Origin of the sequence: Novosphingobium sp. fls2-241-R2A-195, assembly GCF_030209485.1 — a bacterium.
GTDB classification, from domain to species: Bacteria; Pseudomonadota; Alphaproteobacteria; order Sphingomonadales; family Sphingomonadaceae; genus Novosphingobium; species Novosphingobium resinovorum.
Genome location: NZ_JARVRY010000007.1, coordinates 1 through 54,765, shown reverse-complemented (window position 1 = coordinate 54,765; position 54,765 = coordinate 1). Strand labels below are relative to the sequence as shown.

Genomic DNA, 54,765 nt, shown 5'->3' with positions numbered 1-54,765 from the left:
CGGTGCTGGTGGCGGCGGGTGCCTATGGCCGCGCCTTCCCGATGATGATGACCGCGGCAGGCACGGTTAGTGCGGCCAAGTGCTTCGTCATGGGTGTCGGTGTCGCGGGCCTACAGGCCATCGCCACCGCGCGCAGGCTGGGCGCACAGGTTTCCGCAACGGACGTGCGATCGGCCACCAAAGAACAGATCCAGTCACTTGGCGCCAAGCCGATCTTCGTCGAGAGCGTAGCCGGGATCGAGGGTGAGGGCTCGGGCGGCTACGCAGGCGAAATGAGCGAGGAATACCAGCGCGCGCAGGCGGAACTGGTCTCCGCGCACATCGCCAAACAGGACATCGTCATAACTACTGCACTGATTCCGGGCCGCGCGGCACCGCGCCTCGTGACCGACGCGCAGATCGCCTCGATGAAGCCGGGCAGCGTGATCTTCGACCTTGCCGCGCCGCAGGGCGGCAATGTCGAGGGGACTGTGCCGGACCAGGTGGTCGAGCGCCACGGAGTCAGGATCATCGGCTATTCAAACACGCCCGCGCATCTCCCGGCCGATGCTTCGGCACTCTATGCGCGCAACCTGTTCAACTTCGTCTCGGCCTTCTGGCACAAGGAACAGGGTGGTCCTGTGCTGGACGAGGAGATCGGCGAGGCCATTCGCCTGACACGCGGCGGGCAGGTGGTGCATCCGAGGTTGCAGGAACAGGGCGGCTAGCATGGATTTCGTCTCGATCCTCTCGATCTTCGTACTCGCCTGTTTCGTGGGCTACTATGTCGTGTGGTCGGTGACGCCAGCGCTGCATACGCCGCTGATGGCGGTGACCAACGCGATCTCTTCGGTGATCGTGGTCGGCGCGCTGGTGGCGAGCGCGGCTTCGGGATCGCCGGTCGGGAAATGGCTGGGGCTGGGTGCGGTCGTGCTGGCCAGCGTCAACATCTTCGGCGGCTTTGCGGTGACCGAACGCATGCTGGCCATGTACAAGAAGAAGGACCGCAAGTGATGGAGGCGCACTCCGTCAGTCCATGGGTCGCGGTCGCATACCTGATCGCCGGGGTCTGTTTCATCCTCGCGTTGCGGGGGCTGTCTTCGCCGGCTACGAGCCGCAGGGGCAACCGCTACGGGATGCTCGGCATGGGCATCGCCGTCGCGACAACGCTGGTCACGCACGAGATCGCCAGCTTGCCCGAAATCCTCGTCGCCATAGCGATCGGCGGCGGTGTCGGCTTCGTCATGGCGCGCCGAATCCAGATGACCGCGATGCCGCAACTGGTGGCCGCGTTTCACTCGCTAGTCGGGCTCGCCGCCGTGCTGGTGGCAGTGGCCGCGTTCCTCAATCCCGAGGCGTTCGGAATCCTTGGCGCCGATGGCAACATCATGCCCGTCAGCCGGCTGGAAATGGCGCTGGGCGTGGCCATCGGTGCGATCACGTTCTCCGGGTCGGTCATCGCCTTCGCCAAGCTCAACGGCAACATGAGCGGATCGCCGATCCTGTTGCCCGCGCGCCATGTCATCAATCTGGGTACCCTGGGCGCGATCCTCGTGTTGACGGCGCTTTTCGCGCACTCCGGTGCTGCAGGGCCGGGGGAGAACCCTCTGTTCTGGATCATCGTTGGGCTGGCCTTCGCGATCGGCTTCCTGCTCATCATCCCGATCGGCGGCGCCGACATGCCGGTCGTCGTCTCGATGCTCAACAGCTACTCGGGCTGGGCGGCGGCGGCGATGGGCTTCACCTTGCACAACACCGCGATGATCGTGACCGGCGCTCTGGTCGGTTCATCGGGCGCGATCCTGTCGTACATCATGTGCAAGGCGATGAACCGCAGTTTCCTGTCGGTCATCGCCGGAGGCTTCGGCGCGGAAGCAGGCGCGGGCGGCGGTGAGACGCAGGAGCAACGCCCATGGAAGCGCGGCTCGGCCGAGGATGCGGCGTTCCTCATGAAGGAGGCCGAGAATGTCATCATCATCCCCGGTTACGGCATGGCGGTGGCGCAGGCCCAGCACGTGCTGCGCGAGATGGCGGACCAGCTCAAGAAGCATGGTGTCGGCGTGAAGTACGCGATCCACCCGGTCGCCGGTCGCATGCCCGGGCACATGAACGTCCTGCTGGCCGAGGCGAACGTTCCCTACGACGAAGTCTTCGAGCTTGAGGACATAAACGGCGAGTTCGCGCAGTGCGACGTCGCCTTCATCATCGGCGCCAACGATGTGGTGAACCCGGCGGCAAAGACCGACAAGACCTCGCCAATCTACGGCATGCCGGTGTTCGACGTAGACAAGGCCAAGACGATCTTCTTCATCAAGCGCTCGATGGGCGGGCAGGGCTACGCTGGCGTCGACAACGACGTGTTCTACATGGACCAGACCATGATGCTCCTCGCGGACGCCAAGAAGATGGTCGAGGACATCAACAAGGCGCTGGCGGAGTAAGATCTGGATCGCTGGTGGGGTATTCGATGGAGCGGGGAAATGGCGGCAAGCGCTCCATGGCGTACGTTGCTCTTTGCCCACCCCGCTGCGACTAACTTTGCCTTCGGCTCAGTAAGTCTCGCTGCCCCTCCCGTAAGCGGGCGGGGAAAGCGGTGTTCGCCCTCCCGCTTGCGGGAGGACCGATAGGCTACGGGTGGGCACTGCGCAACGTCCGCTTCCGACCCATCTCTGACCTCATCTGCTGCATGTCAGGTGCAGGATATTTTCCCTGCAGGCACATCCTCGACAGTATACGGGGTGAGGGGTGGTAAAGCCCTGCCTTGCTTCTTCCTTGCATGGTGAGTGTTTCTCTACGGCCGTCCCCGGTGTAATGCCCGTCCCATGATCCGCCTCATCAAGACCGCCGCTTTCATCGCTGTCCTGTGCCTTGCCACGTGGTTCGGTGCCCATTGGTACGCCGAGTACCGCGTGCATACTGCCTTCGCCGAGGCGGGCCTGAGCGACCGGGCGGCCGCGTGCATGGGGCAGCGCCTCGTGCGCAAGCTCTCGCTTCGGCAAATCCAGAAGCTCACCGCGCTGCAGCATACGGCGCACACGCCGGAGGGGATGGTCGAGGCCGCGCGTCGGATCGACGATCCGCGTGTGGTCAAGGTGACGGCTACTTCGCTGCTCTTGTGCAGCACCGGCCTCTCCCGCTAGGGCACGCGGCGACAGTCCTGTCGTCGCCTTCCTCGCGGAGTTCCGTTTGACACTTGCTCCTTACGCCTCCGACCCGTCCCGTTCGCGCGGGCGCGAATTCTCGATCGAGAACGGCATCGCCCGGGGGGCACGCAGCCCTTACCAGCGCGACCGCGACCGGATCATCCATTCGATCGCGTTCCGTCGCCTGCGCTACAAGACGCAGGTGTTCGTCGCGCCCGACGGCGATCACTATCGCGTACGCCTGACCCACAGCCTCGAAGTGGCCCAGATCGCGCGCGTCATCGCGCGTATCCTCGGTCTCGACGAGGATTTAACGGAGGCACTGGCGCTGGCGCATGACATCGGCCATCCGCCGTTCGGCCATGCGGGCGAGGACGCGCTCGACGCTGCGCTTCACAAGGCCGGAGGGTTCGACCATAACGCCCATACCCTGCGCACGCTGATGCGGCTCGACAGTCCGTACTGCGAGCACGACGGCCTCAACCTGACTTGGGAGACGCTGGAGGGCTTGGCGAAGCACAATGGTCCGGTGGCTTCGCCGACATGGGCGCTGGCCGAACTCGACGCGGCGTATAATCTCGACCTTGGTACGCATGCGTCGCTGGAGGCGCAGGTTGCCGCGCTGTCCGACGACATCGCCTACGACAACCACGATATCGATGACGGCCTGCGGGCAGGGTTCCTCGATCTCGACGAACTGCTCGCGCATCCGTTCGTCGTCGATCACTGGAACGAGGTGGAGCGCCGCTATCCGGGCGTACCGCTCGACCGCCAGCTTGCCGAACTGATCCGCAGCCAGATCGGCGTCATGGTCAACGACCTCGTCGGGCAGACGCAGAAGAATCTCGTCGGCATCGGCAGCATCGATGAAGTCCGCGACGCGGGCAGGGCGCTGGTGGCCTTCTCGCCCGAGATGGCCGAGGGGGAGCGGGCCTTCAAGCGATTCATGTACGACAAGCTCTACTATCACCCCGAACAGCTCGATACGGCGAAGCGCGCGCGGGCGCTGCTGGCAGAACTCTATTCTGCCTATTCGCAGGAGACGGTGCTGATGGAGGAAAGCTGGATCGATACCATGCCGCGCTACGAGCCCGCACGCAGCCGCCACATCGCCGACTACATCGCGGGCATGACGGATCGCTTCGCCATCGCGCGCCACGCCGAGATCTACGGCCGCACGCCGGAAGGCCTGAGCAATGTGTAAGGCCTGAAAGTGACGCAGGGGGTGACACGGATCTGCCTGGTCGGGGCGACCGGGCTGGTCGGCTCCGCCTTGATGGCGGAGGCGGTGGGGCGCGAGGATGTTCGCATCATCGGGGTCGGGCGACGCGAGGCGGCGTTGCCACCCGGCGCGCGCATGGAGATGCTGGTCGGTGAGCCGATCGACTGGCCGGAACTGATCCGCGCGGCGCAGGCCGACGTGCTGGTCTGTGCGCTGGGAACGACCATCGCCGCGGCCGGCAGCCGGGAGCAGTTCCGCGCGATAGACCATGACCTCGTCCGCTTCACCGCGGAGGCCGCGCGATCGGCCGGAATCGAACACATGGTCGTGGTCTCCTCCGTCGAGGCGGATCGGGAGAGTCGCAATTTCTATCTCTCGGTAAAGGGGGAGACGGAGGAGGCGCTGGGCCGCGTCGGCTTCCGGCGGCTCGATGTGCTGCGCCCCAGCCTGCTGCGCGGCGAACGTGCCGAGCGCCGGCCGATGGAAGCGGGCTGGCAGATGGTCGCGCCGGTCGTCGATGTGCTGGTGCTGCACGGTTCGTGGCGCCGGTTTCGGTCCATCCGCGGACGCGATGTGGCGCGGGCGATCCTCGGCTTCGTGAGGGAACAGGCCGAGGGGCGCCATGTTCATGAGCACGATGCGCTGAAAGTGGCGGCGGGCCGAGCTTCCGGAAAAACATGGCCTCGCCGGGGAATAGTTCCCGAATTGACCAAACCTTGCGTTGACTTACACCGGCCTCTCACCCAAGGCTCAGCTCACTCGCTGACACGCGCGGGAGAGACCTCGGACCGATTCGTCGGGTAAGAGGCGCCGAAGGAGCAACCGCCCCGGAATCTCTCAGGCAAAAGGACCGCGCAGCGTCGACAGCGAGCCTCTGGAAAGTGCCCCGCCCATCCGGTCGTGGCCGCCGACGGTGTAACCCGGCCCATCCCATTGGGGATGACGCGGGGGAAGCTCTCAGGTTTCCGTGACAGAGGGGGCACCTTATTGGTGTACCATGTCTGCTCGCGGAGTCGTGTCTTGAGCGAATATCCTGTTTCCGATGACGATCTTGTCGAAGAGATCGTCACGCTGACCCTCCCGCTCGATGCATGGCATCGCGAGAAGGGCGGCCGTATGGTTGAGTTCGCCGGCTACTGGATGCCCGTCCAGTACGAGGGCATCATGGCCGAGCACCTCTGGACCCGCGAGAGTGCGGGCCTGTTCGACGTCAGCCATATGGGCCAGGTCTACATCTCCAGTGAACATGGTGTGACCGCTGAGGTGGAAGCCGCGGTGGAAGCCGCACTTCCCATCGATCTTGGCACGTTGAAGCTCGGCGCGCCGCGCTATTCGCTGCTTCTGGACGAGGACGGCGGCATTCTCGACGACCTGATGGTGACGCGCTGGGCGACCGGTTTCTATCTCGTAGTCAATGGCGCGACCAAGTGGGACGATATCGGTACTCTGCGCGAACTGCTGCCGGACGATGTGACGCTCAACCATCTCGACGAAAGTGCGCTGCTGGCGCTGCAGGGGCCTAAGGCTTTCGCTGCACTGGAGCGTCATGTCGAAGGCGACACGCCGCTTTCCGAACTAAAGTTCATGAAGGGGGCTGCGTTCAAGCTGGGCGGCGTCGATGCCTGGATCAGCCGTTCGGGCTACACCGGCGAGGACGGTTTCGAGATCGCCATTCCGGGCGAATCCGCGGCGATGGTCGCCGACCTGCTTTGCGGCGAGCCGGAAGTGAAGCCCATCGGTCTCGGCGCGCGCGACAGCCTGCGTCTGGAGGCGGGACTGCCGCTCTACGGCCATGACCTTTCGCCCGAAACCAGCGTCATCGACGCGGACCTCAAGTTCGCGGTCAACAAGCGCCGCCGCACCGAAGGCGGTTTCCCCGGTTCGGACCGCGTGCTGAAGGACTTCGCCGAGGGCACCGCGCGCAAGCGCATCGGTCTTATCGTCGAAGGCCGCATGGCCGCGCGTGAGGGCGCCAAGGTTTTCTCCGGCAATCAGGAAGTTGGTGTGGTGACTTCGGGTGGTTTCTCACCCTCGCTGCAGCAGCCGATCGCCATGGCTTACGTCGATATCGCCCTCACCGCAGAGGGCACCGCGCTTACCATCGAGATGCGGGGCAAGAAGCTCGACGGCAAGGTCGTGTCGATGCCCTTCGTCCCCCACCGCTATCACCGCTGAGGAGCTTTCCCATGACCCGCTATTTCTCCGAAGACCATGAGTGGATCGAAGTCGAAGGTGACCTCGGCACCGTCGGCATCACCGACTACGCGCAGGGCCAGCTTGGCGACATCACCTTCGTCGAAGTTCCCGCCGAAGGCGCCAGCGTCAGCAAGGGCGATTCCGTGTCGGTGGTCGATTCGGTGAAGGCCGCGTCTGACGTCTACACCCCGGTTTCCGGCACGATCGCCGCCGTCAACGAAGCGCTCGCCGACCAGCCGGAACTGGTGAACACCGAAGCCGAAACCGGCGGCTGGCTGTTCCGCGTGACCCTCTCCGACGCCGCCGAACTCGGCACGCTGATGGATGAGGCCGCGTACAAGAGCTACGTCGACAGCCTCTGATTTATTCCTCCCCGAGCTTGTCTCGGGGAGGGGGACCGCCCGCGAAGCGGGTGGTGGAGGGGGAATAGCCCCTCCGTCACCGACTGCGTCGGCGCCACCTCCCCGAGCAAGCTCTGGGAGGAATTAGAAAGACCCAGGAACCCGCCTCATGCGCTACCTTCCCCTGACCCCGGCCGACCGCGCCTCCATGCTGGAGACCATCGGCGCCGCCACGGTCGATGACCTGTTCGTCGATGTGCCCGCCGAGGCCCGCCTTTCCGGTCCCATCGAGGGCCTGCCCGCTCACGCCAGCGAAATGGCCGTCGAGCGCCACATGTCCGCGCTCGCGGCGAAGAACTTGAGCGCGGGGACCGCGCCGTTCTTCCTCGGCGCCGGTGCCTATCGCCACCACGTTCCCGCCTCGGTCGATCACCTGATCCAGCGCGGCGAGTTCCTGACCGCCTACACGCCCTACCAGCCGGAAATCGCGCAGGGCACGCTGCAGGTGCTGTTCGAGTTCCAGACGCAGGTGGCGCGCCTGTTCGGCACCGACATCGCCAATGCCTCGATGTACGACGGCTCGACCGCGTGCTGGGAAGCGATCCTGATGGCCGCGCGCATCACCCGTAAGGGCCGCAGCGTGCTGTCGGGCGGCCTGCACCCGCACTACGGCGAAGTCGTGCGCACCATGGCGAAGTTCACCAAGGACGACATCGTCAGCCTCGCCCCCGAACTGACCGCAGATCCCGATGACGCCGCCGTGATCGCGGCGATCGACGCGACGACCTCGTGCGTCGTCGTCCAGTACCCCGACGTCATGGGCCGCATCCCCGATCTCGCGGCGATTTCCGAGGCCGCGCATGCGGCGGGCGCGCTGGTCATCGCCGTCGTCACCGAGCCGGTGGCGCTGGGCCTGATCGAGGCGCCGGGCACGCTGGGCGCGGACATCGTCGTAGGCGAGGGCCAGTCGCTGGGCGTCGGCCTCCAGTTCGGCGGGCCTTACCTCGGCCTGTTCGGCTGCCGCGAGAAGTTCGTGCGCCAGATGCCGGGACGCCTTTGCGGCCAGACCGTCGACGCCGAGGGCAAGCGCGGCTTCGTGCTCACCCTCTCGACCCGCGAGCAGCACATCCGCCGCGAGAAGGCGACGAGCAATATCTGCACCAATTCAGGGCTTTGCGCACTGGCCTTCAGTATTCACCTGACCCTTCTGGGTGGTGAGGGCCTGGCTCGTCTCGCCGCCGTGAACCATGCCCGCGCGCAGCAGACCTTCGAGCGTCTGGCCAAGGTTCCGGGCGTCACGATCCTCAACACTGCTTACTTCAACGAGGCGACGGTGATCCTGCCGCGCGACGCGCGCGAAGTGGTGCGCGAACTTGCGGACAACCAGGTGCTGGGCGGTGTGTCGCTGGGTCGCCTGTTCCCGGTCGCCGACGGCTTGCACAACGGGCTCCTGGTCGCCGCGACCGAAACCACCACCGACGAAGACATCGAGGCTTTCGCCACCGCGCTGGAAGCCGTTCTTGCAGGAGCGAGCGCATGAACGCCCCCAACGCATCCGGCTGGCGCCCCTCCATGGGTGAGGCTGGAGAAGCAAAGTTCGCAACCTCTTCAGGCGATTACGGCCTGATGCTCGAAGAGGCGCTGAGCTTCGAGCTGGGCAGCGCCGACAAGTGTGGCGTTGATATCGACGAGCCGAGCCGTGCCCCCGCTGCGGGCCTGAGCAAGTTCCTGCGCAAGTCCACGCCCGCGCTCCCGGGGCTGACCGAGCCGGAGACGGTGCGCCACTACACTCGCCTGTCGCGCCAGAACTACGCGATCGACCTCGGGCCGTTCCCGCTCGGCTCCTGCACGATGAAGCACAACCCGCGCCTGAACGAGAAGATGGCGCGCTTGCCGGGCTTCGCTGACGTTCACCCGATGCAGCCGCAGACGACGGTGCAGGGCGCGCTGGAAGTCATCGAGCAGCTGGCCGACTGGCTCATCACGCTGACCGGCATGGCCTCGGTGGCGATGAGCCCCAAGGCGGGTGCGCATGGCGAGCTGTGCGGGCTGCTCTGCATCCGCGCCGCTCTGGACGCGCGCGGCGAGACGCGCGACGTCGTGCTGGTGCCCGAGAGCGCCCATGGCACCAACCCCGCCACCGCCGCCTTCGCGGGCTTCAAGGTGGAATCGATCCCCGCGACCCCGGCGGGCCGCGTGGACGTGGCGGCGCTCAAGGCCAAGCTCGGCCCCAACGTCGCGGGCGTGATGATTACCAACCCGAACACCTGCGGCCTGTTCGAGCCCGACATGCGCGAGATCGCCGATGCGGTCCACGCGGCGGGCGGCTACGTCTATTGCGACGGCGCGAACTTCAACGCCATCGTCGGAAAGGTGCGCCCGGGCGACCTTGGCGTCGATGCCATGCACATCAACCTGCACAAGACCTTCTCCACCCCGCATGGCGGCGGTGGTCCGGGTGCCGGTCCGGTGGTGCTGTCCGAAGCGCTGGCGCCTTTCGCGCCGCTGCCCTTCGTGACGCGCGGGGCTGATGGCTCGATCCACCTCGTCGAGGAGGAGAACGCCGCCGAGGGCCATGCACAGGCATTCGGCCGCATGGTCGCCTTCCACGGCCAGATGGGCATGTTCACCCGCGCGCTGACCTACATCCTCAGCCACGGCGCGGACGGTCTGCGCACGGTGGCCGAGGACGCGGTGCTCAACGCCAACTACGTGCTGCGTAGCTGCGAGGACCTGCTGCCCGCTCCGTTCGCCGACAGCGGCCCGTGCATGCACGAAGCGCTGTTCAGCGATGCCGGGCTTGCCGAGGGCTTCTCGACGCTCGACATCGCCAAGGGCCTGATCGACGAGGGCTTCCACCCGATGACGGTCTACTTCCCGCTGGTGGTCAAGGGCGCGATGCTGGTCGAGCCGACCGAGACCGAGAGCAAGGCGGGCCTCGACCGCTTCATCGCCTCGCTGCGCAGCCTTGCCGAGCGGGCTAAGGCGGGCGACGAGAGCCTGCACTCCGCGCCGCACTTCGCGCCGCGCAGGCGGCTTGACGAAACGCTCGCCGCGCGCAAGCCTGTGCTGGTGTGGCAGGGTGAACCCGGTGTTCCCGGCACGCCTTCGCTGAGCGAAATCGGAGGAAGCTGACGCATATGGGGGAAGGTGGACGCGGCCTCGTCACGTATCTGTCGCTGGCGATCTTCGTCGGCATCATGGCGCTGCGCATGATGCGGATGAAGAAGGCCCGGCCGCTGCGCCTTCCCCTCTTGTGGATCATGCCGGTGATCGTGGTGCTGGCGGTGTCGCTGGCGCTATGGGGCATGCCGCCGAGCGGGCTGGGCTGGCTATGCCTGGCGACCGGCGTGATCGTCGGCGGCGCAATCGGCGCGCAGCGGGCGCGGCTGATGCACCTGCATATCGACGGTGAGGGCGAGAAGGCGCGCGTGATGATGCGCCAGTCGCCGCTGGCGATCCTGCTGATCGTCGCGGTGTTCCTCGTGCGGCGGTTGCTGCTGCCGAGCGGGTTTCAGGGCGGCGGAATGCAGAACGCGGCACACCCCGGTCACCCGGTCGGCAACGCGCTATTGATGATGGACGCGACGCTGGGCTTTGCGCTCGGGATGATCGTGGCGCTGCGGCTCGTGCTGTGGCTGCGGGCGCGCGACATGGTGGCGAACCACGTCTTCGACGCCTGAGGCGCTCAGTTTATGGCGTTCGATCCGGCCTGACCGACCGACTCGATGTCGCGGCCCAGGCCCTTGACGGTGTTGCAGGCGGTGGCGGTGAAAAGTACGCCGCCAAGGATGATGGCGGCGAGAATCTTGCTGGTCATCGAACGCATTTTCCTTCGTTGTCGCCGGCGATTAGCGCAGGAAACGTGTCAGGAAAAGCGTTCGTGAGACGGATGCAGGCAGGCTCCGGTCGGTGGCTTGGAACCTGCCTGCAGAGCACGTTACTTGATGGCGTCTTCGCCGGCCTTGCCGACCGACTCCACGTCGCGGCCTGCACCCTTGACGGTGTTGCAAGCGGCGGCGGAGAAAACGATGCCGCCCGCGACGAGGGCGAGTACGAGCTTCTTGACCATTTTGGTGTTCCTTTTTCCGGTGCGACGGGTGCTGCCACGCCGCGCATCGGGGTGAACACACATAGGCAGGTCAGGTTCCCTGAGCAGCCTCTTCCGTAACGCTTTCGTCGATGGCTGAGGTGGGCGAGACACGCCGTGCGAGGAAATGCTCGCGCGAGGTGATGATCAGGCCAGCCGCGACGATGATCGGCGCGCCCAGCCACATCGCCGCCGAGGGCACATGTCCCCAGATCGTCCAGCCGTAGAGTGTAGCCCAGATCAGCGCGGTGTAGTCCATCACCACCACTGTCGCGACCTGCCCCAGGCGCAGGGCCGAGGTGATGAGGAACTGCGCCAGTGTCCCGGCAAGCCCGATTGCAACGAGCAGTAGCCATTCGTAAGTCCCGTGCGCCGTGCCATAGAGTGGCAGCAGGATCGCCGCGAACAGTGAGCCGTAGAAGGCGAACCAGAAGACGCAGGCGATCGGCGGCTCGGTGCGCGAGAGGTCGCGGATCTGGAAGCTGACCACGGCGACGATCAATCCCGCGCCAAGCCCCGCCGCCAGTCCGAGCGCGGGGACGGGCGCACCGCCGGGCTGTGCGATGACCAGAACGCCGACGAAGCCCAGCACCACCGCCGTCCAGCGCCACGGGCCGACCTTTTCGCGAAGGACCAGCGCGGTTATGATCACGGCGAACAGCGGCGTCGTGAACCCCAGCGTCGTGCCGACCGGCAAGGGCAGCAGCGTAGCGGCGCCGATGTTGCAGCAAAGACCGGCGGTGCCGCTCGTCGCGCGCATGGCGTGGCTGCTCATGCGGCGGGTGCGCAGGAGGCCGAGATTGCCGGTCGCCGCCAGCCAGCCGAGGATGATCGGCACCGCCATCGCCTGTCGCCAGAACACCAGTTCGGGCAGCGACACGCCCGCTTCGCTCGCCAGCTTCACCAGCATGAACATCGTCGAGAGCATCACCATCGCGGCAAGGCGCAGGGCGATGGCCAGCATCGGGCGGTCTTTGCGAATGGTGATGGAAGGTGCGGTCACGAAAGGGCGCTTTAACTCCGCCGCGCGCGAGGGCAAGGCGGGGCATGGACGATTCTCTGCATTGGATGACCATTTGCGGCAGCCTCGCCGCGCTGGCCGCGGTGATTGCCTGGCTGGGCGATCACCGGCGGCATCGCCGCAAGAATATCGAGCGGGTGGGTTTCATGCCGTGGACGCCCATCTTCTTCTTCTCGCTGATGGTGGCGGTGCTGCTGCTGGGCCTGTCGGCGCGGGAGTGGCTGGGCGGTTGATATTAGGCCGACTTGTTCGACAAACCTGAACAAGTGGATCGATTTTATCGGGCTGGCCGTAAGGGATCGGCAATGGGATCAACGCGCAAGCATTGACCTTTCCCGCCTTTCCTTTCGGAGAATTCGAATGAACCGCTATCTTGCATCGGCTCTGGCCGCTGCGTCTCTCGTCGTTGCCGCCCCGATCGTGGCGCAGCAGGCCGATACCAATGCCGCTGCCGTGCAGGCGGGCAACTATGCGCTCGACAGTGCGCACACGCTGGTGCGCTTCACCGTCGATCACTTCGGCATCAGTGAGTTCTTCGGTACCCTGCCGGGCGCGTCGGGTACGCTGTCGCTTGATCCGAAGAACCTGGCCTCGGCGAAGCTGGATGTTTCGGTTCCGGTGGCTTCCGTCTCCACCACCAACAAGACGCTCGATGAGGAACTGGTCGGTGCCGAATGGTTCGACGCCGCCCAGTACCCGACCATGCGCTTCGTTTCGACCAAAGTGGTGAAGACCGGCGCCAGCACCGCCGACGTCACCGGCAACCTGACCCTGCACGGCGTGACCAAGCCGGTGACGCTCAAGGCGAGCTTCAAGGCGGCCAACGTCAATCCGATGAAGAAGGTCTATACGCTCGGCTTCAACGCGGTGGGCACGATCAAGCGCACCGAGTTCGGCGTCACCAAGTATGCGCCGCTGGTCAGTGACGAGACGCAGATCGCCATCACCGCGGCGTTCGAGAAGCAGTAAGAGAGATAGGGGGGAGGAAAGGCACAACCCCAGATGCCTTTCCTTCCGTTCGTCATTGCGAGCGCAGCGAAGCAATCCAGGGCGGCTCTAAACTGCCCTGGATTGCTTCGCTGCGCTCGCAATGACGAGGGGGGGGGTGAAAGCGTGATGTCCCGCCACGCCCTTTCCTACATCCGCATCATCGCGTTTAACGTGGGGGATGAGCCATCCTCTCTCACGCGCCCGCCACATCCGTGTCCCCGCCTTCGCCCCCGTGCCCGTCCGTCCGCGCAAGGACGGGTGGACGCCCGCGCGGCAGGCCGCTTTCCTCGGCGCGCTGGCGCAGGGCGGCGGCGTGGAGGCCGCAGCGCGCCGCGTGGGGCTCTCGCGCGAGAGTGCTTATCGCCTGCGCACGAAGCCCGGCGCGGGCAGCTTCGCCGCTGCTTGGGACAAGGTGACAGGCAAGCCGCCGGTAAAGCGAAAGGTCACACCCGAGGAGCGCGCGGTGCGGGCTCGGTTCGGTCTGCTGAAGGTGCGGATGTACGGCGGTCGCCATGTGGCGACCGAACTAAAGCCCGATAATCGCGCGCTTTTGTCGTTCCTCGCGCAGCTTGATCGGGCAGGCGGCGGCGATGGCCCGGGCGCCTAAGGTGACAAGTGTTTCACTGCCTCGTTTGTGTAAACCCCGGCGTGATCCGCAAAGGTTCATGCCATCACAGGCAGGCTTCGAGATAGGCCTGGTCGAAGCCGAACTGGCGGGCCTTTTCCAGCGTGTAGGGACGCAGGCCCGAGGGGCGGAATTCGCCGATGATCTTGCCGTCGTCGGTCTCGTCCAGATACTCGAACTTGAACAGTTCCTGGGTGACGATGACGTCGCCTTCCATGCCGATCACCTCGGTGATGTTGGTGGTGCGGCGCGAACCGTCGCGCAGGCGCTTCACCTGAACGATGAGGTCGACCGACTCGGCGATCTGGCGGCTGATGGCTTCCTTGGGGATCTTGATGTCGCCCATCAGGATCATGTTCTCCATACGGCCCAGGCATTCGCGCGGGCTGTTGGCGTGGAGCGTGCACATCGAACCGTCGTGGCCGGTGTTCATGGCGGCAAGCAGGTCGAAACACTCGGCGCCGCGGATTTCGCCCAGGATGATGCGGTCAGGACGCATACGCAGGGCGTTCTTGACGAGGTCGCCGATGGTGATCGCGCCCTGGCCTTCGAGGTTGGGCGGGCGGGTTTCCAGCGGCAGCCAGTGCGGCTGCTGCAGGCGAAGTTCGGCCGCGTCCTCGATCGTCAGCACGCGCTCGCCCGGGTCGATCATCTTGGACAGGGCGTTGAGCATCGTCGTCTTGCCCGAACCCGTACCGCCCGAGATCACCACGTTCATGCGGCAGGCACCGGCGATCTTGAGCGCGGTTGCCATTTTCTCGCTCATCGAGCCGAAGCCCTGCAGCATGTCGATGGTGATCGGCTTCTCGGAGAACTTACGGATCGAGATCGCGGTGCCGCGCAGCGACAGCGGCGGCACGATCACGTTGACGCGGCTGCCGTCCTTGAGGCGGGCGTCGGCCAGCGGCGTGGTCTGGTCGACACGGCGGCCGACCTGGTTGACGATGCGCTGGGCGATCTGGAACAAGTGCTGCTCGTCGCGGAACTTGGTCGGGGCGAGCTGCAGCTTGCCCTTCTTTTCGATGTAGGTCTGGTTCGGGCCGTTGACCATGATATCGGAGATATCCGGGTCGTTGAGCAGTTCCTCCAGCGGCCCGAAGCCAAGCAGTTCGTCGATCAGCACCTTTTCCAGCGCGAACTGTTCGCGGCGGTTGAAGGTGATTTTCAGCTCGGCGAGGACCTCCATGATGATCGGACGGAATTCCTCCGACAGCTCATCCTTGGTCAGCGTCGCGGCGGCTTCGGGATCGACGCGCTCCAGCAGGCGCGGCAGAACCTGCTCCTTGATCTTGTGGATCGAGGCCTCGAAGCCGTTCTGCTCCGACTCTGCGTGGACGGCGTTGGCGCGATCGGCCAGACGCGACATGGCGTCGTCGCGCGACGGGATGAGCGAATCGCCGGACATGGACGGAAACTGGTCGCCAGGTACGGGAGCGGAGCCCGGAAGGGCAGTGGTTGCATCGCCTCCGCTCTTGAGCGGCTTGGCCACGCCGAAAGCAGGGCGCGCGCCCTGACCCATACCACCGATGCCGTTGCGCCGACCGAATGCCGTCATGAAACCGTCAACCTCAAGCGCCGCCCTTGGAAGGGGGCGATCCATGCCTAATTCCAGGCACTGTTAAGGTTGAAACTTTGATAACTTACTAATGCGCTGCACCGGAGGGCGAAGTGGACGATGACGATCGCACCTGCTGGCTGTGCACGCGGCCGCTGGGACACAAGGTGGAATGGCATCACCCGGTGCCGAAAAGCCGGGGAGGGCGCGAGACGGTGCCGCTTCATCCGATTTGTCACCGGACGATCCATGCGGCGCTGGGCAATGCGCAACTGGCGCGGATGAAGCCGGAAAGCGCGGAGCTTCTTAAGGTGGAGGAGATCGCGCGGTTCGTGCGCTGGGTGGCGGGAAAGCCGCCGGATTTCCATGCGCCGACGCGGCGGAGGCGGTGAGCCAAAGCAAAACGGGCGGGCGGCCTTTCGACCACCCGCCCGCCGCAAGGATTCGGATGAACCTTAGTTCTTGGTCTTGTCGACCAGGGCGTTGGCGCCGATCCAGGGCATCATGGCGCGCAGCTTGGCGCCGGTTTCCTCGATCGGGTGACGCTTGGCGGCAAGGCGCGACGCCTTCAGCTCGGGCTGGCCGGCGCGGTTGTCGAGCACGAAGTCCTTCACGAAGCGGCCCGACTGGATGTCTTCCAGAACGCGCTTCATTTCCTTCTTGGTCTCTTCGGTGATGATGCGTGGACCGGTCTTGATGTCACCGTATTCAGCGGTGTTCGAGATCGAATAGCGCATGTTGGCGATGCCGCCTTCATACATCAGGTCGACGATCAGCTTCAGCTCGTGGAGGCACTCGAAGTAGGCCATCTCGGGAGCGTAGCCGGCTTCCACCAGCGTCTCGAAACCGGCCTGGACCAGCGCGGTGGCGCCGCCGCAGAGCACGGCCTGCTCACCGAACAGGTCGGTTTCGCATTCCTCGCGGAAGTTGGTCTCGATGATGCCCGAACGGCCGCCGCCGACGCCCGAAGCATAGGCGAGGGCGATGTCCTGCGCGTTGCCGGTGGTGTCCTGGTGGATCGCGATGAGGCAGGGCACGCCGCCGCCGCGCTGGTATTCGCTGCGCACGGTGTGGCCCGGGCCCTTCGGCGCGATCAGGAACACGTCGATGTCGGTGCGCGGCTCGATCAGGCCGAAGTGGACGTTGAGGCCGTGAGCGAAGGCAAGCGCGGCGCCGGGCTTCAGGTTCTCATGGATGTCGGCGGCGTAGATAGCGGCCTGATGCTCGTCGGGGGCGAGGATCATGATGACGTCGGCCCATGCGGCGGCGTCCTTGTTCGACATGACCTTGAAGCCGGCGGCTTCGGCCTTCTTGGCGGTGGCCGAACCGTCACGCAGGGCGATGGCGACGTTCTTGACGCCCGAATCGCGCAGGTTCTGGGCGTGGGCGTGGCCCTGGCTGCCGTAACCCAGGATCGCGATGTTCTTCTCGGCGATCAGGTTGATGTCGCAATCGGCGTCGTAATAGACCTTCATCGTTCTTCCTTCCGTCATCCCGGCGGACCGGGACGGTTATTGTCCAAGCGCCGCCCGAACGGACCGACGCAATTTTGAAATTCAGGCTTCTTCAGGCCCACGGGCCATGGCAACGATGCCGGTGCGGCCGACCTCGACGAGGCCGAGGTCGCGCATCAGCGCCACGAAGCTGTCGATCTTGTCCGGGGCGCCGGTCATCTCGAAGATGAAGCTTTCGGTCGTGGTATCGACCGGGCGAGCACGGAACACATCGGCGATGCGCAGGGCCTCGACACGCTTCTCGCCGACGCCCGCGACCTTCACCAGCGCGAGTTCACGCGCCACATGCGGGCCGACTTCGGTGAGATCGACGACCTTGTGGACCGGAACGAGACGCTCGAGCTGCGCGTGGATCTGGTCGATCTGGCTGCGCGGGCCGTGCGTCACGATCGTGATCCGGCTCACCGAATGATTGTCGGTGATGTCGGCCACGGTGAGGCTGTCGATATTGTAGCCGCGTGCGGTGAACAGGCCGGCGATCTTGGCGAGAATGCCCGCCTCATTGTCGACCGTCACGGTCAGGACGTGCCGTTCCTCGGTTTCATGCTGGATGTGCATCATGGGTTCTCTCGTCCTCAGACCAGCGCTTTGGCTTCGTCGTCCATCGTGCCGGCAACGCTGTCGCCGTAGAGGATCATGTCGGTATGCGCGGCGCCCGAGGGGATCATCGGGAAGCAGTTGGTTTCCTTGTGGACCAGGCAGTCGACGATCACCGGACCGGGATGGTCGATCATCGCCTGGATGCCCGCGTCGAGCTCGCTCTCGTTCTCGATGCGGATGCCCTTCCAGCCGTAGGCTTCGGCAAGCTTCACGAAGTCGGGCAGGCTATCGGAGTAGGAATTCGAATAGCGGCTCTCGTACGTCAGTTCCTGCCACTGGCGGACCATGCCCATCCACTCGTTGTTGAGGATGAAGACCTTGACCGGCAGGCGGTACTGCGTGGCGGTGCCCAGTTCCTGAATGTTCATCTGGATCGAGGCGTCGCCCGCGATGTCGATGACGAGGCTGTCCGGGTTGCCGCACTGCGCGCCGATCGCTGCGGGCAGGCCGTAGCCCATTGTGCCCAGCCCGCCCGACGTCAGCCACTTGTTGGGCTTGAAGAACGGGAAGTACTGTGCCGCCCACATCTGGTGCTGTCCGACTTCGGTGGAGATCACCGGGTCCTTCGACTTGGTCAGCTCGTACAAGCGCTCGATCGCCAGCTGCGGCATGATCGCTTCCGCGTTGGCGGGGTAGGCGAGGCTCTTGCGCTCGCGCCAGCCGTCGATGCGGGCCTTCCAGCCGGTGAGATCCTGCCCCTTGCGGGTGCCCCACTCGGCCAGCATCTGGTCGAGGACGGTGGCGCAGTCACCGATGATCGGCAGGTCGACCGGCACCGTCTTGTTGATCGAGGCGCGGTCGATGTCGATGTGGATCTTTTCCGAATTCGGCGCGAAGGCGTCGAGGCGGCCGGTCACGCGGTCGTCGAAACGGGCGCCGATGCAGACGATCAGGTCGGCCTGGTTCATCGCCATGTTGGCCTCGAACGTGCCGTGCATGCCCAGCATGCCCAGCCAGTCGGCGTGGTCGGCCGGGAAGGCGCCGAGGCCCATCAGCGTCGAGGTGACGGCGGCTCCTGTCTTCGCCTGCAGTTCACGCAGCAGCGCGGTTGCGCGCGGGCCCGAATTGATGACGCCGCCGCCGGTGTAGAACACCGGCGCCTTGGCATTCGCCAGCATGGCGACCGCGCGGGCGATCTCGTCCGAGGTGCCTTCGGTGCGCGGGCTGTAGCGCTGCTTGCGCTGGATCGGGCCGTCGCTCCACGTCGCCATGGCGATCTGGACGTCCTTGGGAATGTCGATCAGCACCGGGCCGGGGCGGCCGGTGGTGGCGATCTGGAACGCCTCGTCGACGATCGCGGCAAGGTCGGCCGGGTCCTTCACCAGATAATTGTGCTTGGTGCAGTGGCGCGAGATGCCGACGGTGTCCGCTTCCTGGAACGCATCCGAGCCGATCAGCCCGGTCGGGACCTGGCCGGTGATGACGACCATCGGAATCGAATCCATGTAGGCGTCGGCGATGCCGGTGATCGCGTTGGTCGCGCCCGGGCCCGAGGTGACGAGCACGATGCCGGGCTTGCCGGTCGAGCGCGCATAACCTTCAGCGGCGTGCGCCGCACCGGCCTCATGACGGACGAGGATGTGGCGAAGTCGTTCGTCACCGAAGAGAGCGTCGTAGATCGGTAGCACGGCGCCGCCGGGATAGCCGAATACGAACTCGACCCCCTGCTTGACCAGGCTTTCGACCAGGATGCTCGCGCCGCTGCGCTCTTCACTCACAATACATTCCTTCATTAATTCGTTCGGGCGGGAGCACCGGCAATTCCGGCTGCCTCCCTAATGAATCCGACCCGGCACGTCGGCTTGGGCGTACCGGGTCGTCTCCTCTCCTCCCCGCATAACTTCCATCAGCGAGGTAGGATCGGCCTCTAGGCATGTGGATATGTCAGGTCAACCCGGAAAGCGCAATAAAATATCATTTATGGCATTTGAGTTGTAATTTTCACATTGCAAGCGATGCCAATCAGCGGGGGGCTGGTGCCTCAGCCACGTAAATTGGCGCTTGGCGTAGTTGCGCGTCGCCTGCGATCCGCGTTCGATCGCGGTTTGCAGCGGCCATTCGCCTTTGATGACGCCTGCGAGTTCCGGGACGCCGATGGCGCGCATCACCGCGAGGGCGGGGTCGAGATCGCGGGCGAGGAGTGCCTCCACTTCCGCCAGGGCCCCGCGTTCGACCATGCGCTCGAACCGCAGGTCGCAGCGCGCATAAAGCCACTGGCGCTCGGGCAGCAGGATCGCCGGGTGAAGCGCGACCGCGTGGCCGATGCCGCCTTCGGTCTGCGTCTGCCAGTGCGTGAGGCCGTGACCGGTGGAGCGCACGACCTCCAGCGCGCGTGCGACGCGCGTGGTATCTGCCGGGGAGAGGCGAGCGGCACGCTCGGGGTCTTCGACGAGGAGCGCGGCGTAGGCCTCGGCGACGGGCAGGGCGCGTACCGCCTCGCGGATGTCCGGATCGATCCCAGGGATCGGCGCGATCCCGTCGAGCAGGGTGCGGATATAAAGCCCGGTGCCGCCGACGAGGATCGGCACCGCGCCCTCGGCATGGACCTGCGCGATGGTCGCGGCTGCCGCGCGGGCCCAATCGGCGGCGGAGCAGCTTTGCGCGCCGTCCCAGGCACCGAACAGGCGGTGCTCGATGCCGCCCATGTCCGCTTCGGTCGGGCGCGCGCTCAGGAGCGTCAGGTCGGCGTAGACTTGCGAGCTGTCCGCGTTGACCACCACCGCGCGGCGGCCCCGACGTTCGAGTTCCTGTGCCAGGGCCACCGCACAATCGCTCTTGCCGCTGGCGGTCGGCCCTGCGATGAGCGCCAGCGGCGGCCGGTCTCCGGCTGAGATATCGTATGGCGCATCAAGGGAATTCGCAGTGCTCATTGCCCGGCTGATAGCAGAACCGGATCATCTTTCGACCAGTCTCGAAGCTGCGAAAGCGCAAATGGCTGAAGGCGGCGTGCGGATCGCGGATGCGACGATGCTCGATTTCTGCGGGCAGACGATGCAGATCGACTCGCCTGATGATGATGCCGAAGTCCTGCGCGCCGCGCTCGACGCGCATTTCGGCACGACTGACGGCCTCGTCACCGCCGATGAACCGGTGGTGCCCAAGGTGTTCATTTCCGACATGGATTCGACCATGATCGGGCAGGAATGCATCGACGAACTCGGCGATTTCGCAGGGTTGAAGGAGCGCATCGCCGACATCACAGAGCGCGCCATGCAGGGCGAACTCGACTTCGAGCAGGCGCTGCGCGAGCGTGTCGGGCTGCTGAAGGGGCTCTCCACCAGCGCCATCGACGAATGCCTCGCCACGCGAATCCGGCCGATGCCGGGTGCGAAAGTGCTGGTCGAGACGCTCAAGAAGCTGGGCTGCCGCACCGTGCTGGTGACCGGCGGTTTCCATCACTTCGCCGACCCCGTGGCAGAGATGCTGGGCTTCGAGCATGTCGTCGGCAACCGTCTCGAAGTTGCGGACGGCAAGCTGACCGGTGGCCTCGTCGGCGGGATCGTCGATTCGTCGGTGAAGCAGGCGACGCTGCTGGCCGAACTGGAAGCGCTCGGAAACGTGGGGGGCGAGGGTGTCACCAGCCTCGCCACGGGCGACGGTGCGAACGACATTCCGATGCTGGAGACGGCGACGTACGGCATCGCCTATCACGCCAAGCCCAAGGCGCGCGCGGCCTCGAACGGCTGGATCGATCGCGGCGACCTGACCAGCGTGCTGCGTCTGCTTGGCATCCCCGAGAAGGACTGGGTGCGCTAAAACTATCCCCTCGTCATTGCGAGCGAAGCGAAGCAATCCAGAGCGGCGCAAGACTGCCCTGGATTGCTTCGCTTCGCTCGCAATGACGAGAAGTTTGCGGGTTATCCCGCGCTGACTTCCAGCACTTCGATCGCCTCTTCCCGGCCGTTGAAGTCCACGAGATCGCCGACCTCCGCGCCCAGAAGCGCCTTGGCGAGCGGGGCGACGAATGCCAGCCGGTCGTGTGCCGGATCGGCCTCGTCATGGCCGACGATTACGATCTCGCGCGCCTTGCCGCCCAGCATGAAGCGCACGCGGCTGCCGAAGCGGACGATGCCGCCCTCCGGCACCGGCTGCACTTGCGCCGTGTCGAGCCGCGCCTGCCAGTAGCGCAGATCCCGTTTGGCGGAGTTCAGGGCGGTCTCCTCGGTCAGCGCGGCGATGTTCGCCTCCAGTTCCGCGATCTTCTCTGCGATCAGTTCACGGCCTCGCGCGGTAACGAGATTGGGGCCGGGTGGGATCGGCACCTCGAACTTGGGCTCCAAGTGCTCCTCGTCCCCGTCGCGCCGGAAGGCGACGCTCATTTCCCGCGACCCATCAGGGTTTCGAGTTCCTCGTGGACTTCCAGCCACTCGGTCTCGGCCAGTTCGAGGGCCTCTGCCGCCGTGCCGTGCAGCTTGCCCAGCGCGCCGACCGCGAGGCCCTTGAGATCGCCCTTCGCCGAGGCCGGATCGGCCAGCGCGTCGAGCAGGCTGTCGACGTGAGCCTGTGCGCGCTTCATGCGCGTCTCGGCCGCCGTCACCTTCTTGCGCAGCGCCTTCAGTTCCTCGCGCGCGATGGCGCCGCTCTTCTTGACCGGCGCATCGCCGCCCTTGGCCGAGACCGTCTCGACCTTGGGCTGGTTCCGGCCCAGCACGAAGTCGATGTAGTCCTCCATCGACCCATCGTAGTTCTCCGCCGTGCCGCCCTCGACCAGCACCAGCCGGTCGGCGGCCAGTTCGACCATGTGACGATCGTGGCTGACGAGGATCACCGCGCCCTCGAACGAATTGAGCGCCTGCACCAGCGCCTCGCGCGCATCGACGTCGAGGTGGTTGGTCGGCTCGTCGAGGATCAGCATGTGCGGCGCGTCGCGCGTCACCAGCGCCAGCGCCAGACGCGCGCGCTCACCGCCCGAAAGCGTGCCAGTCACCGCCGTCGCGCGGTTGCCGGAGAAGCCGAAGCGGCCGAGCTGCCCGCGCACCGCGAGCGGCGGCTTGCCCTCCATCGCGCGGGTCATCAGTTCCAGCGGGGTGGAATCGCCCGGCAGTTCCTCCACCTGATACTGCGTGAAGTAGCCGATGCGGATCTTGGGCGAGAAGGTGATCCCGCCTTCCATCGGCTCCAGCTGGCGGGCGAGCAGGCGCGCCAGCGTGGTCTTGCCGTTGCCGTTGCGGCCCAGCAGCGCGATGCGGTCCTCGGGATCGATGCGCAAATTGAGGCGGCGCAGGATCGGCTTGTCCTCGACGTAGCCTACGGCGGCGAGGTCCAGCGTGATCAGCGGCGGGCGCAGTTCGTCGGGGCTGGGGAAGTCGAAGCTGAGCGAGGCATCTTCGGCCATCGCCGCGATCGGCTGCATCTTCGCCAGCATCTTGGCGCGCGACTGCGCCTGCTTCGCGGTAGAGGCACGCGCCGAGTTGCGCGCGACGTAATCGGCCAGCTTCTTCTTCTGCGCTTCCTGGTTGGCGCGCGCGGCGGCGGCCTGGGCGGCGCGTTCGGCGCGGATGCGCTCAAAGCTGTCGTAGTCGCCGGGATAGAGCGTCAGCTTGCCCTGTTGCAGGTGCAGGATGTGGTCGACCACGGTGTTGAGCAGGTCGCGCTCGTGGCTGATGACCAGCAGCGTCTTGGGGTAGCTCTTGAGGAAGTTCTCCAGCCACAGCGTCGCTTCGAGGTCGAGGTGGTTCGACGGTTCGTCGAGCAGCATGACGTCGGGTTCGGAGAACAGCAGCGAGGCGAGCGCGACGCGCATCTTCCAGCCGCCCGAGAAACTGTCGAGGGGCCGCGCCTGCATCTCCTCGTCGAAGCCGAGGCCGACGAGGATGCGCGCCGCGCGGGCAGGGGCGGTATAGGCGTCGATCGCGATCAGCCGCTCGTGCACGTCGCCGAGGCGGTTCGGATCGGTGCACGTCTCAGCCTCGGCCAGAAGCGCGGTGCGCTCGGTGTCGGCTTCTACCACTGCCTCGAATGGGGTTCGGGTGCCGTTGGGTGCCTCCTGCGCAATGTAGCCGAGACGCGCACGGCGCGGCATCTCGACCGAACCGCCGTCGGGATCGAGTTCGCCGATGATCGTCTTCACCAGCGTGGACTTGCCGGCGCCGTTACGGCCGATCAGCCCGATCTTGCCGTTCTGCGGCAGCGTGGCCGACGCGCCGTCTAGGATGGTGCGGCCGCCAAGGCGCACGGTGATATCGCGAATGCTCAACATGGCGCGAGCGCCTAGCAGGCTTGGCGGGAAAGCGGAACAAGATCAACACAAGGAATCTGGGGCCATCGCCCCAGACCCCCATACTGTCGTCGTTGTGCGTGCAGCCTTGTCAGCCAAGATGACGCCGAAGGCTATTTTGTCTTCCATCTCACCGTCGGGCGTAAGGATGCGTCGCGCGTGACCTCGACGGTATACGGGGTGCAGGGGTGGTAAACCCCTGCGTCCGTTAGGCGCTCTTAACGTCGTCTAGTTAACACTTGACGCCTTGCGAAACTTATCAACACGAAAACTTTGCCCGCATGTTTCCAGCACTTCTCCTCCACCTGTCGCAAACGGCAGGAATCCTTTAGAGTTTGGGCTTGCAACCCCGAATCACATGTGATTCAAGCGACATATGCGGACCGTGCGACAGGACACCAACATAGCCAGAGAACGTCTCGTGAAGGGCCTTGCCCTCGCGCTGCTGTTGCTCATGGGTCTCTGGTGCGTCGCCGGACCCAGCGGCTTGCTTGCCTGGGGTGAGAACCAGCGTCTGCTCGATCAGCGCGAGAAGCAACTGGTCGATCTCAAGGTCGACCGTGATCATCTCAAGAACCGCGTCGCACTGCTCGATCCCAGGAAGATGGATCCCGACCTCGCGGGCGAACTGGTCCGCAGCAACCTGAACGTCGCGCGTCCCGACGAAATGGTGATGCAACTCCCCTGAGGTCTCGCGCGTTGCCTCTCGTTGGAGAGATGTCGCAATGCCGTTTTTTGCAAACCTCGTTGCAAAAAAGTCCACGTTCGGAGCCCGTTTTCGAGCCTGCGCGCTTTCGCTTTGGCTGCGTCCTTCCTATACCGCCCTCACTGAAACGATCGCACCAACGATGGGGAGCACCCGTTGCCCAAAGCAAAGACCCCGGCAGTAGAAACCGCTGCCGTAGAAGAGGATTTCGCGCTCCACAGCCTCCAGGAAGCCCTGGACGCGGACAAGCGCTACAAGCCTTCCAAGGAAGAGCTCCTGCATTTCTATGAGCAGATGCTGCTCATCCGCCGCTTCGAGGAAAAGGCCGGCCAGCTTTACGGCCTCGGCCTGATCGGCGGCTTCTGCCACCTTTACATCGGCCAGGAAGCTGTCGCCGTGGGCCTGCAGTCCGCGCTCGACAACGACAAGGACTCGGTGATCACCGGTTACCGCGATCATGGCCACATGCTCGCCTACGGCATCGATCCCAAGGTCATCATGGCCGAGCTGACCGGCCGCGAAGCCGGTATCTCGAAGGGCAAGGGCGGCTCGATGCACATGTTCTCCGTGGAGCATCGCTTCTACGGCGGCCACGGCATCGTCGGCGCGCAGGTCTCGCTTGGCGCGGGTCTGGCGTTCGCGCACAAGTACCGTGAAGACGGCGGTGTCGCGATGGCCTACTTCGGCGACGGCGCGGCGAACCAGGGCCAGGTCTACGAGAGCTTCAACATGGCGGCTCTCTGGAAGCTGCCGATCATCTTCGTGATCGAGAACAACGGCTATGCCATGGGCACCGCCGTGAAGCGCGGCTCGGCCGAGACGCACTTCCACCGCCGCGGCACCGCGTTCCGCATCCCCGGCATGTCGGTGGACGGCATGGACGTTCTCGAAGTCCGCAAGTCGGCCGAGATCGCGCTGGAGTACGTGCGTGCAGGCAACGGTCCGGTTCTCATGGAACTGAACACGTACCGCTATCGCGGCCACTCGATGTCGGACCCTGCGAAGTACCGCAGTCGCGAGGAAGTCCAGGGCGTGCGCGAAAAGCGCGACCCGATCGACCACGCCAAGACCGAACTGCTGGCCATGGGCGTGACCGAGGAAAGCCTCAAGGAAGTCGACAAGCGCATCCGCGCGCAGGTCGCTCAGTCCGCCGACTTCGCCGAGAACTCGCCGGAGCCCAGCGCCCCCGAACTGTATACCGACGTCCTGGTGGAGAGCTACTGAGATGGCGATCGAACTGAAGATGCCCGCTCTCTCCCCGACGATGGAAGAGGGCAAGCTGGCCAAGTGGCTGGTCAAGGAAGGCGACGAGGTTTCCTCGGGCACCATCCTTGCTGAAATCGAAACCGACAAGGCGACGATGGAATTCGAATCCATCGACGAAGGCACCGTCGGGAAGATCCTCGTGGCCGAAGGCACCGAGGGCGTGAAGGTCGGCACCGTGATCGCGATGCTGGCGGGCGAGGGCGAGGACGCCTCCGCCGTCGAAGCGCCCAAGGCTGAAGCCAAGGCCGAGGAAGCGCCGAAGTCGGAAGAGAAGAAGCCTGCAGAGAGCGGCACCGCCAATCTCGCCAGCGATCTCAAGACCGCCCGCGATCCGCAGCTGCCGCACGGCACCAACATGAAGACCTCGACCGTCCGCGACGCTCTGCGCGACGCCATGGCCGAGGAAATGCGCCGCGACAGCCGCGTCTTCGTGATGGGCGAGGAAGTCGCCGAGTACCAGGGCGCCTACAAGGTGACCCAGGGCCTGCTCGAAGAGTTCGGTCCCACCCGCGTCATCGACACCCCGATCACCGAGTACGGCTTCGCCGGCATCGGCACCGGTGCGGCGATGGGCGGTCTGCGTCCGGTCATCGAGTTCATGACGTTCAACTTCGCCATGCAGGCGATCGACCACATCATCAACTCGGCCGCCAAGACCAACTACATGTCCGGCGGCCAGATGCGCTGCCCGATCGTGTTCCGTGGTCCCAACGGCGCGGCCTCGCGCGTGGGTGCGCAGCACTCGCAGAACTACGGTCCGTGGTACGCCAACGTCCCCGGCCTCGTGGTCATCGCGCCGTATGATGCTTCGGACGCCAAGGGCCTGCTCAAGGCGGCGATCCGTTCGGAAGACCCGGTCGTGTTCCTTGAGAACGAGTTGGTCTACGGCCGTTCGTTCGAACTGCCCGAGCTGGACGATCACGTCCTGCCGATCGGCAAGGCGCGGATCATGCGCGAAGGCAAGGACGTGACGATCGTGTCCTACTCGATCGGCGTCGGCCTCGCTCTCGAAGCAGCCGAGCGTCTGGCCGAAGAGGGCGTGGACGCCGAAGTCATCGATCTTCGCACCCTGCGCCCGCTCGACAAGGAAACGGTGCTCGCCAGCCTTGCCAAGACCAACCGCATGGTCGTGGCCGAGGAAGGCTTCCCGGTCTGCTCGATCGCCTCGGAAATCATCGCGATCTGCATGGAGGAAGGCTTCGACAACCTCGACGCGCCGGTCGTGCGCGTGTGCAACGAGGACGTGCCGCTGCCTTACGCCGCCAACCTCGAAAAGCTGGCGATCATCGACGCCGACCGCATCGTCGCGGCGGTGAAGAAGGTCACCTACAAGTAATCTCGCGGCCCTTCGGGGCTTGGGATGATGCGCGGGCGGCGGTGTTTCGGCACCGTCGCCCGTGTCGCGTTTGGGGTTTCGCCGCGCTCCGGCACCGACTAGGGAAACCGGGTGACCGACTCCCCAACTCCCACGATTTCCGCCTCCAACGAGGATATCCTCTTGCAGTCGCTGCCCACCGTGTCGCGCCTGGCGCTGGTCTATGCGCCGAAGTCCGCGCGTGAGCAGACGCTGGCGCTGCTGGCGCTCGATGCGCGCCTTGCCCATTTGCTGCGGCATTCGCGCGAGCCCATGATGGCGCAACTGCGTCTGGCATGGTGGCGCGAATCCCTTGGCCAGTCGGCCGAGAAGTGGCCCCACGGCGAGCCGCTGCTGGCGCTGCTGAAAAGCTGGAACGGCCATCACGGCAGTCTCGCCGCGCTCGTCGATGGTTGGGAAGCCATGACCGGGCCCGCGCCGCTTTCAGCCGAAGCGCTCGAGACCATGGCGCAGGGCAGGGGCGAGGCGTTCGCCGCGCTGGCCGACGCTCTCGGCCGGAGCCAGGAGCGCGAGGCCGCGCTGAAGCTGGGCCGCGCCTGGGCACTCAACGATCTGGCGATGCGGCTCGGCCATGCCAGCGAGCGTGAGACCGCGCGCGAACTTGCACGGGCGAGCAGCGGCGTTCGGGTCTCCCGCGCGTTGCGGCCGCTGATGGTGCTGCATGGCCTAGCCGCGCGGCGTCTCGCCAAGGGTGACGAATCCGGCGCGACTTCGCCCGCTGCCATGCTCAAGGCGATGCGGCTCGGGCTGCTGGGCTTCTGATTGCAGCGTTGTAATTTCCGCTCGCGCGCCGGGTGGTTCTAGGATCGCGGGGTCATGGATACCGCGCAATGAATCGCTTTCTGCTCGGCGGCCTCGCCGTTTTCGTACTCCTGGGCATCGGCCTGTTCTGGTGGCAGGGACACGCCGAAGTCGAGGCTGCCGCGCCTGCTGCCGCGCCGATGGCGACGGAGCCTGCCCCGCTGCCGAGCGCCGATGTGGGCGACATGGTCGGCCCCGAACTTCCCGAGGCGACCGAACTCAGCCGTGAGCAGCGCCGCTTCGGACGCTACGATCGCGACCGTGACGGACGGATTTCCCGCAACGAGATGCTATCGACGCGTTCTGACATTTTCCGCAAGCTCGACAAGGACGGCAACAATCTGCTGACGTTCGAGGAATGGGCCGTGGCAACCGTCGACAAGTTCGACGGGGCGGACGGGGACCGCGACGGCTATCTCACGCCCGCCGAATTCCGCAAGACGGCGCCGCCGCCCAAGCCGAAGCCGAAGCCGAAATGTTCGTGTTGATTTTTGCGGTAGGGTGGTGCCCACCCCGCTGGGACTAACTCGCTACGCTCGCAAGTCTCGCTGCCCCTCCCGTAAACGGGAGGGGGTAAGCGCAGGCCTCTCATTCCGCTCCCGCTTGCGGGAGGGGGCAGGGGTGGGCCACGCTAGCGTCAGACCGCCATGCTTTCCAGCCACGGCACGATTTCGGCCTTGGCGCGTTCGGTGTAGGCTTCCTTGCGCTGCTTCTTCTTCACGTCGTGCAGCGGCGGGAACAGGCCGAAGTTGACGTTCATCGGCTGATAGGTCTCGGCCTCGGCATCGCCGGTGATGTGCGAGAGCAGGGCGCCCATCGCGGTTGTGCGCGGCGGGGCCTGCCATTCGCGGCCCGCGAGGTCAGCCGAGGCCATCAGGCCCGCCATCAGGCCGACGGCGGCGCTCTCTACATAGCCTTCGCAGCCGGTGATCTGCCCGGCAAAGCGCACATTCGGCGCGGTCTTCAGGCGCAGGGTGCGGTCCAGCAGCACCGGCGAATTGAGGAAGGTGTTGCGATGCAGGCCGCCGAGCCGGGCGAACTCGGCGTTTTCGAGGCCGGGGATGGTGCGGAACAGGCGCACCTGCTCGGCGTGCTTCAGCTTGGTCTGGAAGCCGACCATGTTCCAGATCGTGCCGAGGTTGTTGTCCTGCCGCAGCTGCACCACGGCGTATGCCCAGCGGCCGTTCGGGTGCTCGGGGGTGGCCCAGTGCGGGTTGTCGAGGCCGACCGGCTTCATCGGACCGAAGCGCAAAGTGTCGATGCCGCGTTCGGCCATCACCTCGATGGGCATGCAGCCGTCGAAGTAGGGGGTGTTTGCCTCCCACTCCTTGAACGCGGTCTTCTCGCCTGCGACCAGACCGGCGTGGAAGGCCAGGTACTGCTCTTTGGTCATCGGGCAGTTGATGTAGTCCTTGGTCTCGCCCTTGTCCCAGCGCGAGGCCATCCAGCACACGTCCATGTCGATGGTGTCGCGGTAGACGATGGGGGCGATGGCGTCGAAGAACGCGAGGCTGTCGGCGCCGGTCGCCTTGCCGATCGAGCCGGCCAGCGCTTCGGCGGTCAGCGGGCCGGTGGCGACGATCACGGGGGCGTCGGCGGGCAGGGCGTCGATGCGTTCGCGCACGATCTCGACGTTTGGCAGGGCGGCAAGGCGCGCCTCGACTTCGGCGGAGAAGATCTCGCGGTCCACGGCCAGCGCCGATCCGGCGGGCACTTCGGCCTTTGCGGCGGCGCTCATGATGAGCGAATCGCACTGGCGCATTTCGTGATGGAGCAGGCCCACCGCGTTCTTCTCGTGATCGTCGGAACGGAACGAGTTCGAGCAGACCAGTTCGGCGAGGCCGTCGCCCTGATGGGCCGGGCTGCGTTCCCCGGTCCCGCGCATTTCCGAAAGGCGCACCTTGAAGCCCCGGCGGCCGAGCTGCCATGCCGCTTCGCTGCCGGCGAGGCCGCCGCCGATGATGTGGATCTGATGGGTCATGCTGGCCGCCTAGACCCTATCGCGGCGATGGAAAAGCCCTGCGGCATCTGTCATGGCAATGCGGCAACCCCAGGAGGATGAATGCCGCACCGCGCCCTGATCGAACGCCGTCCCTGGCTGCTGGCGAGCATCGTCCTCGCCGTGGCATGGGTATGGCTGCGCGGCAGCACCCTGCCGGGGCTCTACCTGATCGTGCTGAAGGGCGCGCCGCTGGGCTTGCTGGCGGTCTATGCGGTGCTGCGGCATCGGGGGAACGACACGCGCTCGCTGGCGGGGATGCTGGCGCTTGAGGCGGTCGGCTCGGCGCTGTGGTATGATGTCCCGGTGATCGGGTTGAACGCCATGCTGATCGCCTTCCTGATCGGCCTTTCGCTGTTCCTGATGCACCGCCGTGCGGTGATGGACGGCGGGCGCAAGGTGGCGGCGCTGGCGCTGACGCTGGGGACGCCGCTGCTGTGCTTCTTCGCGGCGGACCGTGCGGGCGTAGGCGTGCCGCTGTTTCTCGGCCTCGCCCTGGGCGGCATGGCGGCTTCGGCGTGGATCAGCACGTTCGCCCGCTCGCGCGTGGGTCTGGGCGCGGCGCTGATCGTGGCGGGGGTGGTGTTGGAGATCGCGGCCTCGGGCGGCAGCGCGCTGCTGGCAATGGTGGCCTGGCCGCTGTTCTATATCGGCAACCTGGTGCTGGCGACCGGGGTGACCGGCGAACTGCGCATGCGTGAGGAGAGGTTCTGAGCGGCGGCTACAGGAGAAGTTGGGGCGGCGGGTTTACGCCGTCATCCCAGCGAAGGCTGGGACCGCTGGCCGCATAAAGCCTAACCCTCGGCAAGGCGTCCTGACGATAGTTGGCCGTAACAGGCCAGCGGTCCAAGCTTTCGCTGGGATGACGATGTCGCACGTGCAGTTAGCGCACGCAAAGATACCCGCTGGCGAGTGCGGGCCGTTACGCCGGGGAAATCAACGCATCCGAAGGTAACATCGGGTCGGCGTCGGGAGCGTCCAAGCTGGGACGCGGGATTTTGTGTTCCGCAAGCTCGGGCGAACGACCGGGTAGCAGCGGGCAGCCCGGCTCGACCTGCATTCCATCGGAAAGTCCCATGTGGCCGTCGTTAGGGTTCGCATCGTTATCGGCCGATGGCTATCCGGGATGGTCATCCCAAGTCCTGCCGTGTGTCGCAGGAACGTATGGACGGCGTTTCCGATAGCGCAGGGACAGTCCGGGTCTTCGAACGGACGCGTGGTTTGCGCGATCGCGGCTGAAACCGCATCCCGGCCCACGATGCCGACCCGATACACCTCTCCGGCGTGATCATCGCCGGATCGGATGCTGGGTCATGCAACCTATTTGGTGATAAATGTCAAGATCGAAGGAGCCCGCCCGTCATCCCGGCGAAGGCCGGGATCGCTGGCCGTAAAAGCCCACCTCTCGCGAGAACGTCCTGACGCGCGCTATCGCCTCAAGAGCTGCCAGCGATCCCGGCCTTCGCCGGGATGACGGATCGGTCGTGATGACAGATCGGGTGCGATGACGATCAGCGTGGAAGCTGCAGCGCTCCGCCCGCATCGCGCTCGACCGGGCCGTGCACGATCACCGCCGATAGCGGCAGGTCGGCGTAGATGTGCGGGAAGAGCGCACCGCCGCGCGAAACTTCCCACTTCACCGTGTCGCCCAGCGCGGTCAGGTCCACGGCGGCGATATGCAGATCGTCCTGTCCGGCGAAGTGCTTGTCCAGCGTGCCCTGCGCCTGATCGGCGGTGGACATGTGAATGTAACCGTCGGCCAGATCGACTGGCGCTCCGGCGAAGGTCCCGTCGGCGAGCAGCCGGGAAAGCTGCTCGCCGTTCAGGATCTTGTAGGCGACCTTGTCGCTCACGCTTCGGCTTCCGGAGCCTCGGGAGCCGGAGAATCTGAAGTCGGAGCGTCCGTCACCGGGGCTTCGACCTCGGGTTCCTCGTCGAGCCGGACCGCGCTGACGACGTGCTCGTTTGCGGAGACGGTGAACAGGCGCACGCCAGCCGAACCGCGACCGATGACGCGCAGCGAATCGAGCGGCAGGCGGATCAGCTTGGCCTGGTCGGTGACCAGCATCAGCTGCTGGGCGCGGGTGGCCGGGAAGCTGGCGACGACCGGACCGTTGCGGCCGATGTTGTCGATATTGGTGATGCCCTGGCCGCCGCGACCGGTGCGGCGGTATTCATAGGCCGACGACAGCTTGCCGTAACCGTTGGCGCAGACCGTCAGGATGAATTCCTCGCGGCTTTCCAGTTCGGCCATGCGCTCTGCGGAGAGGGTGGATTCGCCCTCCTTGTCGCCCTTCCACGGGGCGAAGCGCAGATACTGCTCACGGTCTTCGGCATCGGTGCCGACGCGGTGGAGGATCGAGAGCGAGATGACCTCGTCGTCACCCTTCAGCGTCATGCCGCGCACGCCGGTGGACGTGCGGCTCGTGAATTCGCGCACGTCGTCGCCGGGGAAGCGGATCGCCTTGCCCTGGCGGGTGGCGAGCAGCACGTCGTCGCTGGCTTCCAGCAATGCCACGCCGATCAGGCGATCGTCGCTGCCTTCGTCGAAGCGCATCGCGAACTTGCCGTTGCTGGGGATGTTCGCAAAGGAATCCATGGAGTTGCGGCGCACGTTGCCCTTGGCGGTGGCGAACACCACCGACAGCGCGCTCCACTCCGTCTCATCCTCGGGCAGGGCGAGCACGGTCTGGATCGTCTCGTCCTTGTCGAGCGCCGGCAGCAGGTTGACGATCGGGCGTCCGCGCGTGGTCGGGCCGCCTTCGGGCAGCTTGTAGACCTTGAGGCGGTAGACCTTGCCTGCGGTGGAGAAGAACAGCACCGGGTTGTGGGTGGAAGTGACGAACATCGTCGTCACCGCATCCTCGTCCTTCGTGGCCATGCCGGCGCGGCCCTTGCCGCCGCGGTTCTGGGCGCGGAAGGCGGAGAGGGCGGTGCGCTTGATATAGCCGTCCATGGTCACCGTGACGACCATGTCCTCGCGCTCGATGAGGTCCTCGTCATCGATCCCGTCGAAGGCGGCGGTGATCTCGGACAGGCGCGGGGTGGCATAGGCGTCGCGCACGGCCTGCAGTTCCTCGCGCATGACGGCGTAGAGCTTCACGCGGTCGGCGAGGATGGCGAGGAATTCCTCGATGGCGATCGCGAGTTGCTTGAGTTCGTCGCCGATCTCGTCGCGGCCCAGCGCGGTCAGGCGGTGCAGGCGCAGGTCGAGGATCGCCTTCACCTGCACTTCGGACAGGCGGTAGATGCCGTCGGCGGCTTCGGCCTCGGGCTCGATCGCCTCGACCAGGCGGATGTACTGCGCGATGTCGCCGATCGGCCATTCCTTGGCGAGCAGCTTGGCGCGGGCGTCGGCCGGATTGGAGGCGCCGCGGATGATCTTCACCACCTCGTCCATGTTGGACACGGCGACGACGAGGCCGAGCAAGATGTGCGCCCGGTCGCGCGCCTTGTTCAGTTCGAACTTGGTGCGGCGGGTGATGACCTGCTCGCGGAACTGGATGAACGCCTGCAGGATGTCGCGCAGGGCCATGATCTCGGGGCGGCCACCGCGGATCGCCAGCATGTTCGCGGCGAAGTTCGACTGTGCCGGGGTGCTGCGCCACAGCTGGTTGAGCACGACTTCGGGCGAGGCGTCGCGCTTGAGGTCGATGACCACGCGCACGCCTTCGCGGTTGGATTCGTCGCGGATGTCGGAGACGCCCTCGATCCGCTTGTCCTTGGCGGCCTCGGCGATCTTCTCGACCAGATTGGACTTGCCGACCTGGTAGGGGATCGAGGTGAGGACGATCGAGCGCGAATCCTTGCGGCTGCCGCGCCCTTCCTCGACGTGGCTGCGGCAGCGCTGGATGATCGAGCCGCGCCCGGTGGTGGCGGCGAGCCGGGCGCCGTGCTGGCCCAGGATCAGCGGGGCGGTGGGGAAGTCCGGACCGGGGATGATCTGGAACAGTTCCTCGGACGTGATGCCGGGGTTTTCCATCATCGCGAAGCAACCGTCGATCACTTCGCCCAGGTTGTGCGGCGGGATGTTGGTCGCCATGCCGACCGCGATGCCGCCCGCGCCATTGACGAGGATGTTCGGGAAGCGCGCCGGAAGCACGGTCGGTTCCTGACGCGAACCGTCGTAGTTGTCGGCGAAATCGACGGTGTCCTTGTCGAGATCGTCGAGCAGCGAATTGGCGACGCGGGCGAGGCGCGCCTCGGTATAGCGCATCGAGGCCGGCGGATCGGGGTCCATCGAGCCGAAGTTGCCCTGACCGTCGATCAGCGGCACGCGCATCGACCAGTCCTGCGTCATGCGCGCAAGGGCGTCGTAGATCGCGCTGTCGCCGTGCGGGTGGTAGTTGCCCATCACGTCGCCGACGATCTTGGCCGACTTGCGATAAGGACGCCCGGCGACGAAGCCGCCTTCCTGCGAGGCATAGAGGATGCGGCGGTGCACCGGCTTCAGGCCGTCGCGCACGTCGGGCAGGGCGCGGCTGACGATCACGCTCATCGCGTAGTCGAGGTAGCTCGTCTTCATCTCGTCGACGATGTCGATGCGGGTGAATTCGCCCTCGGGGCCTACGGGCTGGATATCGTTGGTGTCGTCGCTCACGCGGGTTGGATCGCTTTTGCTACGGAAGGAGAATGATGGACCGCACTAGGACATGCGCCAGGGGAAAGCCACCGGAACCGGGGGCGGCGAGGGGCGATGCGTGCCGTTTTCCACATATAAGGAACGCACGCGCGCGGGGAACCTGAACGGCTGCGACGAATTGCATTCAATGCGCGTTCAGTGGCTAAAAGCTAATTCGCTCGCATGGTTGCCAAGGGCCGAATTCCCGGCCAAACCGGCGACCGCCTTATTTTCATCCCGTTTCGGCGGGATTTCGTTTGTCCTTGAGAGGAGTAGCCTTGATGGCTCGCAAGTTCCTTGTTTCCCGTGTCGCTCTTGCCGCCCTCCTGTCGAGCGGTATGGCGCTGACGGTCGCCACCCCCGCGATGGCCGCGAAGAAGGAGAAGGAAGCCGCAGGCGGCAAGTTCTCCCCCGAGTTCGTGAAGGTCGCCCAGCCGCTGCAGAAGGCCATGGAAGCCGCGATCGCCGCGCTCGGCGGCCAGCAGACCCCCGAGGCGATGGCCAAGGCCAAGGCCGCCTTCGACGCCGCCGTCGGCGGTGACGGCAAGGCCGCGTTCCAGGCCGCCGTGCCGGCCGCAACCACGCCCGACGACAAGAACGCGCTCGGCTCGATGATGCGCAACTTCGGCATCATCTCGCAGGATCTCGCCACCAAGCAGGAAGGCAACAAGATGTTGCTCTCCAGCGGCAAGCTGCCCGCCGAGGAAGTCGGCAAGACCAACTACGATGCCGGCATCACCGCCTACCAGCTCAAGGACTACGCCAGCGCTGCGACGTACCTGAAGGCGGCGAAGGACGGCGGCTTCGTCGATTCGTCGGGCCAGCTCGATGCGGTCCTCGCCGATGCCTACAAGCGCAACAACAACCCCGAGGCCGCCCTGCAGATGGCCAAGGACGATGTTGCCGCCGCGCAGGCCAAGGGCCAGGCGCCTTCGGAAACCGCGCTGCGCTCGGTCCTCCAGCAGACCTACACCGCCAAGCAGCTTGCCCCGTCGACCGAATATGCGGCGATGCTCGGCCAGTATTACCCGGGCACCTGGAACACCGCGATCTCGGTGGTGCGCCAGTTGGCCTCGCTGCCGCGCGACCAGAACCTCGACCTGATGCGCCTGATGTTCCTCACCGGTTCGATGAACGACAAGCGCGACTACTTCGAATACCTCGAGAACGCCGATCCGCGCGCATTCCCGGGCGAAGCGAGCAAGGTCATGGCCGACGGCATCGCCAAGGGCAAGCTGGTCGCCGGAGACGTGCCGGACAAGGCCAACACCGACGGCCGCGTCGCAGCGGACAAAGCCTCGCTGCCCGCCGCTGAGCGTGACGCCAACAAGCCGGGCGCGACTGCTGCTACCGTGGTCGGTGCCGCAGACGTGTTCCTGAGCTACGATCAGGCCGCCAAGGCTGAGCCACTTTACGCCAAGGCCGCGTCGATGCCGGGCGTTGATGCCAGCAAGGTCGCGCTGCGTCTCGGCATGTCGCAGGCTCTGCAGGGCAAGTACGCCGATGCGGAAGCGAACTTCGCCAAGGTTACCGGCACCCGCGCGCCTGTCGCCAAGTTGTGGTCGGCCTATGCCAAGAGCAAGGCGTCGCCTGCTGCGGCGACGGCTCCTGCAGCGAACTGAGCTTTCGCTTCTGCCTGAACGAGAAGGGCGCCGGAAAACCGGCGCCCTTTTTGTTGGTTCGAGGTGAGGGCAGTCCAAGTAGCTGCAATTCCTCCGTATTGCGATCGTCTGGTCGAAAGTCATACCCTTTCGCTCTCTTGTCGCCTGTTCAGGCATGTCTGTTGGTCCATGTGGTGAGAGCTTCTGTCTCCCGTTCGGAGCGACAATTGAAGAGCGACGTTTACCTGCAGAAGACTTCAACTTGTATTGCGTGCGGAATCCTGCCGCAAAATTCGTCATTTACGAAGGCGATGTCCCTTAGGGCGTTGGGGTTCCCCTCGACCGCACTGCGCTTCTTGCTCGCCAAATCAGCTACTTCGGAGCTTCTGCCTGCAATCCGCGTTGTCATCATGATGGGTATTGGAAATCAGGCATTTCGGCTCGTGGTTCTGCCGTTGGCTTGGTCGAACCTGCCCAGAACGACATAGAGAAATTTTTCGGGCGGGAATGATGCGAAAACACGCGATGGTATTGTGGGGGCTCGCTCTCTTGGCAGGCTGCGGCAAGGAAACCCCTGCCGAGGAGGCGGCCGAGAACGCGCATGACGTCGCCATGGTCGAACGCATGAGCAAGGAACCCTTCAAGCCCATCGTGCCGATCCCGATCACCGAACTCGACATGGACCGCTATGGGCTCGACAAGCCCGGGTGCAATTTCGAGAAGGACGTGGTCGAAGAAGAGGACGCCGGAAAGCGTGGCCCGATCTTCATCGCCACCAGCGGCGAAGGTTTCATGCGCGTCGGTCCCGACCTCAAGCGCTTCGCCGCGAAAGACGAGAGCGCCGATCTGCCCGGCGGTGCCCGCACGACATATGTTGGGCTTTCCAGCTGGGTCGATATCGTGCGGCTCCCTGACTCGGGGAACGCCAGCGACCAGCAGACCTGGCCCGCCCGCCTGATCGTCCACGATTCCCAGGAGCGCGTGGCTTACCGCGCCGACGGGGTCATGCGCTGCCGCAGCTGAGCTTCACCCCATGGCCATCGGTTTCAGCAGCATCCACAGCGCCATGGCGACCATGAACACGTTCTCCATCAGCGACACGAAGCCTAGCGGCACGCTGCCCGATCCGCCGACGCAGGCGCATTTCAACTCGCGCTTCTGGACGTAGACCGCGTAGAATACCGAGGCTCCGCCGACGCCGCCTATGACCAGCGCCACCGGGATCGACAGCCAGTTCAGCACGCCCGCCGCCATGAAGGCGCCCGCGAACCATTCCAGGAACGGATAGGCATAGGCGTAAGGCACGTATCGCCGCGCCAGCAGATCATAGCCCAGGAACATCGAGGAGAAAGTCTCGATGTCCTGCAGCTTGAGCATCGCCAGCAGCATCATCGTGATCGCCACGAACCACTCGGCCGCATGGGCCGTCAACGGCGAGCCGAGCGCAGTCCAACTGACGGCGAGCGCGATGGCCGCGGCGGTTCCGAACACCCAGAGCACCGGCGCATAGCTCATGCGCTTGGCCTGATCATCGAGCCCGAGGAAGCGCTTGAGGTCGGAATGGCCGCCGATGCGTTCGCCATCGATGAAGATCTGCGGGGTGGTGGCGACGCCGTGCTCTGCCTTGAAGGCGTCAACTTCGTCGCGGTTGGTCAGCCAGTGGTCTTCGACGCGATAGCCCCGGCTTTTCAGCAAGTGGCGGGCCTTGAGGCCGTAGGGGCAGACGTGTTTTTCCATGACCATGCGATACAGCACGGCGGTTCTGGCGGGGGCTTGGTGATCGCTCATGCCATGCTTATAACTTCCGTACCCTAGTACGGAGTCAAGCGTGGCCCTGACGATTTCCCAACTCGCCCATGCCGGGGGCGTCGGTGTCGAGACCGTGCGCTTCTATCAGCGTAAGGGCCTCCTCCACGACCCGCGCCCGGCCAGCACCGGGGGTGCGAAAGGCCAGCGGCATTACGGCGAGGAGGACGTGCGGCGCCTGCGTTTCGTGAGGGCGGCGAAGGATGCGGGGTTCATCCTCGACGAGATCGCCGAACTGCTCGGCCTCGACGCCAGCGACGACCGCGCGCGGGCGCGGGCCATGGCGCAGGCGCGGATCGCGCATCTGGATGAGGAGATCGCCCGCCTCGAACGGGCGCGGGACGCCTTGCACAAGCTGGCTCGGGAATGCGCCGGAAGCGACACCGGACCATGCCCGATCATCGCGGCGTTCGAGGAGGGCGAGTGTTGCCTAATATAGAACCGTCATCCCCGCGAAGGCGGGGACCCATCTGATGCCGGTGCAACACGAACCGTCAGGAGATGGGTTCCCGCTTTCGCGGGAATGACGACGATGGAATTGAAGGATCGCCGCAGGGCGCATCCTTGACAAGTCGCGCCTGAAGACTGCCAGCGGTCCCGGATCAAGTCCGGGACGACGGTTATTCTGCGTTTACTCAGACGTTGAAGCGGAAGTGCATCACGTCGCCGTCGGCGACGACGTATTCCTTGCCTTCCTGGCGGAACTTGCCCGCTTCCTTGGCGCCCGCCTCGCCCTTGCAGGCGATGAAGTCGGGGTAGGCGATGGTTTCGGCGCGGATGAAGCCGCGCTGCATGTCGGAGTGGATGGTGCCCGCAGCCTCGGGGGCCTTGGCACCCTTGTGCACGGTCCAGGCGCGCGCTTCCTTGGGGCCGACGGTGAAGAAGGTCAGCAGTTCGAGCAGTTCGTAACCGGCGCGGATGATGCGCGCGAGACCGGCCTCGGCAAGGCCCATCTCCTCGAGGAAGACCATGCGGTCCTCCATGTCCATGCCGGTCAGTTCCGCCTCGATCGCGGCCGAGACGATGACGGCGCTCGCGCCTTCGGCCTTGGCCTTCTCGAATACCCGCGCGGAGAAGGCATTGCCCTCGGCGGCGGCTTCTTCTTCGACGTTGCAGACGTAGAGCACCGGCTTGGCGGTGATCAACTGGGCCTGGGCGAAGACGCGGGCTTCGTCCTCGTCCTTGGGCTGCGTCAGGCGCGCGGGCTTGCCGTCGCGCAGCAGGTCGAGCGCCTGGCCGAGCACGGACGCCACGATCTTGGCCTCCTTGTCGCCCTGCGTCGCCTTCTTCTGGGCAGCGGGCACACGCTTCTCGAGGCTTTCGAGGTCGGAGAGCAGCAGTTCGGTCTCGACGGTGTCCGCGTCGGCGATGGGATCGACCTTGTTGTCGACGTGCTGGATATCGTCGTTCTCGAAGCAGCGCAGGACGTGGATGATCGCGTCTACCTCACGGATGTTGCCGAGGAACTGGTTGCCCAGACCCTCACCCTTGGACGCGCCGCGCACGAGACCGGCGATGTCCACGAACGACAGCTGGGTCGGGATGATCTTGGCCGAACCCGCGATTTCCGCCAGCGCGTCGAGGCGTGGGTCGGGAACGCCGACCTGCCCGACGTTGGGCTCGATCGTGCAGAACGGATAGTTGGCCGCCTGCGCCGCCTGCGTCTCGGTCAGCGCATTGAACAAGGTCGACTTGCCGACATTGGGCAGACCCACGATTCCGCAACGGAAACCCATCGAAAACTCCGAAAACTGTTTAAGGCGCGCCCATAGCCGGGTGCGGGGCGCTTGGCCAGAGCGAGAGCGGTTGCAGGCGGTTGACGGAAATTTCAGGTCTTCCACGTAAGTCCTCCGCCATGAAGAGCACCATGCGCATAGCCCTTCCGCTCGTCGCCCTCGTCGCCCTGGCGGCTTGCGGCGACAGTCCTGAAAACCTTTACGCCAAGGCGCGAGAGGACTTCGCCGCCGGGAACTACCAGCGGGCGCGTGTGGAAGTGGCCTCCGCGCTGAAAGACAGGCCCACGGATGCCGCGATGTTGGCACTGCTGGTGGAGACGCAACTGCGGCTCGGCGATCCGGACGGGGCCGAAGGGGCGATCGGACGGCTCGAACGGGCAGGGGGCAAGGATACGGCCCGAATGAAGGCCGAAGTCGCCCTGCTGCGCGGTGACGCAAAGGCGGCACTGGCGACGCTTGGCAACGAGACCTCGGTGGACGGATGGCGCGTGCGCGCCGAGGCGCAACTGGCACTGGGAGACGAAGAGGCCGCCCGCGATGCCTTCGAAAAGGGAATGAAAGCGGGGGGCGATATCCGGCTGGCGCAATCCTACGCCCGCTATCTGCTGGAGAACGGTGACCTGGCGCGCGCGGCTTCGCTGCTTGGAGAGATGCAGCGCATCGCGCCACGATCGTATGAGGCACTGGTGATGGCAGGCGATCTGGCATCGGCGCAGGGCCGCGAAGAGGATGCCGCGCGCGCCTATCGCGGGGCTATCGATGCGTTTCCCGACCGTGCGGCGCCGATGCTGGCGCTGGCCGAGCATTACGACGGTTTGGGCAAAGTGGACGAGGCATCGAAGCTGGTCGATCAGGCTGCCGAAGTCGCGCCTGACGACCCGGAGGTGGAGGTAATGCGAATCCAGCTGCTGTCCGAACAAGGGCAGTGGGAGAAGATCCGCACCACGCTCCAGACGCGCGAATCCGAACTGGCGGCAGGGTCCACGCTGAGCATGCGCTATGGCGAGGCATTGCTGCAGCTGGGCCATGCGGAGCAAGCCCGGGTGATCTTCAGGCGGGCGGTGCTGGCGCTTCCGGGCAATCCCTATGCGCGGCTGATGCTGGGTGCGTCGCAGCTGGCGACCGGCGACGGTCAGGGCGCATGGGCGAATCTGAAGCCGCTCGCGGCATCGACGCTGGCGGGGCCGCAGGTGCTGGAAGCTGCCGAACAGGCTGCCCGCGCGGTCGGCGCGCCCGAGGCGGCGGCGCTGCAGGCGCGGCTCGATCCGGCGCGGCTCAAGGAGACGATGGCCTTGGTCGGCCAAGGCGAATCCGCCATCGCCGGGCAGCGCTGGGCCACGGCGGCGGGGATTTACGAGAGACTGTTGATGCGCGGTGAGGACCCGGAGGTGCTCAAGCGCCTCGCCTTCGCGCGAAGCGGGCTGGGTGAGGGGAATGCCGCCATCCGCGCTGCCGACAAGGCGGTAGCGCTGGGCAGCGACAATCCGGACTATCTCTATGTCGCCGGACTGGTGCGCGTCGTGGCGGGGCGCGATCTCGGCGAGGCGCAGCGACTGCTTGAGAAAGCCGCCGATCTCGATCCCGCCAACCGTGCGATCGCGCGCGCGCTGAAAAAGGCGAAGGCCGCCGCCGGGTGATCCGGCGACGGCCTTTTGTAGCTCCCTTAGCCCCGCCAGGCCGTCAGAGTGATCAGGCGCGGGCCTTGCGGCGGCGTGCGTAGGCCAGGCCGATCAGGCCCGCACCCAGCATGCCCAGCATGCCCGGCTCCGGAACCGCGGTGCCGCCCGAGGAACCACCGCTCGAACCGCCCGAGGTCGAGGTGGTGCCGCCGGAGGTCGTCGTAGTGGTGCCACCAGAGGTCGAACCGCCAGACGTGGAAGTGGTCGTGCCACCCGAAGTCGTGCCACCCGAAGTGGTGGTGGTGCCACCTGAGGTCGAACTGCTGGTGGAGGTGCTGCCTCCGCACATCTTCTTGCCGGTCTTGTCGCCGCAATCACAGGAGTGCGTGTGCCCGCTGCCGCCCTTCCACCAGGTCGCCTGTGCAGGCGAGGCCATGGCGACGGTTGCGCCGGCGGTGATCGTGAGTGCGATCAGAGTCTTGCGGATCATCGTAGTCTTACCCCAGTTACCCGTGTTGGTTGACCGCCAATATGCAATCACCGTGCCAATCGCCGATTTCCGCCAATTTCATTGAATCAGGTAGGGGTGAAGCGATCCATATGTAAGCTAACTCGACGCCCTTCAGTCCTGCTGGCGCAGCGCCACGTCGTTCATGAAGCGGGCGTCGTCGCCGTTCGCAAGCCGATCCGCTTCCGCCGCCACCGCGCCCAGCATGTCGGCCAGCGGGTCCATCTCGGCCTTGGCGTAGTTGCCCAGCACATAGCCGTGGACGCGGTCCTTGTGCCCAGGATGGCCTATGCCGAGCCGCACGCGGCGGAACTCCGCCCCGAGGTGCTGGTCGATCGAGCGCAGCCCGTTGTGCCCGGCATGGCCGCCGCCCTGCTTCACCTTCACCTTGAACGGCGCGAGGTCGAGTTCGTCATGGAAGACGGTGAGGGCGGACAAGTCCAGCTTGTAGAAGCGCATCGCCTCGCCCACCGAGCGGCCGCTCTCGTTCATGAAAGTGGCGGGCTTGAGCAGCAGCACTTTGTAGCTGCCGATGCGGCCTTCCTGCAGCCAGCCCTGGAACTTCTTCTGGACCGGGCCGAAGCCGTGGATCTCGGCGATCGCGTCGGCAACCATGAAGCCGACGTTGTGGCGGTTGAAGACATACTGCGGACCGGGATTGCCCAGACCGACCCAAAGCTGCGTGGCCATCCGTATTCCTTGCCTGCGTCCTTGCGGCTGCATGAAAAGAAAAGGCCCCTCCCACGCGGGGTGGGAGAGGCCGTTTTCTACCCGAAAGCAGGAGAAGCTTACTCGGCCTCGGCCGCTGCTTCGCCTTCTTCGCTGCGCAGGGCAGAGGGAGCAGCGATCGTCGCGATCGTGTAGTCACGGTCGGTGATCGCGCTCTCGACGCCCTTGGGCAGCTTGACGTGGCTGATGTGGATCGATTCGCCCACGTCGAAGCCGGTCACGTCGATGGTGATCTCGTGCGGGATCTTCTCGGCGTCGCAGACCAGTTCGAGGTCGTGGCGAACGATGTTCAGCACGCCGCCGCGCTTCAGGCCCGGCGACAGCTCTTCGTTCTCGAACACGACGGGCACGTTGACGTGCACGGTCGCGCCCTTGGCGAGACGCAGGAAGTCGGCGTGGAGCGGACGGTCGCTGACCGGGTGGAAGGCAACGTCCTTGGGCTGGGTGCGGAACTTCTTGCCGTCGACTTCGACTTCGATGATCGAGTTGAAGAAGTGGCCGGTTCCGAGCTGGCGAGACAGCTCCTTTTCCTGGACGTGGATCGCGAGGGGCTCTTCGTTGCCACCGTAGATGACGGCGGGGACGCGACCTTCACGACGCAGTGCACGGGAGGCTCCCTTGCCAGCCCGATCACGCGTCTCGGCCGGCAGGTTAAGCGTATCGCTCATGGATCTTGCCTTTCAAAACTGGATAATAATGCGATGACGCGCCGCTCATCGGTGCGCACCGTCCTGCCACGCCTCCAGGGATGACCATGACAGGAAGGCGCGGCCCTTACTGGGAGACGGGCGGAAAAGCAAGCCGTTCGTGCGTCCGTGGGCGGGATGTCGCGGCGTTTGAGGGGGCGGTTGCGACCCTTCGACAAGCTCAGGGTGAGCGGGGTTGGAATAAATCTCCCAATTCCGCTCAGGCTGAGCTTGTCGAAGCCCCCAAAGCCTCACTCCACCCGCGTGACCGTGAACCCCTCGGCCGTCAGCATTGCGGGCAATCCCTCAGGCCCGGCCATGTGCGCTGCGCCGACAGCCACGAACGGCTTGCTGCCCGAGCGAACCGCCCGTGCGATCCGGCCGGTCCAGCGTCGGTTGCGGCCGGTGAACAGCACTGCGCGCAGTTCCGGGTCGGCGAGCAGGCCCGAGCGGGTCTCCGCCTCGATCGCGTTCATGTCGCCCTTGCGCCAGCTGGCCGAAAGATCGCGTTCGGGATAGGCGGCCTCGGCGACGACGGCGGCGAGGAGGTCGCGCTGCTCGCGCTCGGGCAGGGCGTCGAACAGGCCGAGCTGCGCGGCAGCGCCTTCGAGTTCGACCACCGGCCTTTGCCCCGCCGCCGCGATCACGGCGCGGTCGACACCGTTGCGGGTATCGCCTTCGTCAGCCCCTGCGCGGGCGAGCGTCAGGGCTGCGGCCCAGGTATCCATCGCCGCGAAGTCGTCGTCGCCCCGGCCGCTCTTTTTCAGCAAAGTGGCCAGAGCGGCGCGGTCTTTCGGCGGTACGCGTTCGGAAAGCGGCGGTTCGTTCTCGCTGCGCGCGAGGCTTTCGAAAGTGGCGGCGACTTCCGCCTCGTTCGCGAGGTTGCCGACTTCGACCATGATCGATCCGGCTTCGTCCAGTGCGGAACCGACTTTCGCCGTGCGCCAGGCGAGGGGGCGCTCGGCGCTGTGGATCGTGCCGAAGAGCCAGCCAACGTGGCCCCGACCGTCCTCGACCCGCCACAACGCGGGGTTGGCCTGCTGGGGCTCGCTCGAACAGGCGACAAGCCCGGCGCCCAACCCGACGATCGCCAGCAGCACGGCAATGGAGCGCATCACTTACTGCACCCGGGTCGAGGAGATGCCCGCCGCCGCAAGCTGGTCCTGCACGCTGCCCGGCCCGGCGAGATGTCCGGCGCCCACCGCGACGAACACAGTGCCCGGCTTGTCGAGCCGCTCCTTGAGCCACTTCGCCCAATTGGCATTGCGGTCGGTGATCAGCACCTTGCGGATTTCGGGGTCGCTCTCGTCCTCGTTCATCAGTTCGGCGAGGTGGTCGGCATAGCCTGCCTTCCACGCGGCGACCATCCTGTCGACGTCGGTTTTCACGTCGGGCAGCGCTTCGACCACTTCGTCAAGATAGGCGCGCTGGGTCGGCTCGGAGAGATTGTCGAACAGGCCGATCTGGTAGTCGACGGTCTCGAAGGCATGGTTGGCCAGATGCCGCGCCCGCGCCCTGGCGGCGACCTGCTGGTCTATCCCGGTCTCGGTGCTGTAGCCTGCGGTCTTGAGCGGGATCAGCGTCAGCATCAGTGCAGCGAACCAGGCGTCGTTGGCGTCGAAAGCCTGCGCCGGGATGCCGATGGATGTCAGCGCGCCCTCGTAGGCGGTGCGCTCCTTGGCGGAGAGCGTGTCGCGCAGGGACTTGCCATCCTTGCGCGCAGCCATCTGCAGGATCGTGCCCTGCGCCTGTTCGGTGTCGTCTATGGGTATCTCGGTCACCAATTCCTGCGCGCTGTCGAGCGCCTTGGCGACCGGACCGGCGTACCAGTCCACCTGCTCGGGCAGGACGTGGATCGTGCCGAACAGCCAGATCGTGGTGTCCTCGTCCGCGACTTTCCAGAGCGCCGGGCGGACCGCAGAGGCTTGCGCGGCTTCCTGCGCCGAGGCGAGCGGGGACGACAGGGCAGTGAAGGCGAGCAGGGTCGAGCCAAGCCAGTTGCGAAGGCGGATGCGGGCGGGGGTCATGGCGTTCCTATCGGGCAGGAGACTGTAAGGATGGATGAACGGATCAGCGCCAGCGGCGCCAGCCCCACCCGATGCACCAGACGATGCAGACCATCAGGCAGATCGCGACGCCGTTCGGTTCGGGCAGCAGCCCGCCGCGCCAGGCCAGCCACCACGCAGGCGCCACGGTGACGAAGGCATAAAGCCCGGCCATCGCACCGAATTCATATTCGGCACGCTCTATTTCATCGAGGGTGGTGTGCCAGTAAAGCGACAAGGCGACCGTGACGATCCACGCAGCCAGCACTGTCAGCGTAAGCGGAAGGCTCAAGGGCGTTGCTGAAAACATGTTCGCAATGCCATGCGCCGGATCGGCGTGACTGACTTGCATCTGCCATGCAAACCCGGCGGCCACCCCGATAATCGTCGATATGCCGAGCGAAGCATAAAGCGCGATCCGTGAACGCCGAACCTGCGGACTGCGCGGCAACGTGAGGGTGCGTCGCGCCGAGAATATCAGCCATCCTCCGCCGACCAGCGCTAGCGCGGCCAGCCCGAGGCCGATCACAACGCCGGTGCGGAACTCGCCATGTTCGCGCCACGCGGCAAGCACGCCTGCAGCGATCCCGGCGCCGAAGATCGCAAGGAAGAAGCCGCCGCCCAGCCTCAAGGCGACTCCCACGGAGCCGAGCGGCTTCTTTGTCTCAGCGATGTCCGTCATCGAATATCTCCTCGATGGAAAGGGCGAACAGCCGCGCGATGCGGAAGGCGAGGGGGAGCGAGGGGTCGTGCTTGCCGGTCTCGATCGCGTTCACCGCCTGGCGGGACACGTCGAGGCGTTCGGCCAGCTCGGCCTGGCTCCAGTTGCGCTCCGCGCGCAGCACTTTCAGCCGGTTGTTCACGCTCAGGCCAGCGGGGCGAGGACCACTATGCGCGAGACGGGCTCGGCATTGTGTGAATGCGATCGGGGAGCGGCATCCGCCTCGAAAGCGATCAGCGCCACGGCGAGTGCAGCAAGCGCCATCGCCAGCAGCACAATGACCTTGTGCTCGGCGCGCGGGGCGGGGTGTCCCCAGCAGAGGTAATTGCGGCGTTCCTCGGCGCTGGCACCGGGCTTGCCGAAGAACAGGGTTTCCAGAACGCTGCGGACGGTGACGCTCTTTGCGAAACGGGTCATGATGCACCTCGTCATGAAGTCCTGACCATATGTCAGGTATGCCTTACTTTATGTCGCGATTCGCTGACTGTGTCAACAAAACCTGACATTGCCCGATCACGGAGGCTGAACCGCAATGCTTTGTGTTGTTGATTTGACAGCCCCGATCCGCCAAAGGCCGCGCATTCAAGAATTCGACGGAACCCCGATGACCGCCGCCAAACAGCCGCTCAGCTTCCAGGACATGATCCTGACGCTCCACAACTTCTGGAGCGCGCAGGGCTGCCTTATCCTGCAGCCTTACGACATGCGCATGGGCGCAGGCACCTTCCACCCCGCCACGACGCTGCGCGCGCTCGGTCCCGAGCCGTGGAAGGCTGCCTATGTCCAGCCCTCGCGCCGCCCGACCGACGGGCGCTACGGCGAGAACCCGAACCGGCTGCAGCACTACTACCAGTATCAGGTGATCCTGAAGCCGAACCCGGAGAACCTTCAGGAACTGTACCTGCAGAGCCTCGCCGAGATCGGCGTCGATCCTCTGGAGCACGACATCCGCTTCGTCGAGGACGACTGGGAAAGCCCGACGCTGGGCGCCTGGGGTCTGGGCTGGGAAGTCTGGTGCGACGGCATGGAAGTGACGCAGTTCACCTACTTCCAGCAGATGGGCGGCTTCGACTGCAAGCCCGTCGCGGGCGAACTGACGTACGGCCTCGAACGTCTGGCGATGTACATTCAGGGCGTGGACTCGGTCTACGACCTTCGCTTCAACAACGAAGGCGTGAGCTACGGCGACGTCTTCCTCGCCAACGAGCAGCAGCAGTCGAAGTACAACTTCGAGATCGCCGACACCGATGCGCTGTTCGCCGGCTTCAAGGCCGCCGAGGCCGAGTGCATGCGCTGCATCGACGCCAAGGTGCCGCTCGCAGCCTACGATCAGGCGATCGAGGCGTCGCACCTGTTCAATCTGCTACAGGCGCGCGGCGTGATCTCGGTGCAGGAACGCGCCAGCTATATGGCCCGCGTGCGTGATCTCGCCAAGGGATCGTGTCAGGCGTGGATCGACGTGAACAAGGACAAGTGGGAAGCCAAGTTCCCCGGGTGGAGCGTATGACCGACTTCCTTCTCGAACTGCGCAGTGAAGAAATCCCCGCCCGCATGCAGGCGGGCGCGCGCGCCGATCTGGAAAAACTGTTCCGCAAGGAACTCGCGGCCGCAGGCGTCACGCCCGGCCAGATCACCGTGTGGTCCACGCCGCGCCGTCTCGCGCTGATCGCCAATGGCCTGCCCGACGTAACCGAGGCCGTCAGCGAGGAGACCAAAGGCCCCGCCACCAGCGCGCCCGAACAGGCGCTCGATGGCTTCCTGCGCAAGACCGGCCTGACGAAGGACCAGCTCGAAGTCCGCGACGTCAAGGGCAAGGACACCTACTTCGCTGTCGTCGAGAAGCCCGGCCGCGCCGTGAAGGACGTGCTGGCCGAGGCGATCCCCGCCATCGTGCGCGCCTTCCCCTGGCCCAAGTCGCAGCGCTGGGGCGCCGCGTCGATCGGCACGGATTCGCTGCGCTGGGTGCGTCCGCTCTCCGGCATCGTCGCCATTCTGGGCGAGGATCTTGTCGAGTGCGAAGTCGGCGGCATCCGCTCGGGCTATGCCACCAAGGGCCACCGCTTCCACGCGCCCGGCGAGATCACCATCGGCGGCGCGCATGACTATGCCCGCAAGCTGTCCGCCTGCCATGTCATCGTCGACCATGTCGAGCGTCAGGACCTGATCCGCGACGAGGCCCGCAACGTCGCCGCCGCCGCCGGCCTCAAGCTGGTCGAGGACGAGGGGCTGGTGATCGAGAACGCCGGCCTCACCGAATGGCCGGTGCCGCTGCTCGGCCGTTTCGACGAGGCGTTCCTCGAAGTCCCGCCCGAGACGATCCAGCTGACCGCGCGCGTCAACCAGAAGTATTTCGTCTGCGAAGACGCTGACGGCAATCTCGCCGACGCCTTCGTCTGCACCGCCAACATCGACGCCACCGACGGCGGCGTGGGCATCGTCGCGGGCAACCGCAAGGTTCTGGCCGCGCGCCTGTCCGACGCGCGCTTCTTCTGGCAGCAGGACCGCAAGGTTTCGCTGGCGGATCAGGCGAAGAAGCTGGCCCGCATCACTTTCCACGAGAAGCTGGGCACCGTCGCCGACAAGGTCGAGCGCGTGGCCAAGCTGGCCGAGTGGCTGGCGAGTGAGGGCATCGTCCCGAACTGCGATCCCGTACTGGCGCGTCAGGCGGCGGAATTGTGCAAGGCCGATCTCGTCACCGAGATGGTCGGCGAGTTCCCCGAACTGCAGGGCCTCATGGGCGGCTACTACGCCCGCGCCGAGGGCCTGCGCGACGCCGTGGCCGACGCCATCCGCGACCACTACAAGCCGGTCGGGCAGGGCGACGAAGTCCCCACCGCGCCGGTGACGGTGGCTGTGGCGCTGGCAGATAAACTGGATACGCTGATGTGCTTCTTCGCCATTAGCGAAAAGCCGACTGGGTCGAAGGATCCATTTGCACTTCGGCGTGCGGCTCTTGGCGTTCTGCGCTTGATATTTGAAAACCGGCTGCGGTTCAGCTTGGACGATACCTTAGAGACGCTGGCGGGCGATGTCGCTCATACCGGCATTGCAGAATTTTCCGACGTTCAACCACAACTTTCCTCAGCGTTTCTGAGCGAAATTTGCACGAACGATGCTGGTCTTGTGGACTTCTTCATTGACCGCCTCAAGGTTCAGCAGAAGGAGGCAGGCGTTCGTCATGACCTGATCGATGCCGTATTCGGCGTTGGTGGCGAGGACGATCTCGTTCGCCTGCTCGCCCGGGTTCATGCGCTGCAGGCGTTCGTCGGCAGCGAGGACGGGGCGAACCTTCTCGCGGGCTACAAGCGCGCCGCCAACATCCTGCGCAAGGAGAACTGGTCGGCGTCCGATGCTGCACCCGCGCACCCGCATACCGGTGACGAGGACCCGCTCGAAAACGTGGACGATCCCGACATGCAGGAAATCTATGCTGCAGCGGGTTCGGGGCTCGGCTATCCGGCCGAACCGGCGGAACAGGCGTTGATCGACGCGCTCGATGCTGCGGAACCTCGGGCAGCCACAGCCGTTGCTGCAGAAGATTTCGCAAGTGCAATGAGTGCGCTGGCATCGCTTCGCGCACCTATTGACGGGTTCTTTGATCAGGTGACAGTCAACGATACTGACTCCATAAAAAGAACATCTCGTCTTGCACTGCTTGATCGCTTCCGTGCTGCGGTGCACAACGTAGCGGATTTCTCGCGGATCGAGGGGTAGGAGGGTTTCCCCACGGTCTGCATTCTTGCGCAAAAATCCCGGAGATTTGGGACTAATGACTAAGCAGGTCTACACGTTCGGCGGCGGCGTAAAGCACGACGATCCGCGCGCGAAGGACAAGGTGATCACCGGGGGCAAGGGTTCGAACCTTGCCGAGATGGCCGGAATCGGCCTGCCGGTGCCTCCCGGCTTCACCATCACCACCGAAGAATGCGTGAAGTATCTCGCGGAGGGCGCGAACTTCTCGGACGAACTGCGGGCCGAAGTGGCCGAGGCGCTGGCCCATATCGAAAAGTCGGTCGGCAAGTCCTTCGGTGATTCTACTGATCCGCTGCTGGTCTCGGTCCGCTCGGGCGCGCGCGTCTCGATGCCGGGCATGATGGACACCGTGCTGAACCTCGGCCTGAACGACGTGACCGTGGAGGGTCTCGCCGCTACTTCGGGTGACGACCGCTTTGCGTGGGACAGCTACCGTCGCTTCATCCAGATGTATTCGGACGTCGTGCTCGGCGTCGAACACCATCTGTTCGAGGAAGCGCTGGAGATCGCCAAGGAAGACAACGGCTACGACAACGACGTCGAACTGACCGCGAACGACTGGCGCAAGCTGGTCAAGGAATACACCGCGATCGTCGAGCGTGAACTGGGCAAGCCGTTCCCGCAGGACCCGCAGGAGCAGCTGTGGGGCGCGATCCAGGCCGTGTTCGACAGCTGGGACGCCGACCGCGCCAAGGTCTACCGCCGCCTCAACGACATCCCCGGTGACTGGGGCACCGCCGTCAACGTGCAGGCCATGGTCTTCGGCAACATGGGCGACACTTCGGCCACCGGCGTCGCGTTCACCCGCGACCCGGCGACCGGCGAGCGCGCCTACTACGGCGAATGGCTGGTCAACGCGCAGGGCGAGGACGTCGTCGCCGGCATCCGCACCCCGCAGTACCTGACCAAGGCCGCGCGCGAGCGCGCCGGGGCCAAGCCGCTGTCGATGGAAGAGGCGATGCCCGAGGCATACGCCGAACTCGCCGCCGTGTTCGACCTGCTCGAAAAGCACTACCGCGACATGCAGGACATCGAGTTCACGGTGCAGCAGAACAAGCTGTGGATGCTGCAGACCCGCTCGGGCAAGCGCACCGCCAAGGCTGCGCTCAAGATGGCCGTCGACATGGTCGAGGAAGGCCTGATCGACGAAGCTACCGCGATCAAGCGCGTCGATCCGATGGCGCTCGATCAGCTGCTTCACCCCACGCTCGACCCCAAGGCGCCGCGCGACATTCTCGGCAAGGGCCTGCCCGCATCGCCGGGCGCGGCTTCGGGCGCGATCGTGCTCGACGCCGACACCGCCGAGAAGCGCGCGGAAATGGGCGAGGCGGTCGTCCTCGTCCGCGTGGAAACCTCGCCTGAGGACATCCACGGCATGCATGCGGCGAAGGGCATCCTCACCGCACGCGGCGGCATGACCAGCCACGCGGCGGTCGTGGCGCGCGGCATGGGCCGTCCCTGCGTCTCGGGCGCATCGGGGCTGTCGATCGACATGAAGACCCGCACCCTGCGCATCGGCAACCGCGAGCTGAAGGAGGGCGACCTCATCACCCTCGACGGCGCCAACGGCGAGATCATGGCGGGCGAAGTCGCCACCATCGAGCCGGAACTGGCGGGCGATTTCGGCACGCTCATGGAGTGGGCCGACAAGCACCGCCGCATGAAGGTGCGCACCAACGCCGAGACGCCCGCCGACTGCAAGATGGCGCGCCAGTTCGGTGCCGAGGGCATCGGCCTGTGCCGTACCGAGCACATGTTCTTCGACGCCACCCGCATCTCCGCCGTGCGCCAGATGATCCTGGCCGAGGACGAGAAGGGACGCCGCGAAGCGCTGGCCAAGCTGCTCCCCGAACAGCGCGCCGACTTCCAGGCGATCTTCGAGGTGATGGCGGGCCTGCCCGTCACCATCCGCCTGCTCGACCCGCCGCTGCACGAATTCCTGCCGCACAGCGACGCGGAATTCGCGGAGCTGTCGGACGCGATCGGCATCGGCGTGGATACGCTCAAGCGCCGCGCGGACGAACTGCACGAGTTCAACCCGATGCTCGGCCATCGCGGTTGCCGCCTCGGCATCACCTTCCCCGAAATCTACGAGATGCAGGCCCGCGCCATCTTCGAGGCAGCCTGCGACGTCGCCTCGGCATCGGGTGAGGCGATCGTGCCGGAAGTGATGATCCCGCTCGTCGCCACCAAGCGCGAATTGGCGATCCTCAAGAAGGTCGTCGATCAGGCCGCGGCCAAGGTGTTCGAGGAGAAGGGCAAGACGCTCGACTATCTCGTGGGCACCATGATCGAACTGCCGCGCGCGGCACTGATGGCGGGCGAGATCGCGGAAGAGGCGAAGTTCTTCTCGTTCGGCACCAACGACCTGACGCAGACCACGCTGGGCGTCTCGCGCGACGATGCCGCGCGCTTCCTCAGCCCCTACGTCGAGAAGGGCATCTACCCGCGCGATCCTTTCGTCAGCCTCGACATCGAGGGCGTGGGCCAGCTGGTCCAGCTCGGCGCCGAGCGCGGCCGTGCGACCTATGCCGACCTCAAGCTCGGCATCTGCGGCGAGCACGGCGGCGACCCGGCCTCGATCGCGTTCTGCGAGAAGGTGGGTCTGGATTACGTCTCGGCCTCGCCCTACCGCGTGCCGATCGCGCGTCTGGCGGCGGCTCAGGCGGCGCTGGCGTAAGCAAGCCAGCGTTCGTCATTGCGAGCGAAGCGAAGCAATCCAGGACGGTTTAGGCCGCTCTGGATTGCTTCGGACCTTCGGTCCTCGCAATGACGATGAGATTTATGGGTTCAGCGCTTCCAGCCGGACAGCGTCATGATCTCGAACCGCTCGACCGTGCGGCCGCCTTCACCGGCGGCCGCAAACGCATCGTGCGCCCGCGCAAGCCCCGCCTTGCCCAGCGCCGGGCCGGGATCGGCGAGCACATTGGCAAGACCCTGTGCGCGCAAGTCGCCGACGAGGCGTTCGAGGCTGCGGAACCCCACGTCCAGATGGCGATGGTCCGCCACCGGGTCGGCATAGAGCGTCCGCTGGAGCAGCTGCGCACCCGCCCGTACGTCCACCGAGGGGTGAAGGCGCGGGGCAGGGCGATCCCCGTCCGCCGCCAGCATCACCTCGCGCATGACCGGCAGGCTCCCGGAGCCGAGGAAGCTGGCGATCAGCACGCCGCCCGGCGCCAGCGCCTTACGCGCATGGACGAAGGCGCCGGGAAGGTCGTTGACGGTGTCCAGCGTGCCGAGGCTGGCGATGAGGTCGAAGCCGTCGAACGGCCAGGGCTGTTCCTCGACAAAGCCGATGGCCGGGTCCACTTCGGTCACCGTCACACCCTGCGCCCGTAGCGCCAGAGCCAGCGCGCCCGAGTAATCGCCGACAACCAGCGCCGTCTTCGGTTCGAAGCGCAGGAAAGAGAGGCGTTCGAGCACGTCCTCCACCATGTCGTCGATCAGGTAGCGCGGCGCATCCGGCTGCTGCTGGAGCCTGAGCATCCGGCGGCGCAGCGCGGCGCGGCGGGCGGGGGAGAAGATGCGGGGGGGAGCCTTGGTTGCCATGGATGCTCCCCTGCCGCGTCGATGAAAACCTTGCAATGCCCTCGTGGCGTGCTTGTCCCGCAACCGGGCGTGCATAGGATCGCGCCATGGGCCTGGGACACATACTCGCACCGCTCGTCGATCTCGTGTTTCCGCCGCGTTGCCCGCTGTGCGGGGCGGCGATAGGCTCAGCGGCGGGGCTCTGTGCGGATTGCTGGAGTACGCTGGCGATCCCGGGCGATCCGGCCTGCGCGGCCTGCCAGCGGCCTTTCGGCGACACGATGCCGGAGGGCGGCACGTGCGCCCCGTGCCTCGCCGATCCTCCGCGCCATGCCGGGATCGCGGCCGCGACGCTCTACAACGAACCTTCGCGCAAGCTGGTGCTGGCGTTCAAGCACGGGAATCGCATCGCGCTGGCACCGATGATGGCCGGGCTGATGGTGCCCAAGCTGCCCTTCGTCGATGCCGACTGGTTGCTGGTGCCGGTGCCGCTGCATCGCTGGCGGCTGTGGAAACGCGGCTACAATCAGGCGGCGGAGCTGGCCCGGCAGATCGGGCGGCGCAGCGGCGCGGGCCTCGCGGTCGATACGCTGGTGCGGCGCAAGGCGACGCGCTCGCTGGGCGGCATGGGCAAGCTGGCACGCAAGCGGGCCTTGTCGGGTGCGATTGCCGTCCATCCGAAGCGGAAGGCAGCGCTGAAAGGTGCGAAGGTGGTCCTCGTCGATGACGTGCTGACCAGCGGTGCCACCAGCGATGCCTGCGTCTCGGCGCTGAAGCGGGCAGGGGCGGAGCGTGTGGTGATCGCCTGCTTCGCCCGCGTGCTGGATGAAGCTCTCGATGTGACCTGAGGCGATTCGCCCTAAATACGAAAACGCCCGGAACCTTGTGAGTTCCGGGCGTCCTCGTGACGAAACTGTTTGAACCCTGCTTGCGCAGTTCAGCGGTGCCCCTGATACCGCCTGGTCCGATCCCTCATCAAAGCATTCCCTGAACCGTGGCCCGCTTTCCGTTTCAGACCGGTGTTCCTTGCCGAACACTTGCCTGCGAGCGACCTGTGGGTCAGAAGCAGCCCCCCAGCTGCAAAGCCAGAATTCATCGAATCGTCTTTTTTGGAAAGAGACTTCGCTGACTGACGTGGATTTTGGTCCCTTGCTGTGGCTGTGGTGCAACAATTATGCCGCTGTTAGCGGGAACAGGGATTAGTCCGAGGATGACAGACGTGACAGCCGCCGAGCGTGAACTGGGAACAGCGTTCCTGCCGCGCTTCGACGCCCAGGGATTGCTGATCGCCATTGCCGTCGATTCGCGCACGCGCGAGATCCTGATGGTCGCCTACATGGACGCCGAGGCGCTGGCGAAGACGCGCGAGACGGGGCTGGCGCACTTCCATTCGCGCTCGCGCGGCAAGCTGTGGCTGAAGGGTGAGACCTCGGGCCATTTCCTGCGCGTCGAGGAAATTCGCGTCGATTGCGATCAGGACGCGCTGGAACTGCGCGTGACGCCGGAAGGTCCGGCCTGCCACACCGGTGCGCGCAGCTGCTTCTATCGGCGGCTTGATGGCGAAGTGCTGGAGCGCACCGGGGATCATCCGCCGCATTCTTGACATTTATCGCCAAATAGGTTATATGCCGCAACATCCGGAGCGGCGCCGTACACGTCGCTTCAGTGTATCGGGTCGGCGTCGTGGGCCGGAATGCGGTTTCAGCCGTGGCCATGCACCCACGCGTCCGTTCGAAGACCCGGACTGTCCCTGCGCTACCGGAAACGCCGTC

Annotated in this window: 55 protein-coding genes and 2 riboswitches (1 of these 57 only partly in view); of the genes, 31 read left to right on the top strand and 24 right to left on the bottom strand. The window is 65.6% G+C overall.

The features are described from left to right. The 11 genes from QRN25_RS07675 to QRN25_RS07625 form a co-directional block, all read left to right on the top strand. A protein-coding gene (locus tag QRN25_RS07675) for an NAD(P) transhydrogenase subunit alpha (RefSeq protein ID WP_285018416.1) crosses the window boundary here: on the top strand, positions 1-707 show its 3' portion. The gene continues 436 nt to the left of window position 1, outside the view; only the last 707 of its 1,143 coding nucleotides appear in the window; its start codon lies off the left edge, out of view; it ends in the stop codon at positions 705-707. 1 nt (position 708) lies between these two features. Next, positions 709-993, top strand: a complete 285-nt coding sequence (locus QRN25_RS07670; protein ID WP_271183397.1) for an NAD(P) transhydrogenase subunit alpha part 2 — start codon at positions 709-711, stop codon at positions 991-993. Further along, a complete protein-coding gene (locus tag QRN25_RS07665) occupies positions 993-2,420 on the top strand; it encodes an NAD(P)(+) transhydrogenase (Re/Si-specific) subunit beta (RefSeq protein ID WP_285018415.1) in 1,428 nt (475 codons plus the stop codon). Before QRN25_RS07670 ends, QRN25_RS07665 begins: the two co-directional genes overlap by 1 nt. 381 nt (positions 2,421-2,801) lie before the next feature. Next, positions 2,802-3,119: a hypothetical protein gene (locus tag QRN25_RS07660; RefSeq protein ID WP_285018413.1), complete on the top strand. Its 318-nt coding sequence runs from the start codon at positions 2,802-2,804 to the stop codon at positions 3,117-3,119. A 46-nt stretch (positions 3,120-3,165) separates the two neighbouring features. Then, positions 3,166-4,326: a deoxyguanosinetriphosphate triphosphohydrolase gene (locus QRN25_RS07655; RefSeq protein ID WP_271183394.1), complete on the top strand. Its 1,161-nt coding sequence runs from the start codon at positions 3,166-3,168 to the stop codon at positions 4,324-4,326. 21 nt (positions 4,327-4,347) lie between these two features. After that, entirely contained in the window at positions 4,348-5,148 is an 801-nt protein-coding gene (locus tag QRN25_RS07650) for an NAD(P)H-binding protein (protein WP_350224239.1), read from the top strand. After that, positions 5,107-5,207: riboswitch (glycine riboswitch) on the top strand. It overlaps the preceding gene by 42 nt. A 1-nt stretch (position 5,208) precedes the next feature. Continuing rightward, positions 5,209-5,328: riboswitch (glycine riboswitch) on the top strand. Between the two features lie 36 nt (positions 5,329-5,364). Continuing rightward, positions 5,365-6,519, top strand: a complete 1,155-nt coding sequence (gene gcvT, locus QRN25_RS07645; protein WP_285018410.1) for a glycine cleavage system aminomethyltransferase GcvT — start codon at positions 5,365-5,367, stop codon at positions 6,517-6,519. Between the two features lie 11 nt (positions 6,520-6,530). Then, on the top strand, positions 6,531-6,902 hold the full coding sequence (gcvH, locus tag QRN25_RS07640; protein WP_271183391.1) for a glycine cleavage system protein GcvH: 372 nt from the start codon (positions 6,531-6,533) through the stop codon (positions 6,900-6,902). A 148-nt stretch (positions 6,903-7,050) separates the two neighbouring features. Then, positions 7,051-8,421: an aminomethyl-transferring glycine dehydrogenase subunit GcvPA gene (gene gcvPA / locus QRN25_RS07635; RefSeq protein ID WP_285018408.1), complete on the top strand. Its 1,371-nt coding sequence runs from the start codon at positions 7,051-7,053 to the stop codon at positions 8,419-8,421. Next, positions 8,418-10,016: an aminomethyl-transferring glycine dehydrogenase subunit GcvPB gene (gene gcvPB / locus QRN25_RS07630; RefSeq protein WP_285018406.1), complete on the top strand. Its 1,599-nt coding sequence runs from the start codon at positions 8,418-8,420 to the stop codon at positions 10,014-10,016. The genes gcvPA and gcvPB overlap by 4 nt, the downstream gene beginning before the upstream one ends. Before the next feature lie 5 nt (positions 10,017-10,021). Then, complete coding sequence (locus tag QRN25_RS07625) at positions 10,022-10,564, top strand: CcdC protein domain-containing protein (RefSeq protein ID WP_285018404.1); 543 nt, start codon at positions 10,022-10,024, stop codon at positions 10,562-10,564. A gap of 5 nt (positions 10,565-10,569) precedes the next feature. Here the strand turns inward: QRN25_RS07625 and QRN25_RS07620 are convergent, their stop codons facing one another. From QRN25_RS07620 to QRN25_RS07610, 3 genes are all read right to left on the bottom strand, one after another. Beyond that, entirely contained in the window at positions 10,570-10,701 is a 132-nt protein-coding gene (locus tag QRN25_RS07620; protein WP_271183387.1) for an entericidin A/B family lipoprotein, read from the bottom strand. 120 nt (positions 10,702-10,821) lie between these two features. Then, complete coding sequence (locus QRN25_RS07615) at positions 10,822-10,953, bottom strand: entericidin A/B family lipoprotein (RefSeq protein WP_008833469.1); 132 nt, start codon at positions 10,951-10,953, stop codon at positions 10,822-10,824. Positions 10,954-11,023: 70 nt separating this feature from the next. Next, on the bottom strand, positions 11,024-11,935 hold the full coding sequence (locus QRN25_RS07610) for a DMT family transporter (protein ID WP_285018648.1): 912 nt from the start codon (positions 11,933-11,935) through the stop codon (positions 11,024-11,026). Positions 11,936-12,018: 83 nt separating this feature from the next. On the opposite strand from QRN25_RS07610, the gene QRN25_RS07605 reads away from it, so the two are divergent. The 3 genes from QRN25_RS07605 (at position 12,019) to QRN25_RS07595 (ending at position 13,589) form a co-directional block, all read left to right on the top strand. After that, the gene (locus tag QRN25_RS07605; RefSeq protein WP_285018401.1) at positions 12,019-12,225 is read left to right on the top strand and encodes a hypothetical protein; all 207 of its coding nucleotides are present in this window, start codon (positions 12,019-12,021) and stop codon (positions 12,223-12,225) included. Positions 12,226-12,352: 127 nt separating this feature from the next. After that, positions 12,353-12,961, top strand: coding sequence for a YceI family protein (locus QRN25_RS07600; protein ID WP_008833472.1), 609 nt, complete (start codon positions 12,353-12,355; stop codon positions 12,959-12,961). Between the two features lie 199 nt (positions 12,962-13,160). Then, entirely contained in the window at positions 13,161-13,589 is a 429-nt protein-coding gene (locus QRN25_RS07595; RefSeq protein ID WP_285018398.1) for a hypothetical protein, read from the top strand. A 64-nt stretch (positions 13,590-13,653) separates the two neighbouring features. Here the strand turns inward: QRN25_RS07595 and QRN25_RS07590 are convergent, their stop codons facing one another. After that, positions 13,654-15,162 (bottom strand): TadA family conjugal transfer-associated ATPase, encoded by a 1,509-nt coding sequence (locus QRN25_RS07590; protein WP_271183385.1) that lies wholly within the window; start codon positions 15,160-15,162, stop codon positions 13,654-13,656. A gap of 113 nt (positions 15,163-15,275) precedes the next feature. On the opposite strand from QRN25_RS07590, the gene QRN25_RS07585 reads away from it, so the two are divergent. Continuing rightward, entirely contained in the window at positions 15,276-15,554 is a 279-nt protein-coding gene (locus QRN25_RS07585) for an HNH endonuclease (protein ID WP_285018397.1), read from the top strand. A 63-nt stretch (positions 15,555-15,617) separates the two neighbouring features. On the opposite strand, the gene ilvC is transcribed toward QRN25_RS07585, so the two are convergent. From ilvC to miaA, 4 genes are all read right to left on the bottom strand, one after another. After that, positions 15,618-16,637 (bottom strand): ketol-acid reductoisomerase, encoded by a 1,020-nt coding sequence (ilvC, locus tag QRN25_RS07580; protein WP_008833476.1) that lies wholly within the window; start codon positions 16,635-16,637, stop codon positions 15,618-15,620. Positions 16,638-16,718: 81 nt separating this feature from the next. Beyond that, positions 16,719-17,237 carry an acetolactate synthase small subunit gene (gene ilvN, locus QRN25_RS07575; RefSeq protein WP_285018394.1) on the bottom strand — a complete coding sequence of 173 codons (519 nt, stop codon included), beginning with the start codon at positions 17,235-17,237 and terminating at the stop codon, positions 16,719-16,721. A gap of 14 nt (positions 17,238-17,251) precedes the next feature. Next, positions 17,252-18,994 carry a biosynthetic-type acetolactate synthase large subunit gene (gene ilvB / locus QRN25_RS07570; protein ID WP_285018392.1) on the bottom strand — a complete coding sequence of 581 codons (1,743 nt, stop codon included), beginning with the start codon at positions 18,992-18,994 and terminating at the stop codon, positions 17,252-17,254. A 171-nt stretch (positions 18,995-19,165) separates the two neighbouring features. Continuing rightward, positions 19,166-20,146 (bottom strand): tRNA (adenosine(37)-N6)-dimethylallyltransferase MiaA, encoded by a 981-nt coding sequence (miaA, locus tag QRN25_RS07565; RefSeq protein ID WP_285018389.1) that lies wholly within the window; start codon positions 20,144-20,146, stop codon positions 19,166-19,168. Between the two features lie 61 nt (positions 20,147-20,207). On the opposite strand from miaA, the gene serB reads away from it, so the two are divergent. Next, on the top strand, positions 20,208-21,032 hold the full coding sequence (gene serB, locus QRN25_RS07560; RefSeq protein WP_285018386.1) for a phosphoserine phosphatase SerB: 825 nt from the start codon (positions 20,208-20,210) through the stop codon (positions 21,030-21,032). Positions 21,033-21,133: 101 nt separating this feature from the next. Here the strand turns inward: serB and QRN25_RS07555 are convergent, their stop codons facing one another. Both QRN25_RS07555 and QRN25_RS07550 read right to left on the bottom strand, forming a co-directional pair. After that, positions 21,134-21,595 carry a GreA/GreB family elongation factor gene (locus QRN25_RS07555; RefSeq protein WP_285018384.1) on the bottom strand — a complete coding sequence of 154 codons (462 nt, stop codon included), beginning with the start codon at positions 21,593-21,595 and terminating at the stop codon, positions 21,134-21,136. Continuing rightward, positions 21,592-23,475, bottom strand: a complete 1,884-nt coding sequence (locus tag QRN25_RS07550; protein ID WP_285018382.1) for an ABC-F family ATP-binding cassette domain-containing protein — start codon at positions 23,473-23,475, stop codon at positions 21,592-21,594. Before QRN25_RS07550 ends, QRN25_RS07555 begins: the two co-directional genes overlap by 4 nt. A gap of 394 nt (positions 23,476-23,869) precedes the next feature. Here QRN25_RS07550 and QRN25_RS07545 point away from each other — a divergent pair, with 394 nt between their 5' ends. The 5 genes from QRN25_RS07545 (at position 23,870) to QRN25_RS07525 (ending at position 28,129) form a co-directional block, all read left to right on the top strand. After that, positions 23,870-24,181: an FtsB family cell division protein gene (locus tag QRN25_RS07545; RefSeq protein WP_036524742.1), complete on the top strand. Its 312-nt coding sequence runs from the start codon at positions 23,870-23,872 to the stop codon at positions 24,179-24,181. A 174-nt stretch (positions 24,182-24,355) separates the two neighbouring features. Continuing rightward, entirely contained in the window at positions 24,356-25,423 is a 1,068-nt protein-coding gene (pdhA, locus tag QRN25_RS07540; RefSeq protein ID WP_008833484.1) for a pyruvate dehydrogenase (acetyl-transferring) E1 component subunit alpha, read from the top strand. A gap of 1 nt (position 25,424) precedes the next feature. Then, on the top strand, positions 25,425-26,801 hold the full coding sequence (locus tag QRN25_RS07535; protein WP_285018378.1) for a pyruvate dehydrogenase complex E1 component subunit beta: 1,377 nt from the start codon (positions 25,425-25,427) through the stop codon (positions 26,799-26,801). A gap of 111 nt (positions 26,802-26,912) precedes the next feature. Then, on the top strand, positions 26,913-27,602 hold the full coding sequence (locus QRN25_RS07530; protein WP_285018377.1) for a hypothetical protein: 690 nt from the start codon (positions 26,913-26,915) through the stop codon (positions 27,600-27,602). A 68-nt stretch (positions 27,603-27,670) separates the two neighbouring features. Then, on the top strand, positions 27,671-28,129 hold the full coding sequence (locus QRN25_RS07525; protein ID WP_271183373.1) for an EF-hand domain-containing protein: 459 nt from the start codon (positions 27,671-27,673) through the stop codon (positions 28,127-28,129). Positions 28,130-28,278: 149 nt separating this feature from the next. On the opposite strand, the gene trmFO is transcribed toward QRN25_RS07525, so the two are convergent. Then, positions 28,279-29,622 (bottom strand): methylenetetrahydrofolate--tRNA-(uracil(54)-C(5))-methyltransferase (FADH(2)-oxidizing) TrmFO, encoded by a 1,344-nt coding sequence (gene trmFO / locus QRN25_RS07520; RefSeq protein ID WP_285018374.1) that lies wholly within the window; start codon positions 29,620-29,622, stop codon positions 28,279-28,281. 81 nt (positions 29,623-29,703) lie between these two features. Between trmFO and QRN25_RS07515 the strand changes: the two genes are divergently transcribed. Then, the gene (locus tag QRN25_RS07515; RefSeq protein WP_285018372.1) at positions 29,704-30,354 is read left to right on the top strand and encodes a hypothetical protein; all 651 of its coding nucleotides are present in this window, start codon (positions 29,704-29,706) and stop codon (positions 30,352-30,354) included. Between the two features lie 797 nt (positions 30,355-31,151). Here QRN25_RS07515 and QRN25_RS07510 read toward each other — a convergent pair. Together QRN25_RS07510 and gyrA are read right to left on the bottom strand one after the other, a co-directional pair. Then, on the bottom strand, positions 31,152-31,493 hold the full coding sequence (locus QRN25_RS07510; RefSeq protein ID WP_285018370.1) for a DUF952 domain-containing protein: 342 nt from the start codon (positions 31,491-31,493) through the stop codon (positions 31,152-31,154). Continuing rightward, positions 31,490-34,240, bottom strand: a complete 2,751-nt coding sequence (gene gyrA / locus QRN25_RS07505) for a DNA gyrase subunit A (RefSeq protein ID WP_285018368.1) — start codon at positions 34,238-34,240, stop codon at positions 31,490-31,492. The genes QRN25_RS07510 and gyrA overlap by 4 nt, the downstream gene beginning before the upstream one ends. A gap of 302 nt (positions 34,241-34,542) precedes the next feature. Between gyrA and QRN25_RS07500 the strand changes: the two genes are divergently transcribed. Together QRN25_RS07500 and QRN25_RS07495 are read left to right on the top strand one after the other, a co-directional pair. Continuing rightward, positions 34,543-35,883 (top strand): hypothetical protein, encoded by a 1,341-nt coding sequence (locus tag QRN25_RS07500; RefSeq protein WP_285018367.1) that lies wholly within the window; start codon positions 34,543-34,545, stop codon positions 35,881-35,883. A 489-nt stretch (positions 35,884-36,372) separates the two neighbouring features. Further along, entirely contained in the window at positions 36,373-36,885 is a 513-nt protein-coding gene (locus QRN25_RS07495; RefSeq protein ID WP_285018365.1) for a hypothetical protein, read from the top strand. A 3-nt stretch (positions 36,886-36,888) separates the two neighbouring features. Here QRN25_RS07495 and QRN25_RS07490 read toward each other — a convergent pair whose 3' ends face one another. Continuing rightward, positions 36,889-37,650: a MauE/DoxX family redox-associated membrane protein gene (locus tag QRN25_RS07490; protein ID WP_285018364.1), complete on the bottom strand. Its 762-nt coding sequence runs from the start codon at positions 37,648-37,650 to the stop codon at positions 36,889-36,891. A gap of 40 nt (positions 37,651-37,690) precedes the next feature. Between QRN25_RS07490 and QRN25_RS07485 the strand changes: the two genes are divergently transcribed. Then, positions 37,691-38,107, top strand: coding sequence for a MerR family transcriptional regulator (locus tag QRN25_RS07485; protein WP_285018362.1), 417 nt, complete (start codon positions 37,691-37,693; stop codon positions 38,105-38,107). 196 nt (positions 38,108-38,303) lie between these two features. Here the strand turns inward: QRN25_RS07485 and ychF are convergent, their stop codons facing one another. After that, positions 38,304-39,404, bottom strand: coding sequence for a redox-regulated ATPase YchF (gene ychF / locus QRN25_RS07480; RefSeq protein ID WP_036523078.1), 1,101 nt, complete (start codon positions 39,402-39,404; stop codon positions 38,304-38,306). A gap of 131 nt (positions 39,405-39,535) precedes the next feature. Here ychF and QRN25_RS07475 point away from each other — a divergent pair, with 131 nt between their 5' ends. Continuing rightward, positions 39,536-41,041 (top strand): tetratricopeptide repeat protein, encoded by a 1,506-nt coding sequence (locus QRN25_RS07475; protein WP_285018359.1) that lies wholly within the window; start codon positions 39,536-39,538, stop codon positions 41,039-41,041. Between the two features lie 52 nt (positions 41,042-41,093). On the opposite strand, the gene QRN25_RS07470 is transcribed toward QRN25_RS07475, so the two are convergent. The 8 genes from QRN25_RS07470 to QRN25_RS07435 all read right to left on the bottom strand — a co-directional run bounded on the left by QRN25_RS07470 (position 41,094) and on the right by QRN25_RS07435 (position 46,129). Further along, positions 41,094-41,513 carry a PEP-CTERM sorting domain-containing protein gene (locus QRN25_RS07470; protein WP_285018358.1) on the bottom strand — a complete coding sequence of 140 codons (420 nt, stop codon included), beginning with the start codon at positions 41,511-41,513 and terminating at the stop codon, positions 41,094-41,096. A 132-nt stretch (positions 41,514-41,645) separates the two neighbouring features. Next, positions 41,646-42,221, bottom strand: a complete 576-nt coding sequence (pth, locus tag QRN25_RS07465) for an aminoacyl-tRNA hydrolase (protein ID WP_285018356.1) — start codon at positions 42,219-42,221, stop codon at positions 41,646-41,648. A gap of 98 nt (positions 42,222-42,319) precedes the next feature. Continuing rightward, positions 42,320-42,928, bottom strand: coding sequence for a 50S ribosomal protein L25/general stress protein Ctc (locus QRN25_RS07460; protein WP_008831870.1), 609 nt, complete (start codon positions 42,926-42,928; stop codon positions 42,320-42,322). A 269-nt stretch (positions 42,929-43,197) separates the two neighbouring features. Next, complete coding sequence (locus tag QRN25_RS07455) at positions 43,198-44,061, bottom strand: TraB/GumN family protein (RefSeq protein WP_285018646.1); 864 nt, start codon at positions 44,059-44,061, stop codon at positions 43,198-43,200. 3 nt (positions 44,062-44,064) lie between these two features. Further along, positions 44,065-44,973 (bottom strand): TraB/GumN family protein, encoded by a 909-nt coding sequence (locus tag QRN25_RS07450; protein WP_285018352.1) that lies wholly within the window; start codon positions 44,971-44,973, stop codon positions 44,065-44,067. A 43-nt stretch (positions 44,974-45,016) separates the two neighbouring features. Continuing rightward, positions 45,017-45,673: a hypothetical protein gene (locus QRN25_RS07445; RefSeq protein ID WP_285018349.1), complete on the bottom strand. Its 657-nt coding sequence runs from the start codon at positions 45,671-45,673 to the stop codon at positions 45,017-45,019. Further along, positions 45,657-45,854, bottom strand: coding sequence for a helix-turn-helix transcriptional regulator (locus QRN25_RS07440; protein ID WP_271183357.1), 198 nt, complete (start codon positions 45,852-45,854; stop codon positions 45,657-45,659). The genes QRN25_RS07445 and QRN25_RS07440 overlap by 17 nt, the downstream gene beginning before the upstream one ends. Before the next feature lie 2 nt (positions 45,855-45,856). Next, entirely contained in the window at positions 45,857-46,129 is a 273-nt protein-coding gene (locus QRN25_RS07435; protein ID WP_285018345.1) for a hypothetical protein, read from the bottom strand. 187 nt (positions 46,130-46,316) lie between these two features. Between QRN25_RS07435 and QRN25_RS07430 the strand changes: the two genes are divergently transcribed. From QRN25_RS07430 to ppdK, 3 genes are read left to right on the top strand one after another with little or no spacing between them, the layout of a single operon-like run. Beyond that, positions 46,317-47,219, top strand: coding sequence for a glycine--tRNA ligase subunit alpha (locus QRN25_RS07430; protein WP_285018343.1), 903 nt, complete (start codon positions 46,317-46,319; stop codon positions 47,217-47,219). Continuing rightward, positions 47,216-49,426, top strand: a complete 2,211-nt coding sequence (glyS, locus tag QRN25_RS07425) for a glycine--tRNA ligase subunit beta (RefSeq protein ID WP_285018342.1) — start codon at positions 47,216-47,218, stop codon at positions 49,424-49,426. Before QRN25_RS07430 ends, glyS begins: the two co-directional genes overlap by 4 nt. A gap of 55 nt (positions 49,427-49,481) precedes the next feature. After that, on the top strand, positions 49,482-52,145 hold the full coding sequence (gene ppdK, locus QRN25_RS07420) for a pyruvate, phosphate dikinase (RefSeq protein ID WP_285018340.1): 2,664 nt from the start codon (positions 49,482-49,484) through the stop codon (positions 52,143-52,145). Positions 52,146-52,255: 110 nt separating this feature from the next. Here the strand turns inward: ppdK and QRN25_RS07415 are convergent, their stop codons facing one another. Next, the gene (locus QRN25_RS07415; RefSeq protein WP_285018337.1) at positions 52,256-53,014 is read right to left on the bottom strand and encodes a methyltransferase domain-containing protein; all 759 of its coding nucleotides are present in this window, start codon (positions 53,012-53,014) and stop codon (positions 52,256-52,258) included. An 86-nt stretch (positions 53,015-53,100) separates the two neighbouring features. Here QRN25_RS07415 and QRN25_RS07410 point away from each other — a divergent pair, with 86 nt between their 5' ends. Next, entirely contained in the window at positions 53,101-53,841 is a 741-nt protein-coding gene (locus QRN25_RS07410; RefSeq protein WP_285018336.1) for a ComF family protein, read from the top strand. A gap of 362 nt (positions 53,842-54,203) precedes the next feature. Further along, the gene (hisI, locus tag QRN25_RS07405; protein ID WP_285018335.1) at positions 54,204-54,596 is read left to right on the top strand and encodes a phosphoribosyl-AMP cyclohydrolase; all 393 of its coding nucleotides are present in this window, start codon (positions 54,204-54,206) and stop codon (positions 54,594-54,596) included. Positions 54,597-54,765: the final 169 nt, after the last annotated feature.

What these genes read in the sequence shown, in the direction of transcription:
- QRN25_RS07460 (WP_008831870.1), bottom strand. Translation starts at nt 42,928, where the DNA reads ATGAGCGATACGCTTAACCTGCCGGCCGAGACGCGTGATCGGGCTGGC.
- ychF (WP_036523078.1), bottom strand. Translation starts at nt 39,404, where the DNA reads ATGGGTTTCCGTTGCGGAATCGTGGGTCTGCCCAATGTCGGCAAGTCG.
- QRN25_RS07470 (WP_285018358.1), bottom strand. Translation starts at nt 41,513, where the DNA reads ATGATCCGCAAGACTCTGATCGCACTCACGATCACCGCCGGCGCAACC.
- hisI (WP_285018335.1), top strand. Translation starts at nt 54,204, where the DNA reads ATGACAGACGTGACAGCCGCCGAGCGTGAACTGGGAACAGCGTTCCTG.
- QRN25_RS07610 (WP_285018648.1), bottom strand. Translation starts at nt 11,935, where the DNA reads ATGCTGGCCATCGCCCTGCGCCTTGCCGCGATGGTGATGCTCTCGACG.
- QRN25_RS07475 (WP_285018359.1), top strand. Translation starts at nt 39,536, where the DNA reads ATGCGCATAGCCCTTCCGCTCGTCGCCCTCGTCGCCCTGGCGGCTTGC.
- QRN25_RS07595 (WP_285018398.1), top strand. Translation starts at nt 13,161, where the DNA reads ATGAGCCATCCTCTCTCACGCGCCCGCCACATCCGTGTCCCCGCCTTC.
- QRN25_RS07500 (WP_285018367.1), top strand. Translation starts at nt 34,543, where the DNA reads ATGGCTCGCAAGTTCCTTGTTTCCCGTGTCGCTCTTGCCGCCCTCCTG.
- QRN25_RS07625 (WP_285018404.1), top strand. Translation starts at nt 10,022, where the DNA reads ATGGGGGAAGGTGGACGCGGCCTCGTCACGTATCTGTCGCTGGCGATC.
- QRN25_RS07410 (WP_285018336.1), top strand. Translation starts at nt 53,101, where the DNA reads ATGGGCCTGGGACACATACTCGCACCGCTCGTCGATCTCGTGTTTCCG.
- gcvH (WP_271183391.1), top strand. Translation starts at nt 6,531, where the DNA reads ATGACCCGCTATTTCTCCGAAGACCATGAGTGGATCGAAGTCGAAGGT.
- QRN25_RS07515 (WP_285018372.1), top strand. Translation starts at nt 29,704, where the DNA reads ATGCCGCACCGCGCCCTGATCGAACGCCGTCCCTGGCTGCTGGCGAGC.
- QRN25_RS07620 (WP_271183387.1), bottom strand. Translation starts at nt 10,701, where the DNA reads ATGACCAGCAAGATTCTCGCCGCCATCATCCTTGGCGGCGTACTTTTC.
- QRN25_RS07555 (WP_285018384.1), bottom strand. Translation starts at nt 21,595, where the DNA reads ATGAGCGTCGCCTTCCGGCGCGACGGGGACGAGGAGCACTTGGAGCCC.
- trmFO (WP_285018374.1), bottom strand. Translation starts at nt 29,622, where the DNA reads ATGACCCATCAGATCCACATCATCGGCGGCGGCCTCGCCGGCAGCGAA.
- ilvN (WP_285018394.1), bottom strand. Translation starts at nt 17,237, where the DNA reads ATGATGCACATCCAGCATGAAACCGAGGAACGGCACGTCCTGACCGTG.
- QRN25_RS07545 (WP_036524742.1), top strand. Translation starts at nt 23,870, where the DNA reads ATGCGGACCGTGCGACAGGACACCAACATAGCCAGAGAACGTCTCGTG.
- QRN25_RS07550 (WP_285018382.1), bottom strand. Translation starts at nt 23,475, where the DNA reads ATGTTGAGCATTCGCGATATCACCGTGCGCCTTGGCGGCCGCACCATC.
- serB (WP_285018386.1), top strand. Translation starts at nt 20,208, where the DNA reads ATGGCTGAAGGCGGCGTGCGGATCGCGGATGCGACGATGCTCGATTTC.
- QRN25_RS07415 (WP_285018337.1), bottom strand. Translation starts at nt 53,014, where the DNA reads ATGGCAACCAAGGCTCCCCCCCGCATCTTCTCCCCCGCCCGCCGCGCC.
- QRN25_RS07435 (WP_285018345.1), bottom strand. Translation starts at nt 46,129, where the DNA reads ATGACCCGTTTCGCAAAGAGCGTCACCGTCCGCAGCGTTCTGGAAACC.
- QRN25_RS07615 (WP_008833469.1), bottom strand. Translation starts at nt 10,953, where the DNA reads ATGGTCAAGAAGCTCGTACTCGCCCTCGTCGCGGGCGGCATCGTTTTC.
- glyS (WP_285018342.1), top strand. Translation starts at nt 47,216, where the DNA reads ATGACCGACTTCCTTCTCGAACTGCGCAGTGAAGAAATCCCCGCCCGC.
- miaA (WP_285018389.1), bottom strand. Translation starts at nt 20,146, where the DNA reads ATGAGCACTGCGAATTCCCTTGATGCGCCATACGATATCTCAGCCGGA.
- QRN25_RS07590 (WP_271183385.1), bottom strand. Translation starts at nt 15,162, where the DNA reads ATGACGGCATTCGGTCGGCGCAACGGCATCGGTGGTATGGGTCAGGGC.
- ppdK (WP_285018340.1), top strand. Translation starts at nt 49,482, where the DNA reads ATGACTAAGCAGGTCTACACGTTCGGCGGCGGCGTAAAGCACGACGAT.
- QRN25_RS07490 (WP_285018364.1), bottom strand. Translation starts at nt 37,650, where the DNA reads ATGAGCGATCACCAAGCCCCCGCCAGAACCGCCGTGCTGTATCGCATG.
- ilvC (WP_008833476.1), bottom strand. Translation starts at nt 16,637, where the DNA reads ATGAAGGTCTATTACGACGCCGATTGCGACATCAACCTGATCGCCGAG.
- gcvPB (WP_285018406.1), top strand. Translation starts at nt 8,418, where the DNA reads ATGAACGCCCCCAACGCATCCGGCTGGCGCCCCTCCATGGGTGAGGCT.
- QRN25_RS07600 (WP_008833472.1), top strand. Translation starts at nt 12,353, where the DNA reads ATGAACCGCTATCTTGCATCGGCTCTGGCCGCTGCGTCTCTCGTCGTT.
- pth (WP_285018356.1), bottom strand. Translation starts at nt 42,221, where the DNA reads ATGGCCACGCAGCTTTGGGTCGGTCTGGGCAATCCCGGTCCGCAGTAT.
- QRN25_RS07535 (WP_285018378.1), top strand. Translation starts at nt 25,425, where the DNA reads ATGGCGATCGAACTGAAGATGCCCGCTCTCTCCCCGACGATGGAAGAG.
- QRN25_RS07660 (WP_285018413.1), top strand. Translation starts at nt 2,802, where the DNA reads ATGATCCGCCTCATCAAGACCGCCGCTTTCATCGCTGTCCTGTGCCTT.
- QRN25_RS07455 (WP_285018646.1), bottom strand. Translation starts at nt 44,061, where the DNA reads ATGCGCTCCATTGCCGTGCTGCTGGCGATCGTCGGGTTGGGCGCCGGG.
- gcvPA (WP_285018408.1), top strand. Translation starts at nt 7,051, where the DNA reads ATGCGCTACCTTCCCCTGACCCCGGCCGACCGCGCCTCCATGCTGGAG.
- QRN25_RS07665 (WP_285018415.1), top strand. Translation starts at nt 993, where the DNA reads ATGGAGGCGCACTCCGTCAGTCCATGGGTCGCGGTCGCATACCTGATC.
- QRN25_RS07450 (WP_285018352.1), bottom strand. Translation starts at nt 44,973, where the DNA reads ATGACCCCCGCCCGCATCCGCCTTCGCAACTGGCTTGGCTCGACCCTG.
- QRN25_RS07605 (WP_285018401.1), top strand. Translation starts at nt 12,019, where the DNA reads ATGGACGATTCTCTGCATTGGATGACCATTTGCGGCAGCCTCGCCGCG.
- QRN25_RS07430 (WP_285018343.1), top strand. Translation starts at nt 46,317, where the DNA reads ATGACCGCCGCCAAACAGCCGCTCAGCTTCCAGGACATGATCCTGACG.
- QRN25_RS07525 (WP_271183373.1), top strand. Translation starts at nt 27,671, where the DNA reads ATGAATCGCTTTCTGCTCGGCGGCCTCGCCGTTTTCGTACTCCTGGGC.
- QRN25_RS07495 (WP_285018365.1), top strand. Translation starts at nt 36,373, where the DNA reads ATGCGAAAACACGCGATGGTATTGTGGGGGCTCGCTCTCTTGGCAGGC.
- QRN25_RS07445 (WP_285018349.1), bottom strand. Translation starts at nt 45,673, where the DNA reads ATGACGGACATCGCTGAGACAAAGAAGCCGCTCGGCTCCGTGGGAGTC.
- QRN25_RS07670 (WP_271183397.1), top strand. Translation starts at nt 709, where the DNA reads ATGGATTTCGTCTCGATCCTCTCGATCTTCGTACTCGCCTGTTTCGTG.